The organism is Clostridioides sp. LIBA-6622 (assembly GCF_056716095.1).
The window spans coordinates 2324353-2382023 of sequence record NZ_CP196998.1 but is presented as its reverse complement, the minus strand read 5'-3'; the positions used below and the strand labels follow the sequence as shown (position 1 = coordinate 2382023).

Annotated in this window: 55 protein-coding genes and 1 pseudogene (2 of these 56 only partly in view); 46 read left to right on the top strand and 10 right to left on the bottom strand. The window is 28.1% G+C overall.

Annotated elements, in window-relative coordinates:
* The 18 genes and pseudogenes from ACTG47_RS11480 to ACTG47_RS11395 form a co-directional block, all read left to right on the top strand.
* Window positions 1-720 carry the 3' portion of an ABC transporter permease gene (locus ACTG47_RS11480; protein ID WP_479924640.1) on the top strand. It extends 48 nt beyond the left edge of the window, so only the last 720 of its 768 coding nucleotides appear in the window; its start codon lies off the left edge, out of view; its stop codon occupies window positions 718-720.
* A 23-nt stretch (window positions 721-743) separates the two neighbouring features.
* Window positions 744-1787 carry an ABC transporter substrate-binding protein gene (locus ACTG47_RS11475; protein ID WP_479924639.1) on the top strand — a complete coding sequence of 348 codons (1044 nt, stop codon included), beginning with the start codon at window positions 744-746 and terminating at the stop codon, window positions 1785-1787.
* A 102-nt stretch (window positions 1788-1889) separates the two neighbouring features.
* Window positions 1890-2948, top strand: a complete 1059-nt coding sequence (locus ACTG47_RS11470) for a uroporphyrinogen decarboxylase family protein (RefSeq protein ID WP_479924638.1) — start codon at window positions 1890-1892, stop codon at window positions 2946-2948.
* 217 nt (window positions 2949-3165) lie between these two features.
* Window positions 3166-3813 (top strand): corrinoid protein, encoded by a 648-nt coding sequence (locus ACTG47_RS11465; RefSeq protein WP_479924637.1) that lies wholly within the window; start codon window positions 3166-3168, stop codon window positions 3811-3813.
* Between the two features lie 38 nt (window positions 3814-3851).
* Window positions 3852-4877 (top strand): methylcobamide:CoM methyltransferase MtbA, encoded by a 1026-nt coding sequence (locus ACTG47_RS11460; protein ID WP_479924636.1) that lies wholly within the window; start codon window positions 3852-3854, stop codon window positions 4875-4877.
* Window positions 4878-4896: 19 nt separating this feature from the next.
* The gene (locus ACTG47_RS11455; RefSeq protein ID WP_479924635.1) at window positions 4897-6708 is read left to right on the top strand and encodes an ASKHA domain-containing protein; all 1812 of its coding nucleotides are present in this window, start codon (window positions 4897-4899) and stop codon (window positions 6706-6708) included.
* Window positions 6709-6773: 65 nt separating this feature from the next.
* Window positions 6774-7598, top strand: a complete 825-nt coding sequence (locus ACTG47_RS11450) for a uroporphyrinogen decarboxylase family protein (RefSeq protein ID WP_479924634.1) — start codon at window positions 6774-6776, stop codon at window positions 7596-7598.
* 50 nt (window positions 7599-7648) lie between these two features.
* The gene (locus ACTG47_RS11445; protein ID WP_479924633.1) at window positions 7649-8725 is read left to right on the top strand and encodes a uroporphyrinogen decarboxylase family protein; all 1077 of its coding nucleotides are present in this window, start codon (window positions 7649-7651) and stop codon (window positions 8723-8725) included.
* A gap of 30 nt (window positions 8726-8755) precedes the next feature.
* Window positions 8756-9595, top strand: a complete 840-nt coding sequence (locus tag ACTG47_RS11440) for a MetQ/NlpA family ABC transporter substrate-binding protein (RefSeq protein ID WP_479924632.1) — start codon at window positions 8756-8758, stop codon at window positions 9593-9595.
* A 104-nt stretch (window positions 9596-9699) separates the two neighbouring features.
* Window positions 9700-10659 (top strand): methionine ABC transporter ATP-binding protein, encoded by a 960-nt coding sequence (locus ACTG47_RS11435; RefSeq protein WP_479927084.1) that lies wholly within the window; start codon window positions 9700-9702, stop codon window positions 10657-10659.
* Window positions 10652-11308, top strand: coding sequence for a methionine ABC transporter permease (locus ACTG47_RS11430; RefSeq protein WP_479924631.1), 657 nt, complete (start codon window positions 10652-10654; stop codon window positions 11306-11308). Before ACTG47_RS11435 ends, ACTG47_RS11430 begins: the two co-directional genes overlap by 8 nt.
* A 28-nt stretch (window positions 11309-11336) precedes the next feature.
* The gene (locus ACTG47_RS11425; RefSeq protein ID WP_479924630.1) at window positions 11337-12140 is read left to right on the top strand and encodes a transporter substrate-binding domain-containing protein; all 804 of its coding nucleotides are present in this window, start codon (window positions 11337-11339) and stop codon (window positions 12138-12140) included.
* Window positions 12133-12801, top strand: coding sequence for an amino acid ABC transporter permease (locus ACTG47_RS11420; RefSeq protein WP_479924629.1), 669 nt, complete (start codon window positions 12133-12135; stop codon window positions 12799-12801). The genes ACTG47_RS11425 and ACTG47_RS11420 overlap by 8 nt, the downstream gene beginning before the upstream one ends.
* Window positions 12802-13037: 236 nt before the next feature.
* Complete coding sequence (locus ACTG47_RS11415; protein ID WP_169465918.1) at window positions 13038-13700, top strand: amino acid ABC transporter permease; 663 nt, start codon at window positions 13038-13040, stop codon at window positions 13698-13700.
* 60 nt (window positions 13701-13760) lie between these two features.
* Window positions 13761-14558, top strand: a complete 798-nt coding sequence (locus ACTG47_RS11410; protein ID WP_479924628.1) for an amino acid ABC transporter substrate-binding protein — start codon at window positions 13761-13763, stop codon at window positions 14556-14558.
* 132 nt (window positions 14559-14690) lie between these two features.
* Window positions 14691-15866: a M20 metallopeptidase family protein gene (locus ACTG47_RS11405; RefSeq protein ID WP_479924627.1), complete on the top strand. Its 1176-nt coding sequence runs from the start codon at window positions 14691-14693 to the stop codon at window positions 15864-15866.
* 127 nt (window positions 15867-15993) lie between these two features.
* On the top strand, window positions 15994-16743 hold the full coding sequence (locus tag ACTG47_RS11400) for an amino acid ABC transporter ATP-binding protein (protein WP_169465923.1): 750 nt from the start codon (window positions 15994-15996) through the stop codon (window positions 16741-16743).
* 592 nt (window positions 16744-17335) lie between these two features.
* Window positions 17336-18607: pseudogene (locus ACTG47_RS11395) on the top strand (dicarboxylate/amino acid:cation symporter).
* A gap of 167 nt (window positions 18608-18774) precedes the next feature.
* Here the strand turns inward: ACTG47_RS11395 and ACTG47_RS11390 are convergent.
* Window positions 18775-19479 carry a Crp/Fnr family transcriptional regulator gene (locus ACTG47_RS11390; protein ID WP_479924626.1) on the bottom strand — a complete coding sequence of 235 codons (705 nt, stop codon included), beginning with the start codon at window positions 19477-19479 and terminating at the stop codon, window positions 18775-18777.
* 164 nt (window positions 19480-19643) lie between these two features.
* Here ACTG47_RS11390 and ACTG47_RS11385 point away from each other — a divergent pair, with 164 nt between their 5' ends.
* The 5 genes from ACTG47_RS11385 (at window position 19644) to ACTG47_RS11365 (ending at window position 25551) form a co-directional block, all read left to right on the top strand.
* Complete coding sequence (locus ACTG47_RS11385; RefSeq protein ID WP_479924625.1) at window positions 19644-20372, top strand: ATP-binding protein; 729 nt, start codon at window positions 19644-19646, stop codon at window positions 20370-20372.
* A 57-nt stretch (window positions 20373-20429) separates the two neighbouring features.
* Window positions 20430-22022 (top strand): hydroxylamine reductase, encoded by a 1593-nt coding sequence (hcp, locus tag ACTG47_RS11380; RefSeq protein WP_479924624.1) that lies wholly within the window; start codon window positions 20430-20432, stop codon window positions 22020-22022.
* Between the two features lie 259 nt (window positions 22023-22281).
* The gene (locus ACTG47_RS11375; protein WP_479924623.1) at window positions 22282-23187 is read left to right on the top strand and encodes a patatin-like phospholipase family protein; all 906 of its coding nucleotides are present in this window, start codon (window positions 22282-22284) and stop codon (window positions 23185-23187) included.
* A gap of 125 nt (window positions 23188-23312) precedes the next feature.
* On the top strand, window positions 23313-24266 hold the full coding sequence (gene msrA, locus ACTG47_RS11370; RefSeq protein WP_479924622.1) for a peptide-methionine (S)-S-oxide reductase MsrA: 954 nt from the start codon (window positions 23313-23315) through the stop codon (window positions 24264-24266).
* A gap of 154 nt (window positions 24267-24420) precedes the next feature.
* On the top strand, window positions 24421-25551 hold the full coding sequence (locus ACTG47_RS11365) for a helix-turn-helix domain-containing protein (protein ID WP_479924621.1): 1131 nt from the start codon (window positions 24421-24423) through the stop codon (window positions 25549-25551).
* Between the two features lie 170 nt (window positions 25552-25721).
* Here ACTG47_RS11365 and ACTG47_RS11360 read toward each other — a convergent pair whose 3' ends face one another.
* Together ACTG47_RS11360 and ACTG47_RS11355 are read right to left on the bottom strand one after the other, a co-directional pair.
* Window positions 25722-26684: an L-lactate dehydrogenase gene (locus ACTG47_RS11360; RefSeq protein ID WP_479924620.1), complete on the bottom strand. Its 963-nt coding sequence runs from the start codon at window positions 26682-26684 to the stop codon at window positions 25722-25724.
* Between the two features lie 101 nt (window positions 26685-26785).
* On the bottom strand, window positions 26786-27754 hold the full coding sequence (locus ACTG47_RS11355) for an L-lactate dehydrogenase (protein ID WP_479924619.1): 969 nt from the start codon (window positions 27752-27754) through the stop codon (window positions 26786-26788).
* 349 nt (window positions 27755-28103) lie between these two features.
* On the opposite strand from ACTG47_RS11355, the gene ACTG47_RS11350 reads away from it, so the two are divergent.
* The 7 genes from ACTG47_RS11350 (at window position 28104) to ACTG47_RS11320 (ending at window position 34528) form a co-directional block, all read left to right on the top strand.
* Window positions 28104-28469, top strand: coding sequence for a hypothetical protein (locus tag ACTG47_RS11350; RefSeq protein ID WP_479924618.1), 366 nt, complete (start codon window positions 28104-28106; stop codon window positions 28467-28469).
* 260 nt (window positions 28470-28729) lie between these two features.
* On the top strand, window positions 28730-29929 hold the full coding sequence (locus ACTG47_RS11345; protein ID WP_479924617.1) for a DHHA1 domain-containing protein: 1200 nt from the start codon (window positions 28730-28732) through the stop codon (window positions 29927-29929).
* A 53-nt stretch (window positions 29930-29982) separates the two neighbouring features.
* Window positions 29983-30483: a GNAT family N-acetyltransferase gene (locus ACTG47_RS11340; RefSeq protein ID WP_479924616.1), complete on the top strand. Its 501-nt coding sequence runs from the start codon at window positions 29983-29985 to the stop codon at window positions 30481-30483.
* 96 nt (window positions 30484-30579) lie between these two features.
* Complete coding sequence (locus tag ACTG47_RS11335; protein ID WP_479924615.1) at window positions 30580-30897, top strand: hypothetical protein; 318 nt, start codon at window positions 30580-30582, stop codon at window positions 30895-30897.
* Window positions 30898-31052: 155 nt separating this feature from the next.
* A complete protein-coding gene (locus ACTG47_RS11330; RefSeq protein WP_479924614.1) occupies window positions 31053-32012 on the top strand; it encodes a VanZ family protein in 960 nt (319 codons plus the stop codon).
* Between the two features lie 136 nt (window positions 32013-32148).
* A complete protein-coding gene (locus ACTG47_RS11325) occupies window positions 32149-32916 on the top strand; it encodes a putative ABC transporter permease (RefSeq protein ID WP_479924613.1) in 768 nt (255 codons plus the stop codon).
* Between the two features lie 292 nt (window positions 32917-33208).
* The gene (locus ACTG47_RS11320) at window positions 33209-34528 is read left to right on the top strand and encodes an aminotransferase class III-fold pyridoxal phosphate-dependent enzyme (RefSeq protein ID WP_169465956.1); all 1320 of its coding nucleotides are present in this window, start codon (window positions 33209-33211) and stop codon (window positions 34526-34528) included.
* A 74-nt stretch (window positions 34529-34602) separates the two neighbouring features.
* Here the strand turns inward: ACTG47_RS11320 and ACTG47_RS11315 are convergent, their stop codons facing one another.
* From ACTG47_RS11315 to ACTG47_RS11290, 6 genes are all read right to left on the bottom strand, one after another.
* Entirely contained in the window at window positions 34603-35037 is a 435-nt protein-coding gene (locus ACTG47_RS11315; protein WP_479924612.1) for a hypothetical protein, read from the bottom strand.
* A gap of 90 nt (window positions 35038-35127) precedes the next feature.
* Entirely contained in the window at window positions 35128-36504 is a 1377-nt protein-coding gene (gene hydG, locus ACTG47_RS11310; RefSeq protein WP_479924611.1) for a [FeFe] hydrogenase H-cluster radical SAM maturase HydG, read from the bottom strand.
* Window positions 36505-37590 carry a [FeFe] hydrogenase H-cluster radical SAM maturase HydE gene (gene hydE, locus ACTG47_RS11305; protein ID WP_479924610.1) on the bottom strand — a complete coding sequence of 362 codons (1086 nt, stop codon included), beginning with the start codon at window positions 37588-37590 and terminating at the stop codon, window positions 36505-36507. It abuts the gene before it with no gap.
* Window positions 37591-37625: 35 nt separating this feature from the next.
* Window positions 37626-38834 (bottom strand): [FeFe] hydrogenase H-cluster maturation GTPase HydF, encoded by a 1209-nt coding sequence (gene hydF, locus ACTG47_RS11300; protein WP_479924609.1) that lies wholly within the window; start codon window positions 38832-38834, stop codon window positions 37626-37628.
* A gap of 14 nt (window positions 38835-38848) precedes the next feature.
* Entirely contained in the window at window positions 38849-39100 is a 252-nt protein-coding gene (locus tag ACTG47_RS11295) for a TM1266 family iron-only hydrogenase system putative regulator (RefSeq protein ID WP_169465966.1), read from the bottom strand.
* Between the two features lie 378 nt (window positions 39101-39478).
* A complete protein-coding gene (locus ACTG47_RS11290; RefSeq protein WP_479924608.1) occupies window positions 39479-40519 on the bottom strand; it encodes a M42 family metallopeptidase in 1041 nt (346 codons plus the stop codon).
* A 474-nt stretch (window positions 40520-40993) separates the two neighbouring features.
* On the opposite strand from ACTG47_RS11290, the gene ACTG47_RS11285 reads away from it, so the two are divergent.
* The 7 genes from ACTG47_RS11285 to ACTG47_RS11255 all read left to right on the top strand — a co-directional run bounded on the left by ACTG47_RS11285 (window position 40994) and on the right by ACTG47_RS11255 (window position 49872).
* The gene (locus ACTG47_RS11285) at window positions 40994-42154 is read left to right on the top strand and encodes a DUF819 family protein (RefSeq protein WP_169465970.1); all 1161 of its coding nucleotides are present in this window, start codon (window positions 40994-40996) and stop codon (window positions 42152-42154) included.
* A 339-nt stretch (window positions 42155-42493) separates the two neighbouring features.
* On the top strand, window positions 42494-42655 hold the full coding sequence (locus ACTG47_RS11280; protein WP_003424559.1) for a hypothetical protein: 162 nt from the start codon (window positions 42494-42496) through the stop codon (window positions 42653-42655).
* Window positions 42656-42835: 180 nt separating this feature from the next.
* Window positions 42836-43477, top strand: a complete 642-nt coding sequence (locus tag ACTG47_RS11275) for an endonuclease/exonuclease/phosphatase family protein (RefSeq protein ID WP_479924607.1) — start codon at window positions 42836-42838, stop codon at window positions 43475-43477.
* A 227-nt stretch (window positions 43478-43704) separates the two neighbouring features.
* Window positions 43705-44964, top strand: a complete 1260-nt coding sequence (locus tag ACTG47_RS11270) for a VanW family protein (protein WP_169465974.1) — start codon at window positions 43705-43707, stop codon at window positions 44962-44964.
* Between the two features lie 182 nt (window positions 44965-45146).
* Window positions 45147-46127, top strand: a complete 981-nt coding sequence (locus tag ACTG47_RS11265; RefSeq protein WP_479927083.1) for a protein kinase domain-containing protein — start codon at window positions 45147-45149, stop codon at window positions 46125-46127.
* 243 nt (window positions 46128-46370) lie between these two features.
* Window positions 46371-47438 carry an RNA ligase RtcB family protein gene (locus ACTG47_RS11260; RefSeq protein WP_479924606.1) on the top strand — a complete coding sequence of 356 codons (1068 nt, stop codon included), beginning with the start codon at window positions 46371-46373 and terminating at the stop codon, window positions 47436-47438.
* Window positions 47439-47955: 517 nt separating this feature from the next.
* The gene (locus ACTG47_RS11255) at window positions 47956-49872 is read left to right on the top strand and encodes an endonuclease MutS2 (protein ID WP_479924605.1); all 1917 of its coding nucleotides are present in this window, start codon (window positions 47956-47958) and stop codon (window positions 49870-49872) included.
* Between the two features lie 54 nt (window positions 49873-49926).
* Here ACTG47_RS11255 and ACTG47_RS11250 read toward each other — a convergent pair whose 3' ends face one another.
* Window positions 49927-50550: a manganese efflux pump gene (locus ACTG47_RS11250; protein ID WP_479924604.1), complete on the bottom strand. Its 624-nt coding sequence runs from the start codon at window positions 50548-50550 to the stop codon at window positions 49927-49929.
* 183 nt (window positions 50551-50733) lie between these two features.
* On the opposite strand from ACTG47_RS11250, the gene ACTG47_RS11245 reads away from it, so the two are divergent.
* From ACTG47_RS11245 to ACTG47_RS11205, 9 genes are all read left to right on the top strand, one after another.
* The gene (locus ACTG47_RS11245; protein ID WP_169465982.1) at window positions 50734-51378 is read left to right on the top strand and encodes a helix-turn-helix domain-containing protein; all 645 of its coding nucleotides are present in this window, start codon (window positions 50734-50736) and stop codon (window positions 51376-51378) included.
* Window positions 51379-51570: 192 nt separating this feature from the next.
* On the top strand, window positions 51571-52629 hold the full coding sequence (locus tag ACTG47_RS11240) for a potassium channel family protein (RefSeq protein ID WP_479924603.1): 1059 nt from the start codon (window positions 51571-51573) through the stop codon (window positions 52627-52629).
* Window positions 52630-52732: 103 nt separating this feature from the next.
* Window positions 52733-53917: a D-alanyl-D-alanine carboxypeptidase family protein gene (locus ACTG47_RS11235; protein WP_479927082.1), complete on the top strand. Its 1185-nt coding sequence runs from the start codon at window positions 52733-52735 to the stop codon at window positions 53915-53917.
* A gap of 207 nt (window positions 53918-54124) precedes the next feature.
* Window positions 54125-54838, top strand: coding sequence for a 30S ribosomal protein S2 (rpsB, locus tag ACTG47_RS11230; protein WP_003424537.1), 714 nt, complete (start codon window positions 54125-54127; stop codon window positions 54836-54838).
* A gap of 78 nt (window positions 54839-54916) precedes the next feature.
* Window positions 54917-55828: a translation elongation factor Ts gene (gene tsf / locus ACTG47_RS11225; protein ID WP_169465988.1), complete on the top strand. Its 912-nt coding sequence runs from the start codon at window positions 54917-54919 to the stop codon at window positions 55826-55828.
* Window positions 55829-55911: 83 nt separating this feature from the next.
* Window positions 55912-56616: a UMP kinase gene (gene pyrH, locus ACTG47_RS11220; RefSeq protein WP_021384989.1), complete on the top strand. Its 705-nt coding sequence runs from the start codon at window positions 55912-55914 to the stop codon at window positions 56614-56616.
* A gap of 25 nt (window positions 56617-56641) precedes the next feature.
* Entirely contained in the window at window positions 56642-57199 is a 558-nt protein-coding gene (gene frr, locus ACTG47_RS11215) for a ribosome recycling factor (protein ID WP_169465989.1), read from the top strand.
* A gap of 2 nt (window positions 57200-57201) precedes the next feature.
* Window positions 57202-57405 (top strand): hypothetical protein, encoded by a 204-nt coding sequence (locus ACTG47_RS11210; protein WP_169465991.1) that lies wholly within the window; start codon window positions 57202-57204, stop codon window positions 57403-57405.
* Window positions 57406-57433: 28 nt separating this feature from the next.
* Window positions 57434-57671: the beginning of an isoprenyl transferase gene (locus tag ACTG47_RS11205; protein WP_169465993.1), read on the top strand. Its footprint extends 497 nt past the window's final position; 238 of the gene's 735 nt are visible here — the first part of the coding sequence; the start codon lies at window positions 57434-57436; its stop codon lies off the right edge, out of view.

The following is a 57671-nucleotide window of genomic DNA, read 5'->3' as shown; positions in this document are numbered from 1 at the left end:
GCAGTTTTTTTAATGATCTGGGAATATCTATCTGACAATAATCTCATTAATACCTTTTTCTTTAGTTCACCATTAAGCATTATAAAAGATTTAATAGCTATGTTTAGTACAGGTGAAATATGGCCTCATATTTATATAACATTAAAAGCTTCATTATTTGGTTTATTTTATGGTGTAGTATTTGGAGTAATAATAGCATTTTTATTTGGGAATATACCAATTTTAGCAGATATATTTGACCCAATATTAGTAGGATTATATGGATTACCAAAACTATCACTTGGGCCTTTATTTATAATTTGGTTTGGAATAGGGTTACAAGCTAAAATTTTTATGGCTGCAATAATGGTGTTCTTTTTGGTGTTTTTTAATGCATATGCAGGATTTAAAAATGTAGATATAAATTTAATCAATACATTAAAAATTATGGGGGCATCAAAGTTGCAGATTATACAAAAAGTAATATTACCTTCCTGTATTCCTTGGATTATGGCTAGCTTACGTTCAGGAGCAGGAGCTTCAGTTTTAGGTGCTATAGTTGGAGAATATCTAGGCTCTAATCAGGGGTTAGGATGGATGGTACAAGCAGCTGGAGGAGTTTACAATATTACAAGAGTATTATCTTGTATCTTTTTAATGATGTTTATAATGTCAATGCTTGACTATATATTAAAACATGTGGAAAAAAGAATTTTAAGATGGAGAGAGAGTATTGACTAAAAAATAATGTGAGGAGAGAAAGTATGAAAAAGTTTATTTCAATTTTGTTATGTGGTGTTATGTTATTAGGTATGGTTGCATGTAACTCTGGAAAAGAAGAAGACAAAAGTTCAAACAATGCTAAAAAAGAAACAAAACAATTAGAAAAAGTTAAAGTATCTGAACCAGTTAGAGGTGAGCTTTGGGGACCAGCATACTTAGCAAAGGCACTAGGGTTCTTTGAAGAAGAAGGTTTGGATGTAGAATTTGTTACAGTTCAAAGTGATATGCCAACAGCACCAGTGCTATCTGGAGATGCTCAATTTGGTCTATATGGGCCAGAGATGATTTTAGGTTTTAATGAAAAAAATCAAGGTACTAAATTATTACTTTCAACTACACAAAAATATCCATATTCATTTGTGGTAGCACCAAAATATAGCAGTGTAAAAGATATGAAAGGGAAAACTATAAATGGTGCTGATAGTGGTTCATCTCCTAGAGCATTTGTACGTTCTGTGTTAAAAGAAAATGGTCTTAATCCAGATACTGATGCTACATATGTAAATCTTCCAAACTCAGCACTAGTTGCAGCTTTGGAAAAAGAAGATGTTGCAGGTAGTTATGTATCTCCATCTGCTCGTAAAATTGTACTTGATGCAGGTAATAAGCTAGTTGAAGATATATATAATCCAGAAGTTCATAAAAAATTAATTGGTTCTGAAAATTATGAAATGTATATAACATTTACTACAGACAAATATATAAAAGAGAATCCAGAAACAGTACAAAAATATGTGAATGCTATATATAAAGCTATATTATGGACAAATGAAAACTCTGCAGAAAAAATAATAGAAACATTGAAACCATTATTCCCAGGAAATGAAATGCTTGAAGATTCTGTAAAAGAAATAAAAGATAATAATATATATTCTAAAGATGGAAGCTTCACTGATGATGGATATGCAGCTATAAATAGAATGTCTATGGCTTCAGGAGTTATTAAAAAAGAAGTACCTCGTGAAAAGGCTATAGATGATACTTTCTTAAAAAATGCTCAAAAAAATGTTAAGTTAGATAAATAGATGCAGAGAAAGAAATTGCCTTAAAAGCTGAAATTTTTAAGGTGATTTTTTCTATGTTACTATAATAATTTATCAAACAATATATTAACTTAGGAGATGATGATGATGAAATTAACTTCTGCTGAAAGAATGAAAGCATTAATGAATAAAGAAAAATTAGACCGTATACCAGTTAATCCAAATGTTACTTTATATGCTGCTAATATTTCAAATTATTCTTCAAAAGAATATTATATGGAACCTGAAAAAGCTTTTAAAGCTCAAATGTGTTCAATAAATTTGCATAATTACGATGCTACTCCAGGTTATGCAATTCCAGAATGGCAAACTTGGGATTTTGGTGGTGAATTGATGTTTTCAGAAGCTCCAAGAATAAGACTACCAAAAGTAATAAGAAGACCTATAGAGGATATAAAAGATGTTAAAAACCTAAAAATACCTGATGTGAACACTGCACCATCAGCAATTAGGTCTTTGGAATTTTCTAAAATATGTGTGGAAAATGGGTTTGGATTTTCGGTTCCATCAGGTTCTCCATTTGGAGGAGTGCAAAGTATTTTAGGAACAGAACTACTATTAAAATCCTTAAGAAAAGACCCTGAAGTAATACATCATCTTCTTAGAATGGTGACTGATTACATGATGGCAATAACAAAGAGAAGTATAGATACATTTGGTGTAGAAAAAATATCAACATTTTCAGCATATCCTATGGAATCTCATGGAATAATTTCTTCAAAAGATTTTGAAAGATTCTCTATTCCATATATAAAAGAGATTCAAGATATGTATCAAGAATGGGGTATTAAGAAATGGATAGTACATCTTTGTGGAGACCATAAGGAAAATTTAAAATACTGGACGAATGAATTAAAATTACCAAGCAGAACTGTATTTACATTAGGTTATGAGATGGATATGAGGGAGACAGCAGAAATTTTGGGTGATGAATACATTATTGGTGGAAATGTAAGAAACTCTATTATACATTCAGGAAAACCTGAAGATGTATATGAAGAGAGTAGAAAAGCAATTGAACAAATGAAATATTCTCCAGGAGGATTTATATTGATGCCAGATTGTGCATTAACTCCTCTTGCTCCAGCATGTAATGTACAAGCTATGGTGAGAGCAGTAGAAGATTTTGGAAGATATGATTAAGAGATTTATATTAACATTATGAAATAGACTCTTTGAATATATGTTAGTTAGTAAATAGATTTTTCATATTAGACAAAAAATAATAAAAATATTAAATTTAAGATAAGATAAATTATTTTAACATAAAAGTATTTAAAAAATGACTTTATAGTTACTATTATTGTTTAGTTTTAAACATTGAAAAATGAAAATTAAATTGGTTAAGGGGGAAATATCTATGAGTAAAGAAAAAGAGGAATTGTTAAAAAAATTAGCTCATAATGTAGTTGAGATGGAAGAAGAACAAGTAATAGAGATAGCTGAAGAGTATTTAAAACAAGACTTTGACGCATTTGAAGGAATAGATAAAGGGCTTTCTGTTGGAATGCAAAGAGCTGGCGAGTTATATGAAGAAGAGGAATATTATGTTCCAGAACTACTTTTATGTTCAGATGCGATGAATGCAGGTATTGATGTTTTAAAACCTCATATTAAAAAAGAAGATTCAAAGAAAACTGGAAAAATAGTAATGGGCGTTGTACAGGGGGATACTCATGATATTGGAAAAAATATAGTGAAAATAATGTTAGAAACAGCTGGATTTGAAGTCTATGATTTAGGAAGAGATATACCTATGATTGAATTTGTTGAAAAAGCTAAGGAAGTAAATGCCGATATTATAGCGATGTCTACTCTTATGACTACAACTATGGATAATATGGAAGTTTTAATAGAAGATTTAAAAGGTCAAGGAATAAGAGAAAAATTTAAAATAATGATAGGTGGAGGTCCTATATCTGAAAGCTATGCTAAAAAAATAGGAGCAGATGGATATTCGACATCAGCAGCAAAGGCTGTTGAATTAGCAAAAAAATTAGTATCCTAAGAGTTATTTATATTACATAAAAAGGATGGTAAATTAATTTGTATACTTGCAAAGAGAGATTATTAAAGGTTTTAAATAGAGAGTCTGTTGATAGACCTCCTTGTATTTGTCCTGGTGGTATGATGAACATGGTTGTAGAAGATGTGATGGACATGAAAGGAATAAGTTGGCCTGATGCACATTTTGATGCTATTAAAATGGCAGAACTCACTTATGGTATCTATGAAAATGATGGTTTTGAAAATTGTGGAGTACCATTTTGTATGACTATAGAAGCTGAGTCAATGGGAGCAAAAGTTGACTTTGGAACTAAAATTACAGAGCCTAGAGTAAACTTTTATCCTATGGACACAATATCTGATTATGTAAAATTAAAAGAACTTGATGTAAATATTGGACGAGCAAAAGTTGTTATAGATGCAATTAAGTATTTAAAAAATAAAGATAGTGATGTACCTATCATTGCCAATGTAGTTGGTCCAATAAGTGTTGCTACATCTTTAATTGAACCTACTATATTTTATAGAGAATTAAGAAAAGATAGAGAAAATGTTCATAAGTTTTTAGAGTTTGTTACAGAAAATATAATTAAATTTGCAAGGGCACAAATTGAAGCAGGTGCAGATTTAATAGCTATTGCTGACCCAAGTGCTACAGGAGAAATACTTGGACCTAAAAAATTTGAAGAATTTGTGGTTCCATATATAAATAGAATATTAGATTCATTAAGTGAAGGTAAAAATAATATTCCAAGTATAGTACATATTTGTGGGAGATTAAAAACTATATATCCTCAATTGAATAGTATTCATAGTTTAGGGATAAGTTTTGATTCAATAACTGATGAAAAACAGGTTGTATTAAATGTTCCTAACAAAGCGATTATTGGTAATGTAAGTACATATGCTCTTGAATATGGAACTGAGGATAAGGTTGGCGAAATAGGAAGAAGATGTATAAAAAATGGTATAAATATTTTATCTCCAGCATGTGGAATAGGAGCTAGGACTCCGATTAAAAATATACAATCAATGGTTCTGAGTGCACGAGAAAGTGAATGTTAAGCATATGGTAGGTGTCAAAATGTACATATTAACTGTAAATGATGGATATGGAGAACAAAAAAGATTAAACTTTGATTCTGGAAAAAATTTGTTAGAAGTTTTAAAAGAAAATGGAATAATGATTGAAAATCCTTGTGCAGGTAAAGGGTATTGTGGAAAATGCAAAGTTAAAATCTTAAGTAATATTAAAGATAAGAATTTAGAGGAACAAAGAAGGTTTTTAAGTGAGGAAGAAGTTTTAAATAATATTAGGTTAGCATGTTTATATCAAGTAGATGGAGATATTGATATAGAATTGTTACATGATGAAAAAAAGGTAGAAGTATTAGATGAAGGGTATATGCCTAAGTTTGATTTAAGCCCTGCTGTAAGAAAAGAATGCAAGATATTTTCAGAAAAATTTCTTTTACAAAGTGACGCAGTAGAAAGTTTGTTATTAGAAGATAAAGAAGGTTTACCTTTAAATGTAATAAAGAGTTTTTCTAACTTAAAAGAAGGAGAAACTTTTACAATAACTAGATATGATGGAAAGATTATATCCATAGAAAATGGAGATACAAGAAGTTTGATGTATGGATTTGCAGTTGATATTGGGACCACTACTATGGTGGTATCATTAATAGATTTAAATACTGGTAAAGAAATTAAAAGTGCTTCTTCTATAAATCCTCAAAAAAGCTATGGATTAGATGTATTATCAAGAATTAATTTTGCATCAAAAGAGAAAAGTGGAGCAGAAATTCTAAGTAAAGTAGTTGTTGAATGTTTAAATAATCTATTTAATTATTTGTGTGAGGATAATAAAATAGCAAAGGAAAATATTTATGATATATCAATTGCTGCAAATACTACAATGTTACATTTACTATTAGGGATAAATCCTAAAAGTTTAGGAGTAAATCCATATAGACCAATATTTAAAGATAGTAAGACTTTTTTAGCTTCAGATATAGGTTTAGAAATATCAAATTATACAAGGCTTTATTGTTTACCAAGTGTGTCTGCATTTATAGGAGCTGATATTACTGCAGGTGCTATTGTTGCAAATTTAAAAAAGGTAAATCAAAAAATACTTTTCATAGATATAGGAACTAATGGAGAAATGATTTTATCTGATTGTGGAAAATTAATAGCATGTTCATGTGCTGCTGGACCTGCATTAGAAGGAATGAATATAACTTGTGGGGTACGAGCAGGTGAGGGAGCTATTGAGGGAATAAGTATTAAAGATGAGGAGATACAAATAGATATTATAGGAGATGGAAATCCAAATGGTATTTGTGGAAGTGGTATTTTAGATTCTATATCTGAAATATATAAAGCAGGTTTGATTAATAAGAGCGGAAGGCTAAAGAAAAAAGACGATTTTGATGAAAATAATTTTCTTAAAAATCTTTTGGTAGAGGATGGTAAAAAGAGAAGTATAGTATTATCTAAAAAACATAATATATATATTACTCAAAATGATATTAGACAAGTTCAGTTAGCAAAAGGGGCTATTTTATCTGGTATTTTATCTATGTTACATAATTTAAAATTAAACCCTAAAGATATTGATAAAGTAATAATAGCAGGTCAATTTGGAGCACATTTAAAAGTTGAAAGTATTGTTGGTGTACGAATGGTTCCTATAGAATTTAAAGATAAAATTAGTTATATTGGAAATTCCTCTAAAAGTGGTGCAATTTTATGCCTTTTAGATATATCGAAAAGGTCTGAAGTAAATGATGTTTTAAAAACATGTGATTACTTAGAATTATCACTATTAGAAGATTATGAACGTTTATTTGCAAGTTGTTTAAGTTTTGATATAAATAATTTGAGTAAATAAGTAAGTGGAGGTGAGTTAAAATTAAAGAAAAATACAATTTTAAATGTACATATGATACTACAGGAATGGAAGAGTTAAAATTTCTAAAGGAAAATAATCTAAAAATACCAGATGTCTATCTAAAGTGTGGTGAAATGGTAAAGGCTACAAAACTTTTAAAAGAAAGTACAAAAAATAGAGTTTGTTATCTTCCATTATGTGACACTATGTGTGCACAAAGTTTAGGGGCAAACATTTTAATTGATGAATTGAGTACACCAAGAGTAAAAAACTATAAATACAATAATATTGAAGAATTATTAAATCTTCAAAAAGTTAATTTAGATGAAGTAGAAGCTAATGAAGTATTAAAGGCAATAAAAAAATTATCATCTGAAAACGAAGATGTTATTTTAAGCATCGAAGGTCCAATTACTATTTTGAGTAGCTTAATAGACTTAACAACTATAGTAAAAGCTTTGAAAAATAGAAAAAATGATTTATACAAAATTCTTGAATATGTAAAAGATTTTATTGTAGAGTATGCTGTTAAAGGAGTAGAATCTGGAGCTAAAATTATATCTTATGCTGACCCAACTGGAAATATGGATATTTTAGGTAAAAGAACTTTTTGTAACTTAAGTAGTGATATAACAATAGAGATATTTAAAGAACTACAACAGAAAATAAATGGTAAAGCAAGTATACATATCTGTGGAAGAACAACAACTTCACTTTTGAATTTAGGACTTATGGAGATTGAAGAACTTAACTTTAACAATAATATGACTTATGCAGATGTTCTATTGAAAGAAGATATATGTAAAGGAAGAATGTTTGGACAAAATTGTATTAAAAATACTAATAAAAGTGTATTCAATGAAAAAACATATACAGTCAGCATATTATAAGCACTTTAACTTTGAAGTAATATAAATTTTGATTATTGGGGCGTGTTGAGATGAAAATATTAAAAGATGAATTAACACCTAAAGAAAGGGCAATTTTATATAAATCAGGAAAAGAAGTTGATAGATTACCATGTTCATTTTCTTTATCTGAAACAGCACCTGTTATGTATGGATTAAATATAAGTGATTATTATTATTCTTCAGAAATGATGATTGAAATGGAACGAAATTTAGCAAGAGATTTTAATGTAGATTCTATGGGTGTAGGTTTAGGTCTTAGAGGTATAGGAGAAGCCCTTGGTTCTAAGTTAAAATATCCTAAGGATTCAGTCTCTTTTATAGTTGAACCTGTACTCAAAGATTATTCAATGCTTGATTCTTTAGATATAATAGACCCCTATAAAGATGGGAGAATGCCAGCCATTATAGAAGCATTAAAAGTCTTAACAGAGGAATTTTCAAATGAAAGATTTGTAGGTTCAAGTTTAGCAGGTCCAATAAGTAATGTTGTAGCTATAAGAGGAGCTGAGAATATATTAAAGGATACTGTTAAAAATAAAGAAAATTTACATAAACTTTTAAAATATACAGTAAAATGTATGCTAAGATACACAGAAGTAATTTATAAAGAATGTGGGTCAAATGTCAGTTTAGCTGAACCAGTAGCTTCATCTAATCTGATAAGCTTAATGCAGTTTAAGGAATTTGTAAAACCATATTTAGAAGAATTTGTATTAGGAGTTAAAGAAATTACAGGTTCAGCACCATCTATACATATATGTGGAAAGACTAAAGATAGATGGCAAGACTTAGTTGATGTAGGTCTTTCTGCGTTTAGTGTTGACAATTGTGAAGATTTAGAAGAAGTTAAAAAAGCAATTGGAAACAGTATGGGCATCTCTGGGAATGTGCCACCAGTAGAAGTTATGAGAAATGGAAGTATTAATGATGTAATGGAATCAGTAAAGGAGTGTATCTTAAAGGGAAGTGATAATCCATGTGGATTTACATTATCTCCTGGATGCCAAATTCCAGTAGGAACTCCTATTGAAAACATACATGCATTTATGAATGCTGCTAGAATGTACAGTAAAAATGCTGTAAAAGGTAAATTATGTACATTTTAAATATTAATAAAAATATCATTGGAGGAAGTCATGAAAATTAAAAAATTAATCAGTTTATCACTAATAGCTATATTATCATTATCATTAGTAGCATGTTCTGGAAATAATAATGAAAAAAAAGAAAGTGAGTCTGCAAAAAAAGAAGTAAAAACTGTTAAAGTAGGGACATCTGACCCTATTATAAAAGAAATGTTAGATGCAGTACAAAAAGATTATTTAAATGATGGTTATAAAATGGAAGTTACTCTTTTTGATGGAGATATAATAAGTCCAAATAGTGGAGTTGCTGAAGGAACTCTTGATGCTAATTTCTATCAACATAGTGCATTTTTAGCGCAATTTAATAAAGATAAAGGTACAGATTTATCAGCAGTAGGAGAGCCTATTTATTATTCAAAAATGGGTGTATACTCAGATAAATTAAAAAGCCTAAATGATGTTAAAGATAATATGAAAGTTGCTATACCATCAGATGCAACTAATAAATCAAGAGCATTAGTTTTATTAGCAGATGAAGGTTTAATTAAATTAAAGGATGGTGTCAAAACTTATAGTCCTTTAGAGGTAGTTGAAAATAAACATAATTTAGAATTTGTAGAAATGGATACTGTAAAAATTCCAAGTGCACTTCCAGATGTAGATTTGGGAGTGGTTAGAGCAATACAAATAATGAAATCTGATAAAGACCCAGAAAATGCTTTGGCTTTTGATAAACATGGACAAGAATATGGTATAGTTTTAGCTACTAAAAGTGAAAATAAAGACCAAGAGTGGGCTAAAGCTTTAGCTAAAGAGTTAAAAGGAGAAAAAGTAAAAGCTGTAATAGAAAAAAATTATGGAACTACATCAGTTCTTATAGAAGATAAATAACATAATTTTTAGATTTAACTATTTAAAAGAATTAAGCTGTTTTATGTGTGTATAAAAAACAGCTTAATTCTATGTGAAAAATTTGAGGTGATTATTTGATAAATGTGTCTAAATTGTATAAATCTTTTGGAAGTTTAGATGTGTTAAAAGATATATCTCTTTCTATAGAGCAAGGCGAAATATTTGGTTTGATAGGGAAAAGTGGTGCTGGGAAATCTACACTTTTAAGATGTATAAATCTATTGGAAGATTATGAAAAGGGTGAAATTTTGGTGGATGGATGTGAAATAAAAAACAATTCACATCGCAAAATCAGAGAATACAGAAAGAATATAGGAATGATATTTCAACATTTTTCTCTATTAGAAAGACAAAATGTATATAATAATATAGCTATTCCAATGAAGTGTTGGGGATATAAAAAAGATGAAATAGAAAAAAAAGTAATGGAACTTGTAAAAATAGTAGGTATCTCGGATAAGATATATCAAAAACCTAAAGAGTTGAGTGGGGGACAACGTCAGAGAGTTGCCATAGCTAGAGCTTTATCACTGGAACCTAAAATTTTACTTAGTGATGAAGCTACATCTGCACTTGACCCAGAAACCACAAAATCTATACTATCACTTTTGAGAGAAATAAATGAAAGACTAAACATAACTATAGTGTTAGTTACTCATCAAATGGATGTTATTCGAGAAATATGTAACAGAGTAGCTATATTAGAATATGGCAAGATAGCTGCAATAGGAGATGTCCAAACGTTATTCTTAAACCAACCAGACTGTTTAAAGAGGCTTTTAGGAGAGCAATCAGAAGTTATGCCAGAAGAAGGTGTAAATATAAGAATTTTATTTAAACATGATAAAGCTAAAAATACATTAATTCCAGAAATGGCAAAACAAATTCCTGTTAATTTTTCAATTGTGTCTTCTAAGCTAGAAAAATTTAGAGATGATATTATAGGTACTACTGTTATAAACATGGATGCTAGAGATATAAAAACAGTTATTGAGTATTTAAATAGTAGATGCATAATTTGGGAGGTCTTAGATAATGGATAATCCAAGTCTTGTAATAAAAGAAATAATAATTCCGGCAGTATTTGATACCATTTATATGGTTACATGGGCTACTATTATATCTTCTATAATCGGTTTTATATTAGCTATTGTATTAGTAGAAACTTCAAATGGAGGACTTAGACCTAATAAATATATATATAAGATTTTAGACTTGATGATAAATATAATTAGGTCATTTCCATTTATCATATTGGCAGTGTCTATAACTCCAATTACAAGATTCGTAGTAGGTACTTCTATTGGAAAACAAGCAGCTATGTTACCTCTTATAATAGTTGCATCTCCATTTATAGCCAGATTGATTGAAAGTAATCTTAGAGAAGTAGACAAAGGTATGGTTGAAGCAGCTAAATCTTTTGGTGCTTCAAATTTACAAATAATGTTTAGTATTATGTTTAGAGAAGCTATACCATCTATATGTTCAAGTATAACTCTTGCAACTGTATCAATACTTGGTAGTTCTGCTATGGCAGGAGCACTAGGAGCAGGAGGTTTGGGGTCAGTTGCTCTAATATATGGCTATCAAACATTTAACGATACTATAATGTATGGAACTGTAATTATAATAATTATAATGGTACAAGTGATTCAAACTGTTGGAAATGTATTATATAAAAAATTGAAATAAAATTAGATTTAAAAGGAGAGAACAAAATATGAAAAAGCTTAAGTTAATTATTATGCTTGTTTTAGCATCATCACTTTTAATTACTGGATGTTCATCAGGAAATAATAAAAATAAAGAGGAGCAAAAAACTATAAGAGTTGCTACATCAGGAACGTATTTTCCTTTTGCTTTTAAAGAGAAAGATAAACTTAAAGGATTTGAAGTAGATTTCTGGAATGAATTTTCTAAACGAACTAATTGTAAAGTTGAATGGGTATTAACTGATTTTAGTGGATTATTTGGATTATTAGAAGCTGATAAAGCGGATGTAATATCTGCTCAACTCACTGCAACACCAGAAAGAAAGGAAAAATATGGTTTTTCAGATGCTTATAATTATAGTGGAACAAATATTATTGTTAGAAAAGATGATAATAGTATAAAATCAATAGATGATTTAGTTGGCAAAAAGGTAGGCGTAGGTACTGGAGCAGTAGCAAATGAAATACTAAAAGAAAAGTATCCAAATAGTGAAATAAAAATAGTAAATTATTCAAGTGCAACTCTTAAAGGAAACTATCAAGACCTAGAAATGGGAAGATTAGATGCAGTAGTTGCACAGGATGTTGAGGCTTTAATAGCTATAAAAGAACAAAAATTAAATCTTAAAATGATAGAACCTCCAATTCAATTTGGCGCTTGTTCTTTTGCACTTCAAAAAAATGAAAAAGGTGAAGAGTGGACAAAAGAAGTAAACAAAGTAATTGAAGATATGCATAAAGATGGAACCTTGACTAAAATATCTGAAACTTGGTTAGGAAAGGATATTACTAAGGAGCCTACTAATGAGTAATTTTAATTTTGAATTTTGTCTAAGTATATTCCCATTTTTAATTAAGGCCTTGGGAATAACAATACTAATATCTATTGCTGCATTTTTTATATCAATATTATTGGGTGTGATACTTGCATTTTTTACACAGACAAAATCAAAAATTTTGAAATACATAACTAGAGTATACATTTCATTCTTTAGAGGAACTCCACTTTTAATTCAAATATTTTTCTTTTACTTTGGATTTCCCATGATATTTTCTTTTATGAAAGATTGTTCTCCTTATTTAGCAATAGTAATTTGTTTAGGTGTAAATTCATCTGCATATATGGCAGAAATTATACGAGCATCCATTGAGAGTGTTGATAAAGGGCAACAGGAAGCCTGTTATGCTTTTGGATTAAGTAAATATCAGTCAATGGTTAGAATAATCTTACCTCAAGCAGCTACGTCTGCAGTACCTCCTATTGTAAGTTGTACATTAGATATAATTAAGGGTTCTTCCTTAGGTTTAACTATAGGAATACAGGATTTAATGGGAGTAGCTCAAGTAGAGGCAGCCTCAAGTTTTAAGTTCTTTGAGATATATATGGTAACGATACTAATCTATTGGGCAGTATCTATAGTATTGAGTAATATACAAAGTAAGGTTGAAAAAAGGGTAGGAAAAGCATATTAGATTTTAATGTCTAAAAACAGGTTATATAAATATGTTCCCTCTTGTAAATAAATTTTAAATTTTAGAAAAAACACATTTAGTAGTCTAAGTATCAAAAAAGTAGAGTATCAAAAGGGTCTATATAATCCATTGATAAAATAGTTTTTTTCTATTGGTAAAACAAGGAAAATTCTATTATAATTTAACATGTGACAAAAGTTTGCAAAAAACAACATTAAGTGAGGGGGACTTATTTTATGATTTTTAATATGAAATATTTTTTAGAATTATTTCCAATAATAATGAAATCATTCAATGTAACTGTGATTTTAGCAATAAGTTCATTAGTATTTTCATTAATTATAGGTACAATAGTAGCGTTATCATCTTATTACAAAGTGAAAGTATTGAATCAAATATGTAAAGTATATGTATCTATCTTTAGAGGAACACCTCTTATGCCACAATTATTCTTTCTATATTTTGGACTGGCATATATGAGTGATTTTGTTAAAAACATGGACCCAGTATTTGCAACCTCTATAGTACTTAGTTTGAATATGGGAGCTTATATGTCTGAAACTATAAGAGCATCCATACTTTCAATTGATAAAGGTCAGATAGAAGCATCATATGCAATGGGACTAACAAATTTACAAACAATGAAAAGAATAGTGATACCACAGGCTATAAGAGTTGCATTGCCATCATTATTCAATAATTTTATAGATTTAATTAAAGGGTCTTCTGTAGCTTTTGTTGTTGGAGTAAATGATATAATGGGTGCTGCTAAATCACAAGGAGCACTGAGCTTTAAGTTTTTTGAAGTGTATGGAGCAGTTATGGTAATTTACTGGTGTATAATAACTCCTTTAGGATGGGGACAAAAAAAGTTAGAAAAGAAGATAAGCGATTATTAGAAAATTAAAAAAATACATATAAAGTATTTTTATATAAAAAATGGTGTGAGGAGAAGAGATATGATAAAAAGAAATATTATAAAATGTTTAGTAGCAGTTTTAGCATTAACAGTTGTGGCTACTGGTTGCTCAAAAAAAGAGGAAGCAAAGAATGAAAAAGTTATAACTGTAGCTTCATCTAATTCAGCTGACCCATATTCTTACGTTGATAATGGTGAACATAAAGGTTTTGAAGTTGATATGTGGAAAGAAATTGGTAAAAGAAGTGGATATGAAATAAAAATGGAACCAACAGGTTTTAGCTCTATCTTTGGTATGCTAGATTCTGGTAAAGTTGATGTAGCAGCCAACTTCTTTGGAATGTCTAAAGAAAGATTAGAAAAATATGATGCTTCTATACCTTATGGTTCTGATTCTGTTTGTATAGCTGTAAAAGAGGGAAACAATGAAATTAATAAACTTGAAGATTTAAAAGGAAAAGTTGTAGCAATATCAGAAGGTTCTCAAGGTCAACAAGTTGCTGCTAGTGTTAATAAAGATAATTTATTTGAAGAAAAGGTTTATGGTGATGGTACTAATGGTATCCAAGATTTAGATTTAGGAAGAGTTAGTGCATGGATTGATGCAGAACTTACTGTTGTAGGCGATGCAAAAAAAGCTAATATAAAGGTGAGAGTATTAGATGACAAACTATCAGTTACTAATATAGCATATTTCTTTAAGAAAAATGATGAAAAATCTAAGACTATAAAAGCAGATGTAAACAAAGCAATAGAAGAAATGCTTGCAGATGGAACTGTGAAAAAAATATCTGAAAAATGGTTTGGAATGGATGTAAGTGCTGACATACAAAAATAAGCACTTCAAAACTAGAATATAAAGTCGTGATAACTATAGATAAATTTAGTGAATTTATCTATAGTTATCTGTGTATTATAATGTATTTATATTAGTATTTATAAATAAAAATAAGTTATGGAGGTATTACAAATGATTGAAACTAAAATAAAATCTATCGCATTAAAAAATAGAGAAAAAATCATAAAAATAAGACGACAGATACATAGTAATCCAGAGTTGGCATTTAAAGAATTTAAAACATCCAAACTTATAAAAGAAGAACTAGATAAACTTAATATAGAGTATATAGATGTTGCTGGTACAGGAGTATTAGCTACTATAAAAGGAAAAAATAATAGTGGTAAAACTATACTACTTAGAGCGGATATGGATGCCCTTCCAATAAAAGAGGAAAATGAGTTAGAATTTAAATCAATAAACGATAATATGCATGCTTGTGGGCATGATGCACATGTTTCATGGTTGTTAGGAACAGCAATGATTTTAAATCATATAAAAGAGGAACTTAATGGAAATGTAAAGTTACTATTTCAACCTGGTGAAGAAAAAGGAGGCTCTGATATTGTAATTAAAGAAAATGTACTTGAAGGTGTGGATGCATTAGCTACTGGTCATTGTTGGCCAACTATTGAATCAGGAAAAATTGGAATAGCTAGAAATTGTGCTATGGCAGCAACTAATACTTTTGAAATAACAATAATTGGTAAGGGTGGACATGGAGCAGAGCCTCATAATTGTATAGACCCAATTGCGGTTGGAAATGCAGTATATTCATCTATTCAACAGATAGTCTCAAGAAAGATTGACCCAGTTATACCAGTAGTAGTATCTGTTTGTTCTTTTAATTCTGGTGTTTCCAAAAATATAATACCAGATATATGTATACTTCAAGGGACTATTAGAGCAATAAGTCAGGAAAAAGTGATTGAAGTAAGTAAAATCCTAGAAAACATAGTAAGGAGCGTATGCAAAGCACATGGAGCAGATTGCAAGTTTGAAAAGAGTGCAGGAGGAGATGCTGTCATAAATGATAAAAATATGATAGAGCTTGGAAGAAAAAGTGCTTGCAAAATACTTGGAGATGAAAATGTTGAAATGATTGATTTTCCTGCAATGACAGGTGAGGATTTTGCTATTTATATGAAAGAGAAACCAGGTTTATTTATGTATATAGGTGTAGGTAATAAAGAAAAAAATATAAATTATAGATTGCACAACAACAAGTTTGATATAGATGAAAAATGTTTGAGCACAGCATCTTCCTTATTATCTCAGCTTGCAGTAGATTATTTATGTCAATTTTAGAGTATATTTATAAAATATATTTAGCTCAGAATCAAAATATTTAGTCTGTTTTTAAAATTAATACTGACATATTAATTTTTATATCAAGTATATTATTTATTATATTTATTAAAAAAGGTGGATAACAATGATAAAAGTAGAAAATTTACATAAAAGTTTTAAAGGTACAGAAGTTCTTAAAGGTATAAATTTAGAGATAAATCAAAGTGAAGTAGTAGCTATACTTGGTCCATCTGGGACAGGTAAATCAACACTACTTAGATGTTTAAATTATTTGGTCGAGCCTACAAAAGGAAAGATAATGATTGGAGATGTAAGGGTAGATGTAGAAAAAGCAACAAAAAAAGATATAGCAAATTTAAGAAAACATACATCTATGGTATTTCAGAATTATAACTTATTTAAAAATAAAACAGCACTAGAAAATGTAATGGAGGCATTAATAGTAGTACATAAAAAAAGTAAACAAGAAGCTAGAGAAATATCTTTAAAATTAATAGATAAAGTAGGTATGTTAGATAGAAAAGATTTTTATCCATCAAAATTATCAGGAGGTCAACAACAAAGGATAGGTATAGCTAGAGCGATGGCAGTAAATCCAAATGTAATATTATTTGATGAGCCAACATCTGCACTTGACCCAGAACTTGTTGGAGAAGTATTAAGTGTTATAAAATCGCTTGCAAAAGAAGGAATAACAATGCTTATTGTAACTCATGAAATAAATTTTGCAAAAGAAGTTGCTGATAAAATTATATTTATGGATAATGGTGTAATAGCTGAAGAAGGAACTCCTAATGAAATATTTAATAATCCTAAAAATGAAAGAACTGCAAAATTTTTAAATATAATTAGGAAAGAAGAAGTATCTAATTAAAAAAAGTATAAGTTAATTATCTTAAGATACATAAAATACTCCTATTAAATTTATAAGTTAGATAATAAATTTAATAGGAGTATTTTTTATTATTAGATTTATTATATAATTTTAAATTGGAAATATAGCTTATTTCTATTTTTATTTTAAAAATATCAGAGAATATTTAAATACATAAAAAAACAATGTTTGATAAAATATTATCTGTATTTACAATAGCATATTAATGAAATGATGTAATGTGGTAATTAAAGTCACTATACTAAAACATTGTCTTAAAGTATAAAGTATTAAACTTTAAAATAATCAAACTATATTATATATATTTTTTTATCTTATTTAGTTTGCTAAAATTAACATAGAAAAAAAGTTTTAAAAGTAGAATTTTATTAAGATTTATATATAGATATAAACTATTAAAAAAATATTAAAGATACAAAAAAACTATAGAAATTGACATATATTCCAGTATTTGCTAAAGTAGCTTTTGGGGAAAATTACAAAGATTATTAATGCGCATTAGATAATTTACTTTAATTTTTTTAGAATTTTGGGTGATTTACAATATAAAATATTAGAAAGGAAAATATAAATGAGAGACTTTTTAAAAAATTATAAGTCATCAATTATACTTTTATCATGTACCATAATAGGGGCGATAGTAGGATTAGTACTTGGTCCAAAAGCTTCAATACTAAAACCATTTGGGGATTTATTTATAAATGCTCTATTAATGATAGTAGTACCATTAGTATTTCTTAGTGTTTCTTCAGGTGTCGCTAGTGTAAAAAACATGGAACGTTTTGGAAAGATAATGAAGAATACAGCTATAGTATTTATGGGAACAACACTTGTAATTGCAGTTTTAGGTATTACATCTGCATTATTATTTAATCCATCTAAAGGATTAGATGTATCGAGTGTAAAAAGTTTAATGGTGGCTCAAGATGCAGAAACTTTAGAATCAAAAGGAACATTATTAGACCAAGTAGTGTCAAGTATTACAGTTAAAAACTTTGGAGATTTATTTTCTAGTAGTAATTTATTACAATTAGTTATATTTGCAGTTTTAGTTGGAACAGCAATAGCTATGATGGGGGATAGAGGAAACACTATAAGAAAGCTCTTATCAGAAGGAACAGAAGCAATATTAAAAGTGGTAAGTATAGTCATGCTTTATGCTCCTATAGGTCTAGGTTGTTATACAGCTACAATAATTGGAGAGCTTGGAAGTAAAATAATTCAAGGATATGTAAGGGTGTTTGTAATTTATTCTCTAACGGCAGCACTGTATTTCTTATTATTTTACAGTTTATATGCTTTTTTATCTGCTGGAAAACAAGGGTTTAGACAATTTTGGAAGAATGCTATAAAACCAATAGCAACAGCATTAGCTACTTCTTCAAGTTCAGCATGTATACCATCAAATTTAGAAGCTAGTAAAAATATAGGAGTTCCTGATGATATATCAGAAACAGTTATACCTTTGGGAATAAATATACATAAAGATGGCTCAGTCTTAGCAGTAATAATAAAAGTTGCATTTTTATCAGGTATTTTAGGTAGTGGTATGGCAAATCCAGCAACAATAGGTCAATTATTTGTAACTGTATTTGTTGTTGGAGTATTTATGGCTCCTGTAGCAGGTGGCTGACTTATTGGTGAGATGCTCGTGGTTAGCATCTTCGGTTTTCCAATGGAAGCAATTCCATTGTTGACAGTTATAACTACTATAACTGATATTCCTAATACTATATTAAATACAACTGGAAATACAGTAACATCAATGTTAGTTGCAAGGTTAGTGGAAGGAAAAGATTGGCTTGTAGATAAAACATCAATTACTACAAAAAAAATAAGCTAATTATAAAGTCAATTAATATATATAGTTAATAGATATCTTAATTTTAGATAAATTAGATATCTATTAACTTTTTAAAAAAAATATAAATTTAAGATTCAAATATAATATTTATACCTTGAATTAATTAATATAATATATTTTGAAATAGGTAATTTTAAATGTTTTACCTAATTTTGAAAACAGAAGATTTCAAAATTATTTTTATTAAAAGATAACAAACCCTCATCTCTCATCTTACCAAGTTCTCTTGACATAGAACTCCTATCAACACACAAAAAATCGGCCATTTCATTTCTTGAAAAAGGAACTGTAAATTTGTGACTACCTGTTTGTTCTATTTGTTTTGAAAAATACATAAGTAATTTTTCACGAGTCGTTTTACGAGAAAGTAATTCTATTTTATTGTGAAGTAAAATATTTTTTTCAGCTATTAATTGTAACATGTTCTCAATTAATCTATTATGAAATACACATGTAGATGAACAAATACCAGTTACACTTTTAAATTTTATAAATAAAACTTCACAAGAAGATGTTGTAGTCACTGTGACATTACTTTTATGTAGCCTAGTACATGCAAATACTTCTCCAAATAAATCTCCTGGTAAGAGTTCAGCTACAATATTTCTATTACCCTCAATATCTTCTTTTATTATATGTGCACTTCCTTTAAGCATAATACCAATAGAAGTAACCTCACTTCCAACTGAAAATATTATGCTATCCTTTGAATAAATCTTATCAACAACACCTAGACAGTCCAACATTGCTTCAAGTTCATCATTTTTAATTCCTTCAAAGAGAGGGATTTTTTTTAGCAGATTTATATGTTTTTCTAAAATTTTTTTCAAATAATCACTTCCTTGTTGCATATGCAACCGATAATTTGTTTTTATTGTACTATACTAAATTTATAAAAGCAAGGAGATATAAAAATCCTACTACAAAAAAATTAAAAGAAAAAGATGTAGGTCTTAAAAATAAATATCTAAGAAATCAATATTTTAAATTAAAAAAATTTTATGAGGTGATATAAATGATGAGAAAAATAATTAAAATCGATGAGAAAAAATGTAATGGTTGTGGATTATGTGTTGAAGCTTGCCATGAAGAAGCTATAGGAATGGTAAATGGAAAAGCAAAGCTTTTAAGAGATGATTATTGTGATGGTCTAGGAGATTGTCTACCAACTTGTCCAACAAATGCTATTTCATTTGAATATAGAGAAGCAGCAGAGTATGATGAAGCAGCAGTAAAAGCAAACATGGAAGCAAAGAAAGCACAAAAGACAAATTTAGCATGTGGATGTCCAGGTTCTCAGTCTAAATCTATAAAGAGAACAGTTTCAGATATTGAAAAGACAAATAATAATGTAGTAGCTGAAGTACAAGGGTCTCAGCTTAATCAGTGGCCAGTACAAATAAAACTTGTACCAGCTAATGCATCATATTTAAAAAATGCAAGTCTTTTAATAGCAGCTGACTGTACAGCATATGCATATGGAAATTTTCATAATAAATTTATGAAAAACAAGGTTACATTAATTGGTTGTCCTAAACTTGATGAAGTAGATTATGCTGAAAAACTTACAGAGATTTTAAAGGTGAATGATATTAAAAATATAGTAGTGACACGTATGGAAGTTCCTTGTTGTGGTGGTATAGTAAATGCTGTTAAGACAGCTCTACAAAATAGTGGAAAGATGGTACCATGGCAAATAGTCACTATCTCTGTAGATGGAAAAATTGTGGATGGAGAAATTTAAATAAGTTAATTATAAAAAATATAATAAATTTTAATAAATCAAAAGGGAGGAATAAAAATGGAGAATATGTTTTGTTTTCAATGTGAGCAAACAGCAGGTGGTAAAGGATGTACTATAAATGGAGTTTGTGGTAAAAAGGGGGGTACAGCGAACTTACAAGATGAGCTTACAGGAGTATTAATTGGTCTTTCAAGAGCAACTATTGGAAATAAAAATAGACCAACAAATGAAACAGATAAAGTTATGATAGAGGGATTATTCACTACTATAACAAATGTGAGTTTTGATGATGAAGCTATAGAAAGACAAATTGAAAAAACTGAGATAGAAAAAAATAAACTTGTACCTAAATGTTCAGATTGTGCAACCACTTGTAGTAGAAATGACAACTATGATATGAAAAACTTGTGGAACGATAATGAAGATGTACGTTCATTGAAATCATTAATTCTATTTGGACTAAGAGGTATGGCTGCTTATGCATATCATGCAATGGTACTTGGTTATACAGACAAAGAAGTAAATGAATTTTTCTATGAAGGATTAATAGCTGTTGGAGGGGATTTAGCTATTGATGAACTTTTAGGATTGGTTATGAAAACTGGCGAAATAAATCTAAAATGTATGGAATTACTTGATAGAGCAAATACTGAAACTTATGGGACACCAGAACCAACTCAAGTACCTATGAAAATTGAGAAAGGACCATTTATAGTAGTTACAGGACATGACCTTTATGATTTACACAAATTATTAGAACAAACAAAAGATAAGGGAATAAATATATATACTCATGGAGAGTTATTACCAGCACATGCATATCCAAAATTAAAAGAATACAAACACCTAAAAGGAAATTTTGGTACAGCATGGCAAAATCAACAAAAAGAGTTTGATAATATTCCTGCTCCAATACTGTTTACAACAAACTGCTTAATGCCTGTTAAAGACAGTTATAGAGATAGAGTATTTACTACAGAAGTAGTTGCTTATCCAGGTATGATTCATATCGATGAAGACAAAGATTTTTCTAGCGTAATAGAAAAAGCTCTTGAACTTGGAGGATATAAAGAAGATGTTCATATGACTGGTATCAATGGAGGAGATACATTAACTACTGGTTTTGCAAGAGGTACAGTTTCATCTGTACAAGATAAAGTAGTAGACGCTGTGAAAAGTGGAGATATAAGACACTTTTTATTAGTTGGAGGTTGTGATGGTGCAAAACCAGGAAGAAACTACTATACTGAATTTGTAAAACAAGCTCCTAAAGATACTGTTATATTGACACTTGCATGTGGAAAATATAGATTTAATGATTTAGACCTTGGAGAAATTGGAGGTTTACCTCGTTTAATGGATATGGGACAATGTAATGATGCGTATAGTGCAATACAAGTTGCAGTTTCATTGGCAAAGGCTTTTGAATGTGGAGTAAATGAATTGCCTCTTAGTATGGTATTATCATGGTATGAGCAAAAAGCTGTTTGTATACTTCTTACACTACTTCATTTAGGTATTAAAAATATTTATATAGGGCCTTCTTTACCAGCATTCTTATCTCAAAATGTATTGGATATATTGGTTGATAAATTTGCATTAACTCCTATATCTACTCCAGAAGAAGATATGAAAAAAATACTAGGATAAAGAAAATAAGTATTTGTAATTAGAATATTTTTAAATATAAGCAATTAAAATAAGTAAGAGCTATCTTTATTTAAAAGATGACTCTTACTTATTTTCTATAATACCTACTTTAGATACTATATACAATAGTACATAGTAATTTAAATGACCAAATAGTAACATCGTTATATAGAACTTGCATAAAATATATATACTATAATGAAATTATTTTGAACAAAATTTAAAATTGACAAGGTATTTTGTGTGGGGGTATATGTATATGAAAAATTCTAATTTTAATATATTGACATTTGATGGTGGTGGATTAAGAGGAGCATTGAGTATAGCCATACTTGAAAGGATGGTAAATGAGTATCCAAATTTACTAGATAATATAAATATGTTTGGAGGTACATCTACAGGAAGTTTAATCGCATTAGGTCTTGCATATGGTGTAAGTCCAAAAGATATAAAAGAACTCTATTCAATAGAAAATTCAAAGCATATTTTCAATAAAAGTTATGCAGAAATGTTAAGACCTAAGTATGAAAATAAAAATTTAAAAGAAGTTTTACTAAGTATATTTCCAGAAGAGCTAGAGTTAAAAGATTTAAAAAAATTAGTAATGATACCTAGCTTTTATATAGGAAATGAAGAAAACTCATGGAAACCAGTATTTTATAATAATATGCAAAGTTCTCTTACAAAGACTAGTAAAGTTATAGATGTAGCAATGGCAAGTAGTGCTGCTCCTGTGTTTTTTCCAACATATAACCGACATATTGATGGAGGAATAATAGCAACTGACCCAAGCCTAGCATGTATAATTCATGCTATTGATAGTGGGCTTAAACTTAAAAATACGAGACTTTTTTCAATAGGAACAGGATATGTATATAATAGTATAAAGGCAGATACTACTGAATGGGGAGCCATTGATTGGATAATTAATAAAGAACCCGATTTACCAATTATATCTATAACATTAGAAGGAAACTCTCAAATGAGCCAGTTGTTTTCTAAAAAACTTCTTGGAGATAATTACTATAGACTAAATCCAAAAATGGAAAAGGATGTAGCTATGGATGATTATGATGCATTAGAATATCTGATATCTTTAGGTGAAAATTGTGATATAAAAGATGCTTTTGGATGGATAAATAAAAAGAGTTTTTATAGAAAATAGATTCAATTTATAATTATGTTTACAAACATTATTTTTCTAAACAGATAAAAACAATAAAATACAAGATTATTAAGCAACTTCTTAGGGAATAAATAAAATATAATTTTTTTTAAGGAGTGATGAAAATGATAAAACTTGCTACTTTCGCAGGTGGATGTTTTTGGTGTATGGTGAAGCCTTTTGATAAATATGATGGAGTTATAAAGGTAGTTTCTGGGTATATAGGTGGTCATGTTGAAAATCCTACATATCAGGAAGTATGTTCAGGAACAACTGGTCATGTAGAAGCTATTCAAATAACTTATGATGATGGTATAATAAGCTATGATGAACTACTAAATATATTTTGGAAACAGATTAATCCTACAGATGATGGTGGGCAATTTGGTGATAGAGGAACTCAATATAAGACTGCTATATTTTATCATGATGAAGAACAGAAAAATATAGCTTTAAAGTCAAAAGAAAATTTGAAAAATAGTAAGATATTTGATAATGAAATAGTAACTGCTATAATTCCAGCAACTAAATTTTATGATGCAGAAGAGAATCATCAAGATTATTATAAAAAAAGACCCTTAAACTATAATATGTATTATAAAGGTTCAGGTAGATATAACTTTGTAAAAAGCCACTGGGATGGAAATAATATAAATAGAGAAGAGTTAAAAAAGACTTTAACTCCTATACAATTTGAAGTTACTCAAAATGATATGACAGAAGTGCCTTTTGAAAATGAATACTATGATAATGACAAAGAAGGGATTTATGTTGATATTGTAAGTGGAGAAGTATTATTTTCATCAAAAGATAAATTTAATGCAGGGTGTGGATGGCCAAGTTTTTCAAAGCCAGTAATAGATAAATCTATAGTTGAGAGAAGTGATTTTTCACAAGGTATGTATAGAATTGAAGTAAGAAGTGCTAAAGGAAATTCTCATTTAGGTCATGTATTTGATGATGGGCCAAAAGAACTTGGAGGCTTAAGATACTGCATAAATTCAGCCTCTCTTAAATTTATACCTAAAGAAGAGATGGAAGGTTTAGGATATGGAGAATATCTAAAGCTTTTTAAATAATTAAAATTAATTACTATAGACTTAGATAAAAGGTGAAAATAAAATATATATTTTCATCTTTTGTTTTTTTGTCAATAATGTGATAAATTATTAATTGTAATCTTATAATTTATATTGATAGATTAAGAATTTAATTTTGAAAGAGAGAAAACAAATGAATTTAAAAGACTTTAATGGAAAGAGATTAAAATCAGCTAGAGTTTTTAGAGCAAAGACTATAGAACAATTATCCAAAGAAACGAAAATAAATAAGAAAGATTTGAAGGCTTTTGAAGAAAATAAATATATTCCAAACATGGAAAATACATTAAAATTGTCAAATATATTAAATTTTCCAAAAGAGTATTTTTATAGAAATGAAAATATGACTGTTATTGTAGAGGATAGCCATTTTAATCCTCAATCTAAACTGCCTAGAGTAGAAGAGATTTCTTATAGAGAAAAAATAATTATTATTCACAAAATATATTCATTTATGGAGGATTATATTAAGTTTCCAAAAGAAAATTTACCAGATAAAAAAATAATGGCAGACATTGACATAAATGATATAGAACGTCTTGCATATAAAACTAGAGCGTTTTGGGATTTAAATAACAATCCAATAGTAAATATGGTAAATTTACTAGAATCTAATGGGATTATAATATCAGGTATGAATGTAGATAAAAAAGGGGCAACAATCTTTACTCAAAAACAGAGAATTGGTAAAGAAGTTAAATACTTAATATCTCTTGGAAATGATAAAAAATCTGCATCAATTAGAAATTATAATTTAGCATATGAACTTGGTTATATAGTCTCAAGTGAACTAAGAATACCAAATAAGCAATTTTCAGCAGATGAGTATGCTTGTGCATTTTTATTACCAAAAGATAGCTTTTTAGAGGATTTGATTCATCCAGAAGACATAGACTATTATGTAGAATTAAAGAAGAAGTGGATTGTACCTATGTCTGCTATGATTTTTAGAGCATATAATCTAGGAAAGATAAGTTACAAGAAATATAATTATCTTATGAATGAGATGGATAAAAAAGGATGGTTAAGAGAAGAACCTTTAGATAAAATGAAAGGTTCAAGTCCAATGTATTTAAAAAGAGCAGTTGAATTATTGATAGAAAATAAAATAATGAGTACAAATAGTATAGTATCAAGTTTAGAAGACTTTGGAATAAATCTTTATCCAGAAGATTTAGAATTGTTAATGGGACTAAAAAAAGGGGTATTATCCCAAAATATGAATAAAAAAAGCAAAGTTATAAAATTTGATGAGAAAAAGTAGATTGATATTTTAGTATTAAAATTAAAAGCAGGTATAAATTATTTAAACATTAACTTAGTTAAAAATTTTTTGTTATGAGTAATTTACCTGCTTTTGGTATAAATATTTGAATTTTTTTAAATGTTTTAAATTTGTTACTTCTCTAAATATGTATTATTTTTATCATTAATTTAAATATTTTTAGCAATTTCAATATATTTTTTCAAAATATCACATGACTTATTGAATTTCTCTTGTTCATTTTCAGTTAAGTTTATCTCTACTATAGATTCAACTCCATTTGAACCAATTATAGTAGGTACACCTGCAAACACATTTTCTTGTCCATATTCACCACTAAGCAAAGTTGAGACAGGTATAATTTTTCTTTCATCATGAAATATAGTCTTCACTATCTCTGTTAGGGCAGTTCCAATACCAAATTCAGTAGAGCCTTTACCATAAAGAACATCCCAACCAGCTCTTGCTGTTTTTTCAGTTAATTCATCTAAATTTAATTTACCATAAGCATTAGGATTTTCTTTAATAATATCAAATAATGGTTTACCACCAATTGAGACATGAGACCAAGGAACCATTTGAGAGTCTCCATGTTCACCCATAGAATAAGCTTGTATTGATTGTTGAGGGAGATTCGTTGTCTCTGATAAAAGTCTTTTAAGTCTTGAAGAATCAAGTGCAGTACCTGTACCTAAAACTTTATTTTTAGGGAATCCAGAAATCTTCCATATATAGTCAGTAATTACATCTACTGGATTTGAAATTACAATGAATATACCATCAAATCCAGACTTTACAACAGGTTTTATTATTGTTTTTATAACATTAATTGTAGATTCAAGTGTATCTAATCTAGTTTGATTTTCTTCAGGTAGTGGACCAGCACTTATCACTACAATATCAGAATCCTTACAATCATCAAGTGTCCCGCTCTTTATTTTTGTAGCATGTTTTAGATAAGAAACTGCATCAGCTAAATCTAAAGCTTGAGCCTTTGATTTACTTTCATCTATATCGACCATTAGTAACTCATCACAAACCCCTTGAGTTACCAAGCTAAATCCACAATGTGAACCAACATGACCAGTTCCAATTATTGATACTTTTCTAGGTTTTATTGCCAAATTTAACATCTCCTTACATTTTGTTTTATGTATACATACTATGATACTCTACGATAATCATAGAGTTATATAAATGAGCTAAATGAAACTCCTTTAAAATAATATTGAATTTAAAGTGTTTTTGAAAGTGCAATATGCTCTCTCAAAACAGAGCAAGATTTACTAAATTCATTTTGCTCATCTTCAGTCAGATTGATTTCTATAATTTCTTCTATACCATCTTTTCCTATAACACAAGGAACACCTGCAAATACATTTGTCTCATTATATTGACCTTCTAATAGAGTAGAAACTGGTAGAATTTTTTTCTCATTATGTAATATAGCTTTTACAATTTCTACTAAAGCAGTACCTATTCCAAATTCTGTACAATCTTTACCATTTATTATACTTATGCCTGTTTTCTTATTTCTTTCAACTATTGATGGTAAATCTAGCTTTCCATAACTAGTTGGATTATCCTTTATCATGTCTAAGATTGGTTTACCACCAATTGAAACATGAGACCAAGGGACCATTTGAGAATCTCCATGTTCACCCATAGAATAAGCTTGTATTGATTGTTGGGCTATTCCAGTCTCTTCAGATAGAAGTCTTCTAAGTCTTGTCGAATCTAAAGCTGTGCCAGTTCCAATAACTTTATTTTTAGGAAAACCAGATTTTTCCCAAATATAATTTGTAACTACATCAACAGGGTTAGATATGACTACAAATATGCCATCAAAACCAGAATTAACTATAGGTGTTACTATAGATTTAATCATTCCAATAGTTGGTCTTAGTAGGTCTAATCTAGTTGTGTTTTGTCTACGTAAAGGTCCTTCTGAAGAATCAGCAACACTTATTACCACTATATCTGAATCTTGGCAGTCAGCAAAAGTTCCTTTTTCTATAGATACTTTATGTGGTAAATAAGAAACTGCATCAGCTAAATCTAAAGCTTGAGCTTTTGCTTTAGACTCATCTATATCAATCATAAAGAGCTCATCACAAACTCCTTGAGTTATCAAACTAAATCCACAATGAGAACCAACATGCCCTGACCCCACAATAGATATTTTTCTTGGTTTTATTGCCATTTTAAATCACTCCCCCTAAAACAACGACACATCTATAAGAAAAGTATAGATGCTATTAAAAGCTGTTTTTGTATATTTTAATATTCTATTATTTCAGAAAATTTATTTAATATGATTTTATACTAAAATTTTTAAAAAATCAATGTTAATATACTCTATATTAATGAATGTTAAAGTATTATATGTATATTAAAAATTATTAATAATTATTAAAATATGTAATGTCACTGATATTTAGAACATTTAAGAGTTAAAAGATGTGCATAAATAATAATGATGTTGGTTGATAATTAGATTAAATTGATGTATACTGTTTCTTCAAATTAAAAAATAAAGGAGAAAATGTGTTATGAATGATTATACAAAAGAAGAATTGATGGAAGCACTGAGAGTAGTATCTTCAAGTATTACTAATTGTGAAAAAATACAACCAAAATTTGCAGAAGGCACTTCTCAGCACTCCCTTCTTAGAAATAGGATAAAAGCCTTGTATATTTCTAAGTCATTGATAGAATCTGAAGATAGTATAGCTAAAGATACTAAAAAAGAATTAATAGAAGCTTTACCTCCTATAACTTCAATTATTAGCAAATGTGAAAAAGGGCAGATAAAATTTTCTGAGGGTACATCTCATCATACACGTTTTAAGAATATTATAAAAGCAATGTATATTTCAAAATCATTAATAATGGATGAAATTAGTAAAAGAGATTAAAGCTTATTTTGCAATTTAACATGTTTTAATATACTTTTCATTATATAAAAAAATAAGTAAGCATATATGTTATGAAATATTGGAATAATATACAATTATAAATTTGTTAACATTAATATCTATATGTTAAAATATAGTAGAAGATAGTTAGTAAAGAGTAGGACAAGTTCTATTTTAATACAATTAAATTAAGTTTAGCTTGAATTTTGTATTTAAAAATTAAAGTAGTCTAGAATTAAGAAAATGGAGATAGAATCATAATGGAAAAGTTATATTATACAAACCAGTATATAAGAGATTTTACAGCAGAAATAATTGAAATAAAAGAAGTGGAAAATAAGTATCATGTTTTATTAGATAAGACGGCGTTTTTCCCTGGGGGAGGAGGTCAGTTTGGAGACATGGGGAAAATAGATACTTATGATGTAATAAGTGTGTATGAAGATGGGAAAAAAATATACCATGTATTAGATAAAAAACCTATAAAGATACATAAGGTAAAGTGTAGTGTTGATTGGGATAGAAGAGAAGATGGAATGCATCAACATTTTGGACAACATGTATTATCTGGATGTTTTTTTAAAACTTTTAACGCAAATACGACAGGTTTTCACCTTGGAAATGAGTATAGTACAGTGGATATAGAAGGTAATTTAGAAGAGGATAAAATTAGAGAGATAGAATTGCTTGCTAATGAGATTATTCATCAAAATATACAAGTAGAGACATTACTTCCAACAAAAAAAGAACTAAAAAAGATTTGGTTAAGACGTGACTTGCCAAATACTGATGAAGAGATAAGAGTAATAAAAATAGGTGATTTAGATACGAATGCGTGTTGTGGAGTGCATCCAAAGTCGACTAGTGAATTGAGAATAATAAAAATAAAAAAATGGGAAAAACATAAGTCAAGTACAAGAATAGAATTTTTAGCAGGGAAGAGGGCAGTGGATGAAGTATTAAAGAGGGATATATATTTGACTAAAATATGTAGATATTTGAGTTGTAGTGAAGAAGATGCCATAAATGGTATTGTAAATTTAAATAATAAAGTGGAAGAAGCACTAAGTAAAAAAAGAAAAATTGAAGAAATAGTAGCTAACTATCAAGTTAAAGAAATGGTCGAAAATGCAAATAAAATTGATACTATTTCAGTTATTAAAAAGGTTTATGATAATGAAGATTTAAAATATGTAAATAAAATAGCAAATAAAATTACAGAAGAAGAAAATAATGTCGCATTGTTGGCTGTTAAATTTGAAGATAAAATAAATCTAGTTTTTGCGTGTTCTAAAAATTTAAAAAATATTAACATGGGAAGTTTATTAAAAGATGCAATAAGTCTTATAGATGGTAAAGGTGGAGGAAGTCAGGTGTTAGCTCAAGGTGGAGGAAAAAATAATGGCAATTTAGAGGCTACACTTGATTATGCATTTATGAAGCTAGAAAAAACTCTATAGAATATATTTAAGCAAAAACATCAATGTAATAAAAGAGATATGGGGGAATAAATATGGAGCAACAAAAGGATTACATAGAGTTATATGAAAATGAAGAATTAATAGAGATAAGAGAAGCTCGCATAGATGATTTGGATGTAATAGCAAAATTTAATTATAATTTAGCTAAAGAAACTGAAGGAAAAGAGCTCGATATGGATGTTATGACTAAAGGTGTAAAAGCATTATTATTGGATGAAAGAAAAGGCAAATATCATGTCTATACAGTGTTTGATAAAGTTGTTGCACAGATTATGTATACATATGAGTGGAGCGATTGGAGAAATGGAAACTTCCTTTGGATTCAAAGTGTATATGTAGAGAAAAAATATAGAAGAAAAGGTATTTTTAATTACTTATTTAATTATATAAAAAATATGTGTGATAGAGATGAAAGTATCGTTGGAATGAGATTATATGTAGAAAAAGAAAATGTAAATGCAAAAGCAACGTATGAGTCTTTAAATATGTATGAGTGTGATTATAATATGTATGAATATGAGGTAATACACTAGTAATATAAACCTATAATATTATAGGTTATGGTGTATATTAAAAATTGTGTGAAATAAACTGGATATTATAAATTAGAATTTTTAGGGGGTATAAAAATGGATGTTTTTAAAGGAATGTTTTATGTATTTTTATTTTTAGATTTAGTATCAATATTTTGCTTCTTTTTTAATAAAGGAAAAATAGCATCTAATAAATTCGTATTTAATGCAATAGGAGTACTTACATTTGTGCTTTGCTTTATGCTTTTTAGTTATTATCCAAATAGTAATATTCTTGGTAAATTTATTGCATCTATATTTTTTGTATTTGGCATTGTAGGAGTTATGTTAAAAGAGAAAAACTTTTTATATGCCAGACTTTTATTAACTTTTGTTATTGTTTTTTCTACACTTATATTGTTCGTTATTCATTAAAATATATTTGTATAAGAATTTGTTAAGGTCTACACTTTTAAGTGTAGACTTTTTTATGTTTTTAACAAATATTTAAGGAAATTTTAAGAAAATTTTAAAATCGTCTTAAATATTTATTGCTACCATTGAGATACTAAGAGAGAAGGTGCTTATCAGTGGAAGAAAATAAAAAATTAGAAAAATTTTTACTATCAATTGTGTACATAATATTTTTTATATATATTCTAGTGACTATAAGAATAATTTTATTTAAAGATGTACCAATTTATGCTATTTCTAAAGGAATGTTTAGGTCTGTAAATCTAATTCCATTTTATACAATATGGCAATTTATCATAGATAATAATATTAGTTTTATGAGAGCGACTGTAAATATCATAGGAAATCTAGGCATATTTATTCCGATGGGGATTTTCTTTCCTATAGTATTTAAAGAGTTAAATAAAAAAACTATGATTATAGCAATTATATTTATTAGTTTAGGGCTTGAAATAATACAATATATTCTTGCTCTTGGAAGTAGTGATATAGATGATATTATTTTAAATTCATTTGGAGGTATAATTGGTATTACTATTTACATAAATATGGCTAAATTACTTCCTAATAATATAATAAAATTCAAGGCTATTATAGGCACTAGCTTGGTTTTAGGAGTTATAGGGTTAGGAATTATCTCTATAAATTATCAAAGTTTATTAACTTTTAAATTTAAACCAGATAAAAAAGTATCAAAAATATTAATTGAAGAAAATAGAGAAATAATTAAAGATATAAATAAAGATGAAGTTGACATAATTGGTACATTTGAGAGCTTTGAAAAAGGTACAATAACAATTAAAGCTGGCTCTAATAATAAAGTTAAAAGACCAGAAAACATAATTGATGATAATGGTAATATAAGAATTTATTTAAGTGAAAACACAAGACTAGTATCGTATGTAATTACTGAAAAATCAAAAAGTGATATAATTAAATATCAAGAATTTGATGTTAAAAATTTACCATTATTAAGAAAATATGATGCTTTTTATGTTTGGGTTGATAAAGAAAATCAATCAAAAGATAAACATGGGATTGTAGCTAGTAAATTGTTAATTGGATTAAATGAATAGAATATTAATTTAATATAAAAGAATAACAAACATAAAAAACGAAAAAACTATTTCTATAATTATTTTTACATTATGAATAAAATAAGACAACTTAGTGAAGGAGTAGAGATAAATTATGGAAATGATAAGGTATATTTTGTACTTTTTTATATATTCTTTTTTAGGGTGGACAGTAGAAAGTATAGGATGCTCTATAACAAGCAAAAGAATAATTAATAGGGGTTTTTTAAATGGTCCTATATGCCCTGTTTATGGTTTTGGAGCAGTGATTGTAATATCATTATTGGAAAGGTTTGATAATATAATCATAATATTTCTATTAGGCATGATTTTAACAACAATATTAGAGTATTTTACCGGATTTATTTTAGAAACATTATTTCATGCAAAATGGTGGGATTATTCTGACAGAAAATTCAATATAAAGGGTAGAGTATGTTTAAAAAATGCAATATACTTTGGAGTAATGTCTGTTTTAATAGTAAAGTTGATACATCCATTTATAAAGTATTTTGTAGGAACAATTCCATATAGAATATTAATATCAATGGCTATAATTACAACGCTTTGGACGATACTTGATTTAATTGTTACTATTATAACACTTAAAAAATTGGATATAAAGTTAAACTTGCTAGATGAGATAATTGCAGACCTTAGCGATATAAATGTGAAACTTGACAAATTTGATAGAGGCGAGATACAAGCTTTATTTAAAACAGTAAATAATGATGAATTGGAAACTAGAGAAAAAATAAATAAAATAAACAGTAAATTAGACCGTATAGAGTCTAATATTATTTTACAAAAAAGAGTTATCAAAGCTTTTCCATATATAAAACATAAAAAGCAACAAGAGCAATTAGAATATTTTAAAGGTATTATTAGAGAAAATAAAAGATAATTATATAATTTAATAAAAAATAAACAGAATAATAGCATTTATAAGTTAATTTTCAAGGGACTCTATAAAAATAGAATAGAGTCCCTTATTTTTTGTGGAATAATGTTTATTTGATAAGAATAAAATATATTGTTCCTGAATAACAAATATTTTGAAAATTGTAAAAACATATATTGACAATTTGTGCCAAAGATAATAACATTAAGTATATAAAGAATTTTATATAGGAATATCTTTATAAATCGCAATAATTTTAAAACATAAATCTATTTAAAGAGGGGATGATTTGCCAATGAGCGAGATAACTAGTCAAATGATAAGTACAGAAGAAAAAAAATATGTTGCTAAAACTCAGAAAATACCTTACTATCCAGTAGCATTTAAATCAGGTAATGGTGCAATGTTATATGATTATGAAGGTAATGAATATGTTGATTTTTTAGCAAGTGCAGGCTCTGCGAATGTAGGTCATGGAAATAAGGAAATCTCACAAGCAGTTAAAGAACAAATGGATGATATCACACAATATACACTTGCGTATTTCCATAGTGATCCTCCTGTAAAATTAGCTGAGAAGCTTGTGGAAATAGCCCCTGGAGATAATGATAAAAAAGTATTATACAGTGCAACAGGTTCTGCTTGTATAGATGCTGCTATAAAACTAGCAAGAGGGTATACTGGAAGAACAAAAATAATATCTATGTATGAATCTTATCATGGAAGTACTTATGGAGCTATATCTATATCTGCATTAAGTACAAATATGAGAAGAAAAATGGGTCCATTGTTACCAGAAGTTTATCACTTCCATTATCCTGATAAAAATAGAACAGCTAAAGAATGTTTAGATGAGATAGAATATGCTTTTGCACACTATCTACCAGCAGAAGAAGTTGCTGCAATATTTATAGAACCAGTTGCAGGAGATGCAGGAATAATAGTACCTCCAGTAGAGTGGGTACAAGGTTTAAGTAAAATATGTAAAGAAAATGGAATACTACTTATAAGTGATGAAATACAACAAGGTATGGGAAGAACAGGTAAGTGGTTTGGTATAGAAAATTTTGGAGTTGAAGCAGATCTTATAGTTCTTGGAAAATCTGTTGGAGGTGGATTACCTTTAGGAGCAGTTGTTGGAAGCACTGAGATAATGCAAAGTCTTGATGCACCAGCACATCTATTTACTCTAGCTGGGAATACAACAGTATGTGTAGCTGCTTTAAAAGCTATAGAGATAATTGAAAGAGAAAACTTACTTCAAAAGAGTATAGAAATGGGAGATTATATTAAAGCAGGTTTTGAGAAATTAAGAGAGAAATACGATATAATTGGAGAAATAAGAGCTTTGGGATTATCTATAGGAGTTGATATAGTTAAAGGAAACGGTTCTAATGAAAAAAATCCAGATGCTACAGCTAAAATATGCTATAGATGTATACAAACTGGTTTAATAATGATATTCTTAGGCCAATCTACTTTAAGAGTACAACCTCCTCTAGTAATAACTAAGGAACAAGTAGATAAAGCAATGAGCATCATAGATTCTGCAATAGATGATTATTTAAATGGTAGAATTGGTGATGAAGTATATGAAGTAACTCAAGGTTGGTAAAATAAATATTAAATAAAAATAAGAGTTATCTCAGTTTTAGAAAGTAATTTCTGAAATGAGATAACTCTTTTAAATTACCCACAAGTAAGAAGATTAGTTGATTCATTAAGGGTCATGTTTTGGATGTCGTTCTTGTGAGCATCAGAAACGGTATTACGAGAATAGTTACCTTTGCTCGTATTATCTGTCAATTTAGTTATAATTAAAATTGCTAAAAGAATAAAAATTACTGTATATAAAGCAATAACATAAGGTTTTCTTTTATATTTGTATTTGTGGTTAAAAAAAGAATTGCCATAATTATTTTTATTGACTTTAGATTTATTGGTATTTATATTCTTTTTCTTGTTACTTTTCTTTTTATCATCCTTTTTTCTATTTTTAGGGTAAGGAATGACTTTGTGTGTATTATCAAGTTTGATATTTTTATTTTTTTGAATATTGTTTTCTAGGCTAGCTTTTTTCTCTCCAAATTGAATAGTTTTATTGGTATTGTTGTTATCTTTCAATGTTAATCTCCCTCCCTTAAACTTTCCCTTTAGATAATATTACTACTAACCCATAGAATATACAATAAATAATATATAAGTAACAAAATTTTATAGGTATAAGTCTCTTTCTCCACGTTCTAATGCATTCATATTATTAGATACTATGTTTCTTATATCTTCTCTTTCTATTTTAGCTATTTCTTCTGTGATAAGTTTTTTACCCATAGCTTTAAGTTCCTCATCACCATAATCAATTAGAAATTCATTTAATGTAGTAAGAGCATTTGGTGTACAGACATTGTGGATTTGTCGACTTTTAGCCAAGCTCATAAATCTATCCCCAGTTCTACCTTTGCGATAACAAGCTGTACAATAACTAGGGATATATCCATCCGTTATTAGTTCTTTAAGCACCTCTACAGGGCTTCTATGGTCCCCAACTTCAAATTGTTCTGTATTGTCACCATCTTCATATGCTTTATATCCTCCAACACCTGTCAAAGAACCTGCACTGACTTGTGATACACCATATTTTAGTAATTCATTTCTCATATCAGCAGTTTCTCTAGTGGACATTATGATTCCTGTAAAAGGAACAGCTAATCTAGTTATGGCTACTATTTTTTTGAACATATCATCAGAAACTAAGTGAGGAAAATCTTCTAAACTCATTCCCTCAGCTTTTTTTAATCTAGGGAAAGATATAGTATGGAATCCTACTCCAAATTTTTCTTCTAAGTGCTCGTTGTGCATCATAAGTCCTAGAACTTCAAATTTTGGGTCAGATAAACCAAATAATACTCCAGCACCGACATCATCAACACCAGCTTCCATAGCTCTATCAAAAGCTGTTAAATGGTAATAATAGTCATTTTTTATAGATTGACCATGCATTTTTATAAATGTTGGTTTATGATAAGTTTCTTGGAATAATATATAAGTTCCTATTCCTTTTTCTTTTAGTAACTTATATTCATCTACACTTGTAGCAGCTATGTTAACGTTTACCCTTCTTATATTTCCATTTTCGTTATATGTTGAGTAAATTGCATCTAAGCAATCCAAAATATAATTTATATCACAGTTCTTAGGGTCTTCACCAGCTTCGAGAGCAAGTCTTTTATGACCCATTTTTTCTAGTATTTTAACCTCTTCTTTTATTTCATCCATAGTAAGTTTTTTTCTTTTAAATTTGTTGCATGTGCTGAAACCACAGTAAACACATTCATTTACACAGTAATTTGACACATAAAGAGGGGCAAATAAAACCACTCTATTACCATATATTTCGTTTTTTATTTGCCCAGCTATACTAAATAATCTATCCAGTTGTTTTTTATCTTCTACTTCAAGAAGAGTAGCTATATCTTTATAACTAAGTTTTTCTCTTCTATCAGCCTTATCAAGTACTTTTTCAATATCATTATAAGTTGAATTTTTTGCATCCTCTAATAAAGAATTAATTAGTTCATGTTTTATGAACATTTACAAACGCCTCCATTCAATATTATCACCACGAGAATAGTCGACTTTAAGTCCTAGAGACTTGATGTTTTCTTCTAAACTTTGGTGATACTCACAAGCTTCTTGACCAGTAAAGGCTTTGTTATCGTAAAGAGAATATTGTTTTCTAAATTCTTGAGGAGAAAGGTTTGGCATAATTACATTACAGCCAGCTAAAAGACCTGCATTTCTTCCACTAGGGTTTATAGATGCAAGGGCTGTTGTAGCAGGTAATAAAACTTTTGGAAGTAGAAGTCTTGTAATTGAAAGCATAAGTAGTGTCTTTTCTAAATCTCCATGTTTATAATCTTTAAATATTGTGTCATGATGTGGAATAAAAGGTCCTATTCCAACCATATGAGGATTTAATTCTTTTAGATATAATAAATCACGAACAAGGTCCTCATTAGTTTGAAATGGTGACTCAACCATAAATCCAGCACCTACTTGATAACCAATTTCCTTAAGGTTTTTTAGGCATTCCTTTCTAGTTTTAAGTTCAATGTTTGATGGATGTAATTTTTTATAATGACTATCTGTAGCAGTTTCATGTCTTAAAAGATATCTGTCTGCACCACTTAAAAAGTATTTTTTGTATGAGTCATAACTCTTTTCTCCTAATGATAGTGTTATGGCACAATCCTCATATTTATTTTTTATACTTGAAACAATTTCACATATTTTATCATCACTAAAATATGTATCTTCACCACCCTGCAAAACGAATGTTCTGTATCCTATTTTATATCCTATATCACAACATTCAAGTATTTCATCAAGTGAAAGTCTGTATCTTATGATATTTTTATTAGAAGATTGTATTCCACAATAGTAGCAATTATTTTTACAATAGTTTGTAAGCTCTATAAGTCCTCTCAAATATATTCTGTTTCCATAATATTTATTTCTCATGTCGCTAGCTTGCTTATAAAGATAGTTTCTTAAATTTTGTTCAAAGTTATATTCTTCATTGTCGATATTTTCTATTAAATATAGTAGTTCATCAAAACTTAATGAATTAATGCTGTAAAGTTTATCTATAAAGTATTTAATCTTATTTTTAGTCATATCTAAATATGTAATTATTAAATATAGTTAAATTTTTAGTAATTGAAAAGTTCAAGTGATCTTTCTAAAATACCTTTTACATATGCTATTAAAATACCATAGTTTACTATAGGTATATTGAAAGATTTTGCCTTTTCTATTCTAGATAACATTCCAGCTCTATTCATCATACAAGCTCCACAATGAACTACAAGTGCATATTTATTTATATCTTCAGTGAAGGATACTCCAGAACTAAATTCAAAAGTAATATTTTTACCAGTTTTCTTTCTAATCATATTAGGAATCTTTACTGTTCCAATATCATCAGTCTGTCTGTGATGAGTACATCCTTCAGCCATCAAGACTTTATCACCATCTTTTAAATTTTCTAAAGCATAAGCTCCATTAATTAATTCTTTAAGGTCTCCCTTTTGTCTAGCAAATAATATAGAAAAAGATGTAAGAGGAATATCTTTTGGAGTATCTTTATCTACTTGTGGAAATACTTGAGAGTCGGTAATAACAAGCTTTGGTCTTTTGCCTAAGCTAGATAGAGTTTCTTTTAACCTATCTTCCTTTGTAACTATAGAGATTGCACCAGTATCCAAAATATCTCTTATAACTTGTTGTTGAGGAAGAATAAGTCTTCCTTTTGGAGCTGCTTTATCTATTGGAACTACCAAAACAACTAAGTCATTTGGATTAATTAAGTCTGATACCAACTTAAACTCAGTGCTGTCTTTAGGCAAGACTCTTATTATTTCGTTCTTTAAATCTTCAATTCCAATTTTATCTGTTGATGAGACAGAGACAACTGGACATTTAATTTTATTTTTAGTTAAGTCTAAAATTTCAGAGTGATTCTTGATTGTATCAATTTTGTTAAGAACTAAAATATGAGGTATATTCTTATCATTAAACTTTTCAATTAGTGTTAAATCTTCTCTTGATACGCCAATTTGGCAATCAACTACTAGTAAAGCTATATCTGTTTTTTCCAAAACATCTAATGATTTACTTATTCTAAGTTCTCCAAGTTCACCAACATCGTCAAGACCAGCAGTATCTATAAGAACACAAGGTCCTATAGGAAGGATTTCCATTGGTCTAAATACTGGGTCTGTAGTAGTTCCAGCAATATCTGACACTATCGCAGCACTTTGATTCGTTATAGCATTTATTATGCTAGATTTACCTGCATTTCTTTTACCAAAGAGACCTATATGTACTCTTATCGATTGTGGAGTAGAATTTAGACTCATTTGTACTCACCACCTTAAATTTCTTTTTTTGATATACTAGTTTTTACAGATACATGAGGTATGTTTCCCAATTTACCAGTCAAACTATTGATAGTATCCATTTCGCCAACAACTGCTATACATACAATCGATACATCTTCTTCTTCACAAGGAATTCCCATTCTGCCTTTAATAATACCTTTAAAACCTGACACAACCTCATTAAATTTAAGCTGACATTCTTTTGGCTCTTCTAAAATAGCACTTATGACTGCAACCTTTTTCATAAATATCCTCCTAACTCAGAAAATATGTCTTAAACAAATCCAAAATCAAAAAACTTTTCTTTTAAAGAAAAGTTTCTACAAAAGAAAAGTTATTAATTACACAAGTATAATGTGCTATATTAAACTATTTCCTTACAGATTAGATAACTCTTTTCTGGTAGGGTTAGCTTGTAAAAATTTAATTTAACAACAATTAACTAAAGAAAATTCTTACATAATTTATATAAAATATATAAAAATTAACTGAAGAAAATTGAAGCTACTTATATAATAGTAGTAAATTGAAATTAAGTCTATAGAAAAACCAATTTTTGTATAAAAATAAAAATTAAAGTTGGTTATTTGTTAGGAAATGACTTTAGTAAAATGTGTATTTAATTATTCTTTAAGTATATAGTTTATAAGTAGTTTTAGAGTACTTTCGATAGCTTCTATATGTGTTCTTTCATAGTGGTGACTATTGTTTGTTCCAGGACCAACACATGCTATTTGAACATCCTCTCCCCAACGAATAGCTTCTGAAGCATCTGAACCATAGAAAGTAAATACATCGACAGCATAATCTAAATTATTGTCTTCTGCAACATCGACAAGTTTGTTTCTTAGATTAAAATCATATAATGATAAATTATCTTTTGCAACTATAGTCACACCATGTTCACTAGATGTTTGGCTTGGTCCAGTTGGTGCTATATCTATTGCTATAAATTCTTTTGTTTTTTCAGGCAAAGCTTTAGAAACACCATGTCCAATTTCTTCATAATTACTTATATAGAAGTTAGTCGTATGTTTAGGTGTTAAGTTATTTTCCTTAAAATATCTACATATTTCAAGAACCATTGCTACAGCGGCTTTATTATCTATGTATCTAGATTTTATAAAGCCAGATTCTGTAGCCTCGAAACGATGGTCTAGACACACAAAATCTCCAACACTTATTCCTAAATCTAATACATCTTGTTTTTTAAAGACTTTTTCGTCAAGTCTTATAATCATTGTTTCTTCATTTCTTTCAGCAGCAGCTTTTGTCTGACCATATATATGAGTAGAAGCATATTTAAATACAACACTTCCTCTGATTTTTTTCCCTTTTCTAGTTATAACAGTACAGTTTTCTCCTTCTATAGCTGCCCAGCAACCACCACCAACTTTATGGTATTTAAGAGTACCATCAGATGATATTTCTTTTACCATAGCTCCAAGTGTATCCATATGTGCAGATATTGTTATTTGATTTGAATCATCTTCACCAGGAAGGGTAGCTATAAGAGCACCTTTTTTTGTGAGAATAGTATTAAGGCCTAATGCCTCAAAATCTTTTTTACTTTCTAAGACTGCATTTTCAGTATATCCAGTTGGACTTGGGATATCTAAATATTTTTTCATTAAATTTATAGTATTAGTTAAATTTAAATTCATATTGTTTCCTCCTAAAAAATATATATTCATACAAATTATAACATAAATACGAATGTTCTGAAAACTAAAATTAAAAGAAAAATCGTAAACGTATTTAAAAAAAAAGTATATAAAATAAATTTAATTTATATTATATAGATTTAAAGTAAAAATAGTTTTATTACATAATTAATAAAAATAAATACAAAACAAAATGAACAAATAAATAAAATATTTAGTTTAATTATCTTTACAAATAAAAATTTTAGTAATAAAATAATTGTTGAAAAAGATTTTAAATTCAGATTATTCATTTCTTAAAGTAATTAATCTGCAAACCTTTATTAATATATGTAAATAGTTAGGTATATATGTATTTAATTAGCATAATATAGATGAAAATATTTATTTTAATTGTTTATTTTCTGGAGAAAAGGTCTTTATTAGGAATCATAAAAAATAAAATTAATTAAGAAAAGAGAGGATGTGTATAATGTGATTGAGAATGGATTTGTATATTGTAGTTTCTTGGTTGTGTTTGTAGGTGTAATTTTTTTTATGGTGGATAAATTGAAATGGAAAATATTTGATGTTATTAATCCGATGCTTTTAATCTACTTAGGAGCAGCTATATTAGCATCATTTGGTTTATTTGCACAAAATGAAGATGTTGGAATATATCAAAATATAATAACAGTAAATTTTTTGCCATTAATGTTAGTATTCTTATTAATTCAATGTGATTTAAGAAAAATATTAAAAATGGGACCTAAAATGTTATTATCATTTTTCTGTGCTACATTTACATTTATGCTTGGATTTGTCATAGCATTTATAATATTTAAAGGTTCAATGGGTGCAGATTCATGGAAAATTCTTGGGGCAGCATCTGGTTCATGGATAGGTGGTTCATCCAATATGATTGCAGCAGCAAATGCTCTAGGAGTTGCAGAAGAAGGTCTTAGCTATGCAATACTTATGGGTTCTATAGGATATACAGTATGGATGTCTGTTTGTCTAATGTCTGTAAAATTTGGACCTAAATTTAATAAATGGACAAAATGTGATACAAGTTTTATAGATGAGGTTACATCAAAACTTGAGAAAGAAAATAAAGATAATACAGCACCTACATTTGTGGAACTTATGACTTTACTTTCTGTTGGATTTGGAGTAGCTGCTTTTGCACAAATTGTATCTAAGATACTTCCAACTTCAGGTATACTTAATGAAACTATGTGGGTAGTACTTGTTGCATCTACAGTATCAATATTATTAGGTATGACTAAAATATCAAAGCTTAAGGGAAGTACATTAGTAGGAAATGTGTTTATGTATTTACTTCTTGCAGCTACAGGTAGTAAAGCAAATTTCTTTGGATTGTCAGAAGCACCTGTTTACATAATGTTTGGTTTGGTAGTAGTCCTTGTACATGCTATTTCATTTATAGGGCTTGCAAAACTGTTTAAGTTAGACTTATTTACTTGTGAAGTAGGAAGTATAGCTAATATAGGTGGAGTAACTACAGCTCCTATGATTGCTGGAGTTCATAACCCAGTATTGATACCAGTGGGAGTGCTTATGGGGCTTTTAGGAAATGTCATAGGTACTTATTGTGCTCTTATGGTAACTCAAATATTACACATGTTAGCTTAACAAAAATAATCTCAGACTAATACTTTTATATAAGAAAAGCCATCTCAATTTAAGCGTAAGCTCTTGTTGAGATGGCTTTTTATTTGACAATATAATTCATATAAAAAAGATATTTTGACATATTTAGTGCATAACATTGTAAAATTTACTAGAATCGAGATATATTTAATTTTTGTATTGAATCGAACGTCTGTATGATGTATAATAAATATATAGAACGAACGTTTGCAGAACGGATGTTTTTTGAATTTATTTTAATAATTTATGAATATATATCAGAATGCATAAATATATTTAAATATAAAGATTAAAAAGAATTTAAAGGAGTGTTGATAACTTATGATAATTCCATCAAGAAGAATACAAGATATAACATTAACAAATTTAAAAAATGGTGAAGTAACGTTAATTGAATTGGATGAAATATATAAGAAGATGGGATTTTTATTTGTTGTTAGTGAAGGTAAATTGAAAAAGATAAAAAAGGAGAATCATCATTAGAAATGAATAAAATAATAGTTTATAAAACCTAACTTATGTAGTATATAAATACTTAAGTTAGGTTTTTTTGTGATAAAGTTTATAATTACTTGATTTTATAAAATGAATAATGATTTTAAGCGAAAAGTAAATAAGTTTAAACTTTAATAAGTATTATATTACATAAGAGGTGATATTATTATGAAAATAGTAACCTACAATATTCATAAAGGTATGGATTCAAATAATAGATTAACTCTAACTAAAATGGGAACATATTTAAAGCAATTGGATTGTGATGTAATTTGTTTACAAGAAGTATTATATCCTCAATTTTTAGCTTTAAAAACTATCTTAAATATGGATGGTGTATTTGCTACAAACGTAAAAAAGGTAAACATGATATATGGGATTTGTACATTTACAAAATTTAAAATGTTAAATAGCAATCATTTTTTCCTAACTAGTAAAAAAGAACAACGAGGGGCACTTTGTATAACTATAAATGCATATGGAAGAATCATAAATATAATAAATACTCATTTGGGTCTTGATAGACAAGAAAGAGCAAAACAATTGGATGAAATAATGGACTATAGAAATAGATTAGTAGGGATAGTTGTTTTATGTGGTGACTTTAATGAGAAAAATATTTTTTTAAGTATGTTCAACGATATGGCTATTTCACTAAATAAGTCTTATCTACCTACATTTGAAAAATCAAAATCTAGAATAGATTACATTTTTGTTAATAAAAATGTTGAATTAAAAGGATATGAAGTAGAAAAAGTTTGCTTATCAGACCATTATCCAGTTATAGGTTATATTCAAACTTTAATATAAATCAAATTAATTATGATAAAATACTTCATTTTTTTATTAAGAAATAATAAAAAAATATAATACAAAAATATCAAAAATAAAACTAATTATAAGACATAAATTTACAATAAAGTTACATTTGATTAAATTCCTTGTTTAAAAAAAGCTATTCAAATATAATCTAAAGTAGTTTTGAAATGGAAACTCTATTAGGCAAAATCAAGTTAGTGTTAAAATGAGGTGAAGTTATGGGCAGAAGTGCAACAAGGGTTTCAAGATTAGGAAAAGAAAGAAAGAGAAATTTTGCAATAGTATTAGCAATTTTAGTTGTAGCTATAGGAGGATTTACTTATTTTTTTAATAACAAATTTCTGTATAATGGAAAAATAGCTAAAAATGTGTATATAGAAGGAGTAAATGTATCTGATATGACTAAAGAACAAGCATTAAAAGCTATAACAGGTAAGTATACTCCAGAAGATTTAAATCTTAGTTATGATGGGAAAAAATATACGATATCTCCAAAAGATATTGATTTAAGATATAATACAGAAGAAGTTGTAAAAAATGCATATGAGACTACGAAAAAAGGCTCTTACTTTCAAAACTTAAAAAAATATATTGATATAAGAATAAATAAGCTAGCTCTAAAAATAGAATCTAGTTATGATGAGGCAAAGCTTAGTTCTAAAGTATCATCTATAGCAGATAGTATCAATGTCAAAATGAAAAATGCTTCTATTAGTGTTGGAAGTGGAGGGTTGAATTATACAGATTCTGTTGTAGGAAGAGAGTTTGATTTAGCAGCAAATAAAGAATCCATATATAATATGATAAAGAATAAAGAGCATAAGTCTTTAGAGCTTAAAGTAAATCTTCAAAAACCAGACATAACAACTGAACAAGTAAAAACTGTGAATTCTGTTATAGGTCAATATTCAACTACTTATTCTCAGGCTGTAGAGGGTAGGTCATATAATGTAGGTCTATCAGCAAGAAAAACTAGTGATGTATTATTGATGCCAGGCGAAGAGTTTTCATATAATAAACTTACAGGACCTAGTAATAAAGCTAATGGTTATAAGGATGCACCAGTTATAGTTTATGGGAAATTAGAGCAATCAGCAGGTGGGGGTGTTTGCCAGACATCTTCAACAATTTATAATGCTGCTCTTATTTCAGGAATGGAAATAACTCAAGTTACAAATCACTCATCTGCATCAACTTATGTACCAAAAGGAAGAGATGCTACTGTAAGTGATGGAGGATTAAACTTAAAGTTTAAAAATCCATATAACCATCCTGTATATATTAGAAACTATGCAGGTGGAGGAAGTGTATCATCAGTAATATATGGTAACTCTGGTGACAAACCTAATATATCAATAGAAGTAAAACAGACTGGTCAAAATAAGTATTCTACATATAGAATATTTAAAGATTCAAATGGAAAGGTCATAAAAAAAGAACATATATCAAATAGTTCTTATAAAGAATTAAAAAAATAAATCATTTTTTAAAAGTGATATTTATACAAAAAAACAAGAAAGCCTATGACTTTCTTGTTTTTTTTGTGTAAAAGTAACATTATCGATTCTTGTTTTGATATTAGAGTCATTAATATATAGAAAATATTCCTATATATTGGTATAATTGTAAATAGATTTAGTTATATAAAATGTATGAGGAGGTGACATGGTTGAATTTTATAGGCAATAGATATGAGGTAGTAAATTCTGATGACGTTTTAGAAATTAACAAAATCTATAAAGCTAGAGATGTTTTTTACAGAAAAAATGTGCTAATAAAAGTCATAAAGCACAATAATTATATCTGTGAGGATTTTGTTTCAAATTTAATTGATGAAAGTACTGCTTTAGATGAAATAAACTCTCCTTATATACTAAAAATAATAGATGTTGGAATTCATTGTACAGAAGAAACAACATTGTATTATGTTGTAAGTGAAGACTTTAATGGTATCGGATTAGATGAGTTAATTCTAGGTAATTATCTTCATTTAGAAGCAATTGTAAATATAATGATACAAGTTTTAAAAGCTTTAGAAATGATACACAGAAATCATTCATATCATGGTAGTTTAAAATCAAGTAGTATAATAGTAGATACAGAATATAATATTAAGATTTGTGATTTTGGAATTACAAAAGCAAATAATGGGGTTAATACGAGAAGCTATGGAAATAGAAGATATTTATGCCCACATCAACTATGTATAAATTATACCGATAAAGAAAGTGATTTTTTTGCGACAGGGCTTATTTTATTTGAGGCAATATTTAAAAAATTACCTTTTGGGGAATTGAATTCAGAAGAAAAAATATTACAATCTATTGATAAAGGATTAGATTGGAATAGTATAAAAGCAATCAATGGAAATATAGAACTTATAAACGTTATCAAGAGGCTTCTTGGTAGAAATAATAAATATACTAGAGCCAATGATATTATTGTTGATTTAAGTAAAGTAATGTATGAAAAAGCATATATAGAAGTTGAAGATGATAAAAAAGAAGAGAAGCAAGATAAAGTCGTACAGGTTAAAAAAGAAGAAAAAATTAAAGTGAGAAAAAAATTACATAAAAAACTTGTTGTTGCTGGTTTAGCAATAGTTATGATTTCAATGATTATTATAAGTTCTATATTATAAAACTTATATATTATATATTTAAAATTAATATTATAAACCATATACAGATAGAAAATCTAGTGTAGTTATAAATTATGAAAGGAAGTGGTTATTATGTTAGAAAAAAATAATGAGGTATCAAACATTTAAGAATATTTAACAAATAGCCACCTGCTTTTGTAGTTTAGAATGAAAAGTTGTGGCTAAAGGTCACAACTTTTTGCTACTTTTTAAAGGTAGGAGCATATTAAAAAGGAGCAAAATATGAGTAAAATAAAAATAATAACAAGTAATAAGTGTTGGATTGAAGATATAGCAAAGAGACAACTTGAAGATATTTTAAACTTAAATGGAGTTTTAAGAATAGTAGGATTACCTGATTTACATGCAGGTAAAGTACCTGTTGGTCTAGCTGTTGAAACTAGCAATTTTATTTATCCACATATAATTGGAAATGATATAGGATGTGGAATGACTTTGTTTAAAATTGGGATTTTAAAAAAGAAATTTAAAAAAGAAAGATGGATTAAGTCTCTTAGTAAGATTAAAGACTTATCAGATATAGAAATAACAAATATATATGAAGAAGAATGTCCAATTTTAAATTTAGGAACTATTGGAAGTGGAAATCATTTTGTAGAATTTCAATGTGTAAATGAGGTTTATAATAAAGAAATATTTGAACAATTAAAATTTTCAGCTGATGATATAATGATGTTAGTTCACTGTGGCTCAAGAAATTATGGAGAAACTATTTTGAACAAATTTTATAATAAAAATGGTCTTGAGGTTGAAAGTGAGAAAGCAAGAGCTTATATGGAAAGCCATGATAAGGCTTTAATTTGGGCAGAACGTAATCGTGAAATTGTCAGTAAAAAAATTATGCAATCAATAGGTACATCTGGAGACATAGAAAAGATATTATCTATAAATCATAATTTTATAGAGAAAAGAGAAGATAACTTTATACATAGGAAAGGTGCTATTTCAAGTGAAAATGGAGTTGTAATTATACCAGGCTCAAGAGGTAGCTTATCATATATAGTTATGCCTAGTGAAAATACAGAGATATCTTTATATTCTTTGTCACATGGTGCAGGTAGAAAATGGTCTCGTTCAATTTGTAAATCTCGTCTTACAAACAAGTATAATAAAGATACTATAAAACAAACTAAATTTAAAAGTCATATTCTATGTAATGATATAAATTTATTATTTCAAGAGGCTCCAGAAGCTTATAAAAATATAGAACAAATTATTGAAAGTTTGATAGAATATAAACTTATTCAAGTAGTGGCAACTATGAAACCACTGATTACTTATAAAGGTTAATTTTTAAAGTTAAAAAAGACTAAAATTATATTAGATTATAAATAGCTGATTTTGTTAGAATATGTAAAATTGTTTTACTATTATCAGCTATTTTTTTGTTCTCATAAAAGAAGAAAAAATGCAAATGAAAGGATTGTATTAATACAATAAATAGAAAGTTTAAAAAATGTGTTGAAAAATAAGGATATAATGAGTATAAGTATTTATAGATTCTTGATGAATTACAATTTTCATTATGCAAAAACATCAATGAAATTATTTTTATTGACATGAAGATGGAATTTGTGAAATAATATTAGAAGCACCAAGAGAAATGATTAAGTAAAAATAGAAAAGGAGCAGTTTTTTATGAAGAAAAATACTAATAGTAATGAGTCCGGGGTTAAACTTCTTAATAAATAAGGAGTTTGATGCATAATAACTCCTTATTTATTAAGTCGTTCACAAAATAACTATTATCAAAGAAATGATATGGTGATTTAAAAGCCTATGACTTATAAATAAAGGAGAAAAAATAATGAATAGTAATACATTTGAAAGATTACAACTAAATGAAGTTAAAGAGTTAATAAAAGCATATTGTGTAAGTTCACTTGGGAAAAATTTAATAGATAAACTAACTCCTAGTGGTAATATTGGAGTAGTAAGAAGAAAATTAGCAGAGAATAAAGAAGCTAGAAAGATAATTGAAAATAGCAATCATATACCACTTGAAGGATTGTTTAATGCAGGTTCTACAATAGACAAAATTGAAAAAGGAATGATAATAGAACCAATTGAACTTGTAAATATTGAAGATTTTTTAAGAGGATGTAGGAAAATTAAAACTTTTATGCTAGAAAAAGAATTTTATTCACCTACATTAAGTTCTTATGCTTTAAACATAACCGAATGTAAAAACATAGAAGATGAGATAAATTACTGTATAAAATCTAATAAAGTTGATTCTAATGCTAGTAAAGAATTAAAAAAAGTAAGAAGAAATATAGAAATTACAGAAGGAAAGATAAAAGATAGACTAAATAAATTTATAACATCAACTATAAACAAAAAATATATACAAGAGTTTATAATAAGTAAAAGAAATGATAGATATGTAGTACCAATTAAATCTTCATACAAAAATGAAGTAGAGGGTACTATATTAGACACATCATCAAAAGGGAATACTGTATTTATTGAACCTATAAGTGTTTCAAATCTAAGTACAGAGTTGACTATGTTAAAAGCTGATGAGACTATTGAAGAATATAAAATATTATCTTATTTAACAGAACTTATATTTGATAAGATAAATCAGATAAAATTGAATATAGAAATACTTTCTGAATATGATATGGTATTTGCAAAGGCTAAGTACAGTCAAAAAATAAAAGGTATTACTCCAAAAATAAACAATAATGGATATATAAAAATAATTAAAGGTAAACATCCTCTTCTAACAGGAGATGTAGTACCTTTAGATTTTGAAATAGGTAAAGAATATAGAAGTCTTGTAATAACAGGTCCTAATGCAGGAGGAAAAACTGTAACTCTTAAAACTGTTGGGCTATTAACTTTAATGGTTCAATGTGGATTTGATATTTCTGCAAAAGAAGGTAGTGAACTTAGTGTATTTGAAAAAGTTTTTGTGGATATAGGAGATAATCAAAGTATTGAAAATGCATTAAGTACTTTTTCATCACACATAAAAAATATCGCAGAGATTATGAGTTTGTCCAATAATTCTACCCTTGTTCTATTTGATGAAATAGGAAGTGGAACTGAACCTAATGAAGGCTCAGGATTAGCAATATCATTATTAGAAGAGTTTTACAGAATGGGATGTATAACAATAGCATCCACTCATTATGGAGAGATAAAGAAGTTTGCAAATTTACATCCAGAGTTCGAAAATGCTGGTATGATGTTTGATAAAGAAACTCTAGAACCAATGTATAAATTAACTATAGGAAAATCTGAAGATAGTAATGCTCTTTTTATTTCAAAGAAAATGGGAATAAAAAATAGAGTATTAGAGAGAGCTAAAGAATATATAATTGATAGAAACTACAATTTAGATTTAGTTAAAAGAAGCAAACTACAATCGAATATTGAAGATAATAATAATTCTGAAATTACTCCAAACTATACGGATTATAATATAGGAGATAAGGTAAAATTATTAGATGAAAATGATTTTGGAGTTGTATATAAACCAATAGACAAATTTAATAATGTAGAAGTATTATTTAAAGATAATTTTATTTCAGTAAATATAAAAAGATTGCAACTTAGCATAAAAGCGTCAGAATTATATCCAGAAGGATATGATTTGAATACATTGTTTACTAGTTTTGAGGATAGAAAATTAGAAAAAGATATTCAACGAGGTTCAAAGAAAGCTCTTAAAAAGATTCAGAAAGAAATTAGAGATAATAGAAAACAAATATAAAAACATAAAAGAAGCTATCTAAAGATAAAATTTTATTTTTAGATAGCTTTTTTATTAACATATCTTCATAAATCCAATGACTAACAGTATTAAACCACTTAACCAAGATAAGTTTAAATTTATCTTTTTAACAAATACATTTCCTAGTAAACAACCAAGTAGAACTGCAATTACATTTGATAGTAAAGAAAATAGAATAACTTGTATATAATTTACACCGACAAGCCCACTACCAAACCCAATCGCTAATCCATCTAGACTTAGAGCAATAGCAAGTGTAAATGCTTCAGCAGACTTGAGTATTTTAGTCTTACTTGTATCTAAAGTATTCGGTTCAATGCTTACATTAAAATTTAATTTAAGGTCTAACATATTAAGATTATAATCTTTTGAATGTATGGATTTTTTCTTAAAATAAGATTTAAAAAAGCTTTCAATTAATCGAGCACTTCCTAATAAAAATAAGATAAAGAAACATATTAACATTGTTATATTTTGAGGTAAAAAATCTCTAACGATTGTACCTGCAAAAAGTGATATTGCCAAAATAGCTGAACAGACTATACTAATAATTATATTTGAATATAAAGGAACTTTAACTTTATTTAAGCCATATCCAAAACTTGTTACAAAGGCATCTATACAAAGAGAAGTCACTAATAAAATTGATTCAATCACAGCAGATTAACATCCTTTCTCTTAAATTTTATACTTATATTAGTTATAGTATTGTAAAAATGGATAAATTGTTACAGATAAACCAATAAATTGTTGATAAAATTTCAACATCGTACAACACCTAAGTAACAAAAAAATCATATTAATAATATAAAACCAATCATAATAAAGCAGGTGAAAATAATGGAGCAAAATAGTGCGGTTGGGAATTTTGGTGATTTATTTAAGATTTTACTAGAAGAAAAAGATATATCAATGGGAGAATTGAGTAAAAAAAGTGGAATTGACAAAGCTACTATATCTCGTATAGCTAATAATAAGCAAAAACCCAACATAAATCACTTGGAAAAGATAGCAATCCATTTAAATATTAATTTAGAAGAATTATTAAAAGCTTCAGGATACGAATTTAAAAACAATAATAATCAAATATTTAATATAGATAGTGATTTTAGTAATTTTGATGATATTCTTGGATTTGCAAATTTAATCAATGATAAGAATTTTAATGGAAATATTGAAAAAGAATTGAGTAAGTGCAAATTATATGTACAGACAGATGAAGGCAAAAAACTGCTTTTTGATAATTTTAATAAAAAGGTAGATTCTATTGAAAAGCAAGGTCAATTTACAGATAGATTGAGAAAAATGTATGCTGACTTTTGTACAGGAGGGCTTACAATAAAAAAATATTTATTGATTGGAAGTATGTTACTTTATTTTGTAATATCAACAGATGTTATTCCAGATTTTGTATTTCCAATAGGATTTATGGATGATTTAGTAGCACTAAATATAGTTACAAAATTACTCAAGGATGATAAGTAATTTTAAAGTTATATTTATTGTTTAAAGAAATAAAAGTATAGATAAACTTTATTTTCTTGTTTGTAAGTAAGATATTAAAAATTTTAAAATAAGCAATTTAATATATATTTTGTAAGTATTTAAGTATATAAAATAAAATAATATCCAAACTAATACAAAATAGTAATAATTGTTTTGTACTGGAGGATATTTATGAACTGTAAATGGATATCTAAAATAGATGGGCAAAAAAAATGCCATAGGGAAGCAGATTCTTCTGGATATTGTATCTTTCATAAAGAACATAAGTCTGATAAAGATATGCAATTAATGATGGACACTATTTATAAAGAAGAAATAAGTGAATTTGATGGGTTTATATTTGAAAATGAATTTAATGCAGAAGAAATATTAACTTATGGTTATAAAAGATTAAATTTTTCTGAAGTGATATTTAAAGAGAAAGTAAATTTCAAAAAATACATTTTTAAAAAGAATATTATCTTTAATTATACAGAATTTAGAAAAAGTATATTTTTTAATGGTGGTGTATTTCTAGAAAACTGTGATTTTAATAAAACAAGATTTAGTAAAGCTTATGTAAATGACCGTATATTTGAAAAAGTAAAATTTAAAGGGCCAGATTTAGTGGTTAATAAAGTAGAAAATTTTCCACGAATGGATGGCATTATTTTTAGCATGTGCACAAAATTTGTGCTAAAAAATGTTGAGTATGGTAAAAGTGAGTATAAACATGGAAAGATAAATTATAGAATAGCTAGAAATCAAGCGACAAAAATTGGAGAATACGAAATGATAGGGTTTTATTATTATAAGGAAAGGATTTATAGTAGTAAAATAATGAAACGCTCTGATTATCCTACTTTCAGTGATTATTTAGTTGAAAAATTTTTTGACCAAGTAGCACGTTATACTACAGGTTATGGAGAAAAGCCATGGAATATATTGTTAGTGATTATAGTGATAATAAGTGTTTTTGCCTTATTATACTTATTTGTAGGTATAGAAAGTTCAAATAGTACGCTTGTAGCCTTAAATATAAATAACATAGGCGATTATTCATTAAGTGAGATTTTCAGAATGTATATAGATTTATGGTATTTTAGTATGGCTACATTTAGTACAGTAGGATATGGAGATATGGTTGCTACAAGTTTGATTGGTAAGGCTTTAGCAGGAATAGAAGTATTTTTTGGAGTTACAATAGGAGCAATTTGGGCATCTATGATTATTAAAAGGATGATAAGATAATATCTGTGTAAATATGGATAGGTATTAATTACTAGATATAAATTGGACTAAATAGGGAAAATTTAAATATAAATATACTTAATAATCCAAGAAGGTGAAAAAATTGAAAAATGCAATAAGAAAAATTATAGCATTAGCCATGATACTAGTTTTTATAATACCAACCTATTCATATGCAGATGAAAAGTCTGTAGACAAATATTCAAAAACATCTATACTTATAGACCAAGAAACAGGTAGAGTTTTATATAGTAAAGAACCTGATATGAAGGTGCCATTAGCTAGTTTAAGTAAGATGATGACTTTTTTACTTGCAATAGAAGCTATTGAAAATAAAGAAGTAAAAGAAACTGATGTAGTAAAAATAGACAAGTCTATTGCATCTGTAAAAGGTTCAAGTTATAAACTTAAAAATGGTGAAGAAGTTCCACTTATAGAGCTTATGAGGGGTCTTATGATTGTATCAGGGAATGATGCGGCGATTGCTATAGCAAAACATATTTGTAAAACTAAGGAAGCTTTTGTGGATAGAATGAATAAAAAAGCAAAAGAAATAGGAATGACAAATACGCATTTCCTAAACCCAAATGGTCTTCCAATATACGATTTGAGTAATCCGAAACAGCCAGCAAAAGAAAATAAATCTACTGCAAGAGATATAGCTATTCTTGGGAAATACATGTTTGACCATTATGAAAAACAAGTAACAGCTATAACTGATATGGAGACATATACAAACTCAGATAGAAGTTTTGAAAAAAGCAATACAAATGCATTATTAAGAATAATACCAGAAGTAGATGGTATAAAAACTGGATATACTGGTAATGCTGGATATTGTTTATCATTTTCTATGATTGTAAATAAAAGTGATAAAAACGAGAAAAAACGTAGAGTAATAGGTGTAGTATTGGGTACTAATCATAAAAATAAAAGAACATCTGCTTCCTTAGCACTACTTAAATATGGAAAAGAAAATTTTAATATGAAAAAATTGATTGATAAAGATAGCTTTATTGGTAAGAGATATATTAAAGGAATGAAAGAATTAGAAGTTACTTTAAAAGCTAAAGATGAACTTTATACAGTATTAAAAGAGGATGAAAGTATAAAATCAGAAGTAAAGATTAAAAATATAGAGTATCCTGTTAAAAAAGGCGATACTATGGGTACTATAAAATACTATACTAATTCAGGTGACTTACTTGGAAGTGTAGATATAGTAAGTAATAATAATGTAGATAATATATCATTAAAAACAAAATTAAAAATGAAATTTGCAAATTAAATTCAAAAAAATGGTATAAAATACACAAAAAAATATAAAAATAGAAAATATGGAAAAAATATTGTTATTTTTTCGCCTCTATGATATACTACTAGAGGTGAAAAAATAAAATAAATCACACACAGCATTGGGATCCTTAAAAGGTGCCTATTACATGGTTTTTTAGGGAGAAGATCAAGCTGGAGGTATAAAACCAGGAGGTAGAATATGTCAGTAATATCAATGAAACAATTATTAGAAGCAGGTGTTCACTTCGGTCATCAAACAAGAAGATGGAACCCTAAAATGGCTAAGTATATATTCACAGAAAGAAATGGAATATATATAATCGACTTACAAAAAACAGTTAAAAAAGTTGAAGAAGCTTACAAGTTCACTAAAGAAGTAGCTGAAACAGGAAAGCCAATCTTATTCGTAGGAACTAAGAAACAAGCTCAAGATGCTATAAAAGATGAAGCTGAAAGATGCGGAATGTACTTTGTTAATGAGAGATGGTTAGGTGGAATGTTAACAAACCACAAAACTATAAAAACTAGAATAAATAAATTAAGAGAATTAGAAAAAATGGAAGAAGAAGGTGTATTTAATGTTCTTCCTAAAAAAGAAGTTATAAAATTAAGAGCTGAAAAAGAAAAGCTAGAAAAATACTTAGGTGGAATAAAAGATATGCCTGAATTACCAGGTGCAATGTTCGTAGTTGACCCAAGAAAAGAAAACATAGCTATTCAAGAAGCTCATAGATTAGGTATACCAGTAGTTGGAATAGTTGATACTAACTGTGACCCAGAGCAATTAGACTTTGCTATACCAGGAAATGATGACGCTATAAGAGCCGTAAAATTAATAACTGGTGCTATGGCAACAGCTGTAATCGAAGGTAGACAAGGTGCTGAAGAAGAAGTAGCTGAAGACCAAGAATAATAATTTGACAATTAAATGGTAAGGGTCGCCCTTACCATTTATAATATGGAATAGAATAAGTAGGAGGAAACTTAAAAAATGGCTAATATAACTGCTCAAATGGTAAAAGAGTTAAGAGAAAGTACAGGCGCAGGAATGATGGACTGTAAGAAAGCTTTACAAGAAGCTGAAGGAAATATGGAAAAAGCAGTAGATTTATTAAGAGAAAAAGGATTATCAAAAGCTGCTAAAAAAGCTGGTAGAGTTGCTGCTGAAGGTCTAGTTGCAATAGAAATGAATGATAATAATACAGTTGCTTCTATGGTAGAAGTTAACTCAGAAACAGATTTCGTTGCTAAAAATGAAGACTTCAAAGTATTCGTTAAAGATGCTGCTTGTATGGCATTAGCTACTGATAAAGAAGATGTAGCTTCTTTATTAGGTGAGACTCATAGAGAAGGAATAACTTTACAAGAAGTTTTAAATAATAGAGTTGCAAAAATCGGTGAAAAATTAGACTTTAGAAGATTTGCTAAAGTTGTAACTAATGGACAAGTTGCTGGATATATCCATGGTGGTGGAAAAATAGGTGTTCTTGTTGAAATGGAAACAGAAGCTAGAGATGCTAAAGTTTTAGAATTAGGTAAAGATGTAGCTATGCAAGTTGCTGCTATGAATCCTAAGTATGTTTCAAGAGACGAAGTAGATGCTGAATACATAGCACATGAAACAGAAGTATTAACTCAACAAGCTTTAAATGAAGGAAAACCAGCTAATATAGTTGAAAAAATGGTTAAAGGAAGATTAGAAAAAGAATTAAAAGAAGTTTGTTTATTAGAGCAAACTTTCGTTAAAAATCCAGATATAACTGTTAAACAATTAGTTGCTGATGTTGCTAAAGCAGTAGGTTCTGATATAAAAGTTGTTAAAGTTGTGAGATTCGAAGTTGGTGAAGGTATACAAAAGAGAGAAGAAAACTTTGCAGAAGAAGTTGCGAAGCAACTTAAGTAATAACCAAAGAGAGAACACGCAGGTGTTCTCTTTTTTAAAAAATAGAAAAAATGGATATGAAGGATTGAAATAGGAGGTTTCTGATGGATAAACCAATGTACAAAAGGGTATTGTTAAAATTAAGTGGAGAAGCATTAGCTGGAGAAAGAGGTTTTGGTATAAATAATGATGTAGTTAATGATATTGCTATTGCTATTAAAAAAATACAAGAAATAGGTGTTGAAGTAGCTGTAGTAGTAGGTGGAGGAAACTTCTGGAGAGGTAGAACTAGCGAAGGAATGGACAGAACTACTGCTGATTATATAGGAATGTTAGCTACAGTTATGAATGCGATGGCATTACAAGATGCACTAGAAAATATAGAGGTTGCTACAAGAGTTCAAACTGCTATAGATATGAGACAAATTGCAGAACCATATATAAGAAGAAGAGCAGTTAGACATTTAGAAAAGGAAAGAGTTGTTATATTTGGTGCAGGAACAGGAAACCCTTACTTTACAACAGATACAACTGCTGCTTTACGTGCTGCTGAAATGGAGGCAGAAGTTATTTTATTAGCTAAAAATGTTGATGCAGTATATGACAAGGATCCAAAAGTACATGCAGATGCTAAGAAATTTACAGAATTAAGTTATATGGAAGTTATACAAAAAGAATTAAAAGTAATGGACTCTACAGCGACATCTTTATGTATGGATAATAAGATTCCAATAAAGGTATTTGAGCTTACAACAGAGAATATAATAAGAGCAGTAAAAGGTGAAAATATAGGAACTACTGTAAAATAATGAAGAATGAAGGAGGAGTAAAATTATGAAACTAGAAATACATAAGCAGTTAGAAGAGAAAATGAATGGGACAATTGACGCTTTGAAGTTCGAATTTGGGACTATAAGAGCAGGAAGAGCGAATGCACAAATGTTAGACAAGATAAGAGTTGATTATTATGGAACTCCAACTCCGATAAATCAAATTGGTGCTATATCTGTACCAGAACCAAGAGTATTAATGATATCTCCTTGGGATAAATCTGCTATGCATGAAATAGAAAAAGCTATATCTAATTCAGATTTAGGATTAAATCCATCAAATGATGGTGAAGTTATAAGACTTTCTGTACCTGCTTTAACAGAAGAAAGAAGAAAAGAATTAGCTAAAAAAGCTAGTAAAGCTTCAGAAGAATTTAAAGTTAGAATAAGAAATGAAAGAAGAGACGCCAATGAAAAGATTAAAAAAATGGAAAAAGGCGGAGAATTAACTGAAGATGAGTCAAAAAAAGCACAAGATGAAGTTCAAAAAATGACTGATAAATTTATAAAAGAAATAGATGCATTATTATCTAAAAAAGAAAAGGATATAATGGAGGTATAATATTGAAAAAATATTATAACCTTTTAGGTCTTCATGTAGATGAGGTAAAAAAATATTTTGATGAACAAAATGTAAATTATACTGTAAAGTCTATTGAAGGTAAAAAGGATAAAGATAAACTTGTAGTTCCTAGAGTTATAAAAATATCTGAGATAGGTGCTAATGTAGAACTAATAATCACATACTTTTCTGACTCCTTAATTTAAGGAGTCAGAACAATATTGGAGGCAAAATATGAATAACAACATTATGTATGACATAGACTTAAATAACATACCTACTCATATTGCTATTATAATGGATGGAAATGGAAGATGGGCAAAGTCTAGATTTCTTCCAAGAACTGCAGGACATAAGGCTGGAGTAGAAACTATAAGAGATATAGTAAAAGAATGCTCAAATTTAGGAGTTAAGCACTTGACATTATATGCATTTTCAACAGAAAATTGGAAGAGACCCAAAATTGAAGTTG

Bases quoted from the DNA above. Each gene is read 5' to 3' on its own strand.
- ACTG47_RS11280 (WP_003424559.1), top strand. From the start codon at position 42,494: ATGATAATTCCATCAAGAAGAATACAAGATATAACATTAACAAATTTA.
- ACTG47_RS11475 (WP_479924639.1), top strand. From the start codon at position 744: ATGAAAAAGTTTATTTCAATTTTGTTATGTGGTGTTATGTTATTAGGT.
- ACTG47_RS11410 (WP_479924628.1), top strand. From the start codon at position 13,761: ATGATAAAAAGAAATATTATAAAATGTTTAGTAGCAGTTTTAGCATTA.
- ACTG47_RS11425 (WP_479924630.1), top strand. From the start codon at position 11,337: ATGAAAAAGCTTAAGTTAATTATTATGCTTGTTTTAGCATCATCACTT.
- ACTG47_RS11335 (WP_479924615.1), top strand. From the start codon at position 30,580: ATGGATGTTTTTAAAGGAATGTTTTATGTATTTTTATTTTTAGATTTA.
- ACTG47_RS11375 (WP_479924623.1), top strand. From the start codon at position 22,282: ATGAAAAATTCTAATTTTAATATATTGACATTTGATGGTGGTGGATTA.
- ACTG47_RS11420 (WP_479924629.1), top strand. From the start codon at position 12,133: ATGAGTAATTTTAATTTTGAATTTTGTCTAAGTATATTCCCATTTTTA.
- ACTG47_RS11455 (WP_479924635.1), top strand. From the start codon at position 4,897: ATGTACATATTAACTGTAAATGATGGATATGGAGAACAAAAAAGATTA.
- ACTG47_RS11295 (WP_169465966.1), bottom strand. From the start codon at position 39,100: ATGAAAAAGGTTGCAGTCATAAGTGCTATTTTAGAAGAGCCAAAAGAA.
- ACTG47_RS11465 (WP_479924637.1), top strand. From the start codon at position 3,166: ATGAGTAAAGAAAAAGAGGAATTGTTAAAAAAATTAGCTCATAATGTA.
- pyrH (WP_021384989.1), top strand. From the start codon at position 55,912: ATGGATAAACCAATGTACAAAAGGGTATTGTTAAAATTAAGTGGAGAA.
- ACTG47_RS11440 (WP_479924632.1), top strand. From the start codon at position 8,756: ATGAAAATTAAAAAATTAATCAGTTTATCACTAATAGCTATATTATCA.
- ACTG47_RS11385 (WP_479924625.1), top strand. From the start codon at position 19,644: ATGATGAGAAAAATAATTAAAATCGATGAGAAAAAATGTAATGGTTGT.
- ACTG47_RS11415 (WP_169465918.1), top strand. From the start codon at position 13,038: ATGATTTTTAATATGAAATATTTTTTAGAATTATTTCCAATAATAATG.
- hydF (WP_479924609.1), bottom strand. From the start codon at position 38,834: ATGAGTCTAAATTCTACTCCACAATCGATAAGAGTACATATAGGTCTC.
- ACTG47_RS11255 (WP_479924605.1), top strand. From the start codon at position 47,956: ATGAATAGTAATACATTTGAAAGATTACAACTAAATGAAGTTAAAGAG.
- hydE (WP_479924610.1), bottom strand. From the start codon at position 37,590: ATGACTAAAAATAAGATTAAATACTTTATAGATAAACTTTACAGCATT.
- hydG (WP_479924611.1), bottom strand. From the start codon at position 36,504: ATGTTCATAAAACATGAACTAATTAATTCTTTATTAGAGGATGCAAAA.
- ACTG47_RS11245 (WP_169465982.1), top strand. From the start codon at position 50,734: ATGGAGCAAAATAGTGCGGTTGGGAATTTTGGTGATTTATTTAAGATT.
- hcp (WP_479924624.1), top strand. From the start codon at position 20,430: ATGGAGAATATGTTTTGTTTTCAATGTGAGCAAACAGCAGGTGGTAAA.
- rpsB (WP_003424537.1), top strand. From the start codon at position 54,125: ATGTCAGTAATATCAATGAAACAATTATTAGAAGCAGGTGTTCACTTC.
- ACTG47_RS11350 (WP_479924618.1), top strand. From the start codon at position 28,104: ATGAATGATTATACAAAAGAAGAATTGATGGAAGCACTGAGAGTAGTA.
- ACTG47_RS11270 (WP_169465974.1), top strand. From the start codon at position 43,705: ATGGGCAGAAGTGCAACAAGGGTTTCAAGATTAGGAAAAGAAAGAAAG.
- ACTG47_RS11340 (WP_479924616.1), top strand. From the start codon at position 29,983: ATGGAGCAACAAAAGGATTACATAGAGTTATATGAAAATGAAGAATTA.
- ACTG47_RS11430 (WP_479924631.1), top strand. From the start codon at position 10,652: ATGGATAATCCAAGTCTTGTAATAAAAGAAATAATAATTCCGGCAGTA.
- ACTG47_RS11400 (WP_169465923.1), top strand. From the start codon at position 15,994: ATGATAAAAGTAGAAAATTTACATAAAAGTTTTAAAGGTACAGAAGTT.
- ACTG47_RS11365 (WP_479924621.1), top strand. From the start codon at position 24,421: ATGAATTTAAAAGACTTTAATGGAAAGAGATTAAAATCAGCTAGAGTT.
- ACTG47_RS11450 (WP_479924634.1), top strand. From the start codon at position 6,774: ATGGAAGAGTTAAAATTTCTAAAGGAAAATAATCTAAAAATACCAGAT.
- ACTG47_RS11470 (WP_479924638.1), top strand. From the start codon at position 1,890: ATGATGAAATTAACTTCTGCTGAAAGAATGAAAGCATTAATGAATAAA.
- ACTG47_RS11405 (WP_479924627.1), top strand. From the start codon at position 14,691: ATGATTGAAACTAAAATAAAATCTATCGCATTAAAAAATAGAGAAAAA.
- msrA (WP_479924622.1), top strand. From the start codon at position 23,313: ATGATAAAACTTGCTACTTTCGCAGGTGGATGTTTTTGGTGTATGGTG.
- ACTG47_RS11390 (WP_479924626.1), bottom strand. From the start codon at position 19,479: ATGCAACAAGGAAGTGATTATTTGAAAAAAATTTTAGAAAAACATATA.
- ACTG47_RS11345 (WP_479924617.1), top strand. From the start codon at position 28,730: ATGGAAAAGTTATATTATACAAACCAGTATATAAGAGATTTTACAGCA.
- ACTG47_RS11360 (WP_479924620.1), bottom strand. From the start codon at position 26,684: ATGTTAAATTTGGCAATAAAACCTAGAAAAGTATCAATAATTGGAACT.
- ACTG47_RS11290 (WP_479924608.1), bottom strand. From the start codon at position 40,519: ATGAATTTAAATTTAACTAATACTATAAATTTAATGAAAAAATATTTA.
- tsf (WP_169465988.1), top strand. From the start codon at position 54,917: ATGGCTAATATAACTGCTCAAATGGTAAAAGAGTTAAGAGAAAGTACA.
- ACTG47_RS11355 (WP_479924619.1), bottom strand. From the start codon at position 27,754: ATGGCAATAAAACCAAGAAAAATATCTATTGTGGGGTCAGGGCATGTT.
- ACTG47_RS11260 (WP_479924606.1), top strand. From the start codon at position 46,371: ATGAGTAAAATAAAAATAATAACAAGTAATAAGTGTTGGATTGAAGAT.
- ACTG47_RS11320 (WP_169465956.1), top strand. From the start codon at position 33,209: ATGAGCGAGATAACTAGTCAAATGATAAGTACAGAAGAAAAAAAATAT.
- frr (WP_169465989.1), top strand. From the start codon at position 56,642: ATGAAACTAGAAATACATAAGCAGTTAGAAGAGAAAATGAATGGGACA.
- ACTG47_RS11445 (WP_479924633.1), top strand. From the start codon at position 7,649: ATGAAAATATTAAAAGATGAATTAACACCTAAAGAAAGGGCAATTTTA.
- ACTG47_RS11275 (WP_479924607.1), top strand. From the start codon at position 42,836: ATGAAAATAGTAACCTACAATATTCATAAAGGTATGGATTCAAATAAT.
- ACTG47_RS11240 (WP_479924603.1), top strand. From the start codon at position 51,571: ATGAACTGTAAATGGATATCTAAAATAGATGGGCAAAAAAAATGCCAT.